This is a genomic window from Pollutibacter soli (assembly GCA_029269725.1).
GTDB classification, from domain to species: Bacteria; Bacteroidota; Bacteroidia; order Chitinophagales; family Chitinophagaceae; genus Pollutibacter; species Pollutibacter soli.
This window is the reverse complement of record JARJHS010000006.1, coordinates 57,672-115,342: the sequence shown is the minus strand read 5'-3', so window position 1 is coordinate 115,342 and position 57,671 is coordinate 57,672. Positions and strand designations below refer to the sequence as shown.

General features: G+C 42.0%; 46 protein-coding genes and 1 tRNA gene (2 of these 47 cut by a window edge). 27 read left to right on the top strand and 20 right to left on the bottom strand.

Annotated features, from left to right (window positions below; genetic code table 11):
- The 7 genes from P2W82_RS15680 to P2W82_RS15650 all read right to left on the bottom strand — a co-directional run.
- Positions 1–182: the 5' portion of a T9SS type B sorting domain-containing protein gene (locus P2W82_RS15680; protein ID WP_336516857.1), read on the bottom strand. 2,341 nt of this gene lie to the left of the window's left edge; 182 of the gene's 2,523 nt are visible here — the first part of the coding sequence; its start codon is at positions 180–182; its stop codon lies beyond the left edge, outside the window.
- A gap of 310 nt (positions 183–492) precedes the next feature.
- Positions 493–1,656 carry a lipoprotein N-acyltransferase Lnb domain-containing protein gene (locus P2W82_RS15675; RefSeq protein WP_336516856.1) on the bottom strand — a complete coding sequence of 388 codons (1,164 nt, stop codon included), beginning with the start codon at positions 1,654–1,656 and terminating at the stop codon, positions 493–495.
- Positions 1,653–3,149, bottom strand: coding sequence for an IMP dehydrogenase (guaB, locus tag P2W82_RS15670; RefSeq protein WP_336516855.1), 1,497 nt, complete (start codon positions 3,147–3,149; stop codon positions 1,653–1,655). Before guaB ends, P2W82_RS15675 begins: the two co-directional genes overlap by 4 nt.
- A 49-nt stretch (positions 3,150–3,198) precedes the next feature.
- Positions 3,199–4,320, bottom strand: a complete 1,122-nt coding sequence (gene dprA, locus P2W82_RS15665) for a DNA-processing protein DprA (RefSeq protein ID WP_336516854.1) — start codon at positions 4,318–4,320, stop codon at positions 3,199–3,201.
- A gap of 91 nt (positions 4,321–4,411) precedes the next feature.
- Positions 4,412–6,328 carry an OmpA family protein gene (locus P2W82_RS15660; RefSeq protein WP_336516853.1) on the bottom strand — a complete coding sequence of 639 codons (1,917 nt, stop codon included), beginning with the start codon at positions 6,326–6,328 and terminating at the stop codon, positions 4,412–4,414.
- A 51-nt stretch (positions 6,329–6,379) separates the two neighbouring features.
- On the bottom strand, positions 6,380–7,015 hold the full coding sequence (locus P2W82_RS15655) for a 7-carboxy-7-deazaguanine synthase QueE (RefSeq protein ID WP_336516852.1): 636 nt from the start codon (positions 7,013–7,015) through the stop codon (positions 6,380–6,382).
- Positions 7,012–7,887, bottom strand: a complete 876-nt coding sequence (locus tag P2W82_RS15650) for a bifunctional 5,10-methylenetetrahydrofolate dehydrogenase/5,10-methenyltetrahydrofolate cyclohydrolase (RefSeq protein ID WP_336516851.1) — start codon at positions 7,885–7,887, stop codon at positions 7,012–7,014. The genes P2W82_RS15655 and P2W82_RS15650 overlap by 4 nt, the downstream gene beginning before the upstream one ends.
- Positions 7,888–7,975: 88 nt before the next feature.
- Between P2W82_RS15650 and P2W82_RS15645 the strand changes: the two genes are divergently transcribed.
- From P2W82_RS15645 to P2W82_RS15615, 7 genes are all read left to right on the top strand, one after another.
- On the top strand, positions 7,976–8,800 hold the full coding sequence (locus tag P2W82_RS15645; RefSeq protein WP_336516850.1) for a hypothetical protein: 825 nt from the start codon (positions 7,976–7,978) through the stop codon (positions 8,798–8,800).
- On the top strand, positions 8,797–10,830 hold the full coding sequence (locus P2W82_RS15640; RefSeq protein WP_336516849.1) for a hypothetical protein: 2,034 nt from the start codon (positions 8,797–8,799) through the stop codon (positions 10,828–10,830). Before P2W82_RS15645 ends, P2W82_RS15640 begins: the two co-directional genes overlap by 4 nt.
- A gap of 148 nt (positions 10,831–10,978) precedes the next feature.
- Complete coding sequence (locus tag P2W82_RS15635) at positions 10,979–14,191, top strand: SusC/RagA family TonB-linked outer membrane protein (protein ID WP_336516848.1); 3,213 nt, start codon at positions 10,979–10,981, stop codon at positions 14,189–14,191.
- A gap of 21 nt (positions 14,192–14,212) precedes the next feature.
- The gene (locus P2W82_RS15630; protein WP_336516847.1) at positions 14,213–15,673 is read left to right on the top strand and encodes a SusD/RagB family nutrient-binding outer membrane lipoprotein; all 1,461 of its coding nucleotides are present in this window, start codon (positions 14,213–14,215) and stop codon (positions 15,671–15,673) included.
- Positions 15,674–15,711: 38 nt separating this feature from the next.
- Positions 15,712–16,686, top strand: a complete 975-nt coding sequence (locus P2W82_RS15625; protein WP_336516846.1) for a hypothetical protein — start codon at positions 15,712–15,714, stop codon at positions 16,684–16,686.
- 116 nt (positions 16,687–16,802) lie between these two features.
- Positions 16,803–17,114, top strand: a complete 312-nt coding sequence (locus P2W82_RS15620) for a DUF3467 domain-containing protein (RefSeq protein WP_336516845.1) — start codon at positions 16,803–16,805, stop codon at positions 17,112–17,114.
- Positions 17,115–17,832: 718 nt separating this feature from the next.
- Positions 17,833–18,459 carry a carbonic anhydrase family protein gene (locus P2W82_RS15615; RefSeq protein WP_336516844.1) on the top strand — a complete coding sequence of 209 codons (627 nt, stop codon included), beginning with the start codon at positions 17,833–17,835 and terminating at the stop codon, positions 18,457–18,459.
- Between the two features lie 47 nt (positions 18,460–18,506).
- Here P2W82_RS15615 and radC read toward each other — a convergent pair whose 3' ends face one another.
- Positions 18,507–19,202 (bottom strand): RadC family protein, encoded by a 696-nt coding sequence (radC, locus tag P2W82_RS15610; RefSeq protein ID WP_336516843.1) that lies wholly within the window; start codon positions 19,200–19,202, stop codon positions 18,507–18,509.
- Positions 19,203–19,603: 401 nt separating this feature from the next.
- Here radC and P2W82_RS15605 point away from each other — a divergent pair, with 401 nt between their 5' ends.
- The 5 genes from P2W82_RS15605 (at position 19,604) to P2W82_RS15585 (ending at position 24,988) form a co-directional block, all read left to right on the top strand.
- Positions 19,604–20,563, top strand: coding sequence for a ribose-phosphate pyrophosphokinase (locus tag P2W82_RS15605; RefSeq protein WP_336516842.1), 960 nt, complete (start codon positions 19,604–19,606; stop codon positions 20,561–20,563).
- Positions 20,564–20,600: 37 nt separating this feature from the next.
- Positions 20,601–21,245, top strand: coding sequence for a 50S ribosomal protein L25 (locus P2W82_RS15600; protein WP_336516841.1), 645 nt, complete (start codon positions 20,601–20,603; stop codon positions 21,243–21,245).
- A 296-nt stretch (positions 21,246–21,541) separates the two neighbouring features.
- Positions 21,542–22,120, top strand: coding sequence for an aminoacyl-tRNA hydrolase (pth, locus tag P2W82_RS15595; protein ID WP_336516840.1), 579 nt, complete (start codon positions 21,542–21,544; stop codon positions 22,118–22,120).
- A 124-nt stretch (positions 22,121–22,244) separates the two neighbouring features.
- Positions 22,245–22,856 carry a fumarylacetoacetate hydrolase family protein gene (locus P2W82_RS15590; RefSeq protein WP_336516839.1) on the top strand — a complete coding sequence of 204 codons (612 nt, stop codon included), beginning with the start codon at positions 22,245–22,247 and terminating at the stop codon, positions 22,854–22,856.
- Between the two features lie 65 nt (positions 22,857–22,921).
- Positions 22,922–24,988 carry an alpha-ketoacid dehydrogenase subunit alpha/beta gene (locus P2W82_RS15585; RefSeq protein ID WP_336516838.1) on the top strand — a complete coding sequence of 689 codons (2,067 nt, stop codon included), beginning with the start codon at positions 22,922–22,924 and terminating at the stop codon, positions 24,986–24,988.
- Positions 24,989–25,547: 559 nt separating this feature from the next.
- On the opposite strand, the gene P2W82_RS15580 is transcribed toward P2W82_RS15585, so the two are convergent.
- Positions 25,548–26,120 carry a hypothetical protein gene (locus tag P2W82_RS15580; RefSeq protein WP_336516837.1) on the bottom strand — a complete coding sequence of 191 codons (573 nt, stop codon included), beginning with the start codon at positions 26,118–26,120 and terminating at the stop codon, positions 25,548–25,550.
- The gene (locus tag P2W82_RS15575) at positions 26,117–27,049 is read right to left on the bottom strand and encodes a hypothetical protein (protein ID WP_336516836.1); all 933 of its coding nucleotides are present in this window, start codon (positions 27,047–27,049) and stop codon (positions 26,117–26,119) included. The genes P2W82_RS15580 and P2W82_RS15575 overlap by 4 nt, the downstream gene beginning before the upstream one ends.
- A gap of 477 nt (positions 27,050–27,526) precedes the next feature.
- Between P2W82_RS15575 and P2W82_RS15570 the strand changes: the two genes are divergently transcribed.
- The 8 genes from P2W82_RS15570 to P2W82_RS15535 all read left to right on the top strand — a co-directional run bounded on the left by P2W82_RS15570 (position 27,527) and on the right by P2W82_RS15535 (position 32,400).
- Positions 27,527–27,600: transfer RNA gene (locus P2W82_RS15570), tRNA-Met, on the top strand.
- A 34-nt stretch (positions 27,601–27,634) separates the two neighbouring features.
- Positions 27,635–27,946 carry a GIY-YIG nuclease family protein gene (locus tag P2W82_RS15565; RefSeq protein WP_336516835.1) on the top strand — a complete coding sequence of 104 codons (312 nt, stop codon included), beginning with the start codon at positions 27,635–27,637 and terminating at the stop codon, positions 27,944–27,946.
- A 22-nt stretch (positions 27,947–27,968) separates the two neighbouring features.
- On the top strand, positions 27,969–28,211 hold the full coding sequence (locus tag P2W82_RS15560) for a GIY-YIG nuclease family protein (protein WP_336516834.1): 243 nt from the start codon (positions 27,969–27,971) through the stop codon (positions 28,209–28,211).
- Between the two features lie 92 nt (positions 28,212–28,303).
- Positions 28,304–28,504, top strand: coding sequence for a GIY-YIG nuclease family protein (locus P2W82_RS15555; RefSeq protein ID WP_336516833.1), 201 nt, complete (start codon positions 28,304–28,306; stop codon positions 28,502–28,504).
- Between the two features lie 662 nt (positions 28,505–29,166).
- Positions 29,167–29,778: an RNA polymerase sigma factor gene (locus tag P2W82_RS15550; protein WP_336516832.1), complete on the top strand. Its 612-nt coding sequence runs from the start codon at positions 29,167–29,169 to the stop codon at positions 29,776–29,778.
- Complete coding sequence (locus tag P2W82_RS15545; RefSeq protein ID WP_336516831.1) at positions 29,775–30,218, top strand: hypothetical protein; 444 nt, start codon at positions 29,775–29,777, stop codon at positions 30,216–30,218. Before P2W82_RS15550 ends, P2W82_RS15545 begins: the two co-directional genes overlap by 4 nt.
- 58 nt (positions 30,219–30,276) lie before the next feature.
- Positions 30,277–30,693, top strand: a complete 417-nt coding sequence (locus P2W82_RS15540; protein ID WP_336516830.1) for a hypothetical protein — start codon at positions 30,277–30,279, stop codon at positions 30,691–30,693.
- Positions 30,694–30,717: 24 nt separating this feature from the next.
- A complete protein-coding gene (locus P2W82_RS15535) occupies positions 30,718–32,400 on the top strand; it encodes a S41 family peptidase (RefSeq protein WP_336516829.1) in 1,683 nt (560 codons plus the stop codon).
- 21 nt (positions 32,401–32,421) lie between these two features.
- On the opposite strand, the gene P2W82_RS15530 is transcribed toward P2W82_RS15535, so the two are convergent.
- Together P2W82_RS15530 and P2W82_RS15525 are read right to left on the bottom strand one after the other, a co-directional pair.
- Positions 32,422–33,159 (bottom strand): glycosyl hydrolase family 28 protein, encoded by a 738-nt coding sequence (locus P2W82_RS15530; protein ID WP_336516828.1) that lies wholly within the window; start codon positions 33,157–33,159, stop codon positions 32,422–32,424.
- Between the two features lie 3 nt (positions 33,160–33,162).
- A complete protein-coding gene (locus tag P2W82_RS15525; RefSeq protein ID WP_336516827.1) occupies positions 33,163–34,641 on the bottom strand; it encodes a glycoside hydrolase family 28 protein in 1,479 nt (492 codons plus the stop codon).
- A gap of 321 nt (positions 34,642–34,962) precedes the next feature.
- Between P2W82_RS15525 and P2W82_RS15520 the strand changes: the two genes are divergently transcribed.
- Positions 34,963–35,661: a Crp/Fnr family transcriptional regulator gene (locus tag P2W82_RS15520; protein WP_336516826.1), complete on the top strand. Its 699-nt coding sequence runs from the start codon at positions 34,963–34,965 to the stop codon at positions 35,659–35,661.
- A 272-nt stretch (positions 35,662–35,933) separates the two neighbouring features.
- Here P2W82_RS15520 and P2W82_RS15515 read toward each other — a convergent pair whose 3' ends face one another.
- From P2W82_RS15515 to P2W82_RS15505, 3 genes are all read right to left on the bottom strand, one after another.
- Complete coding sequence (locus P2W82_RS15515; protein ID WP_336516825.1) at positions 35,934–36,533, bottom strand: porin family protein; 600 nt, start codon at positions 36,531–36,533, stop codon at positions 35,934–35,936.
- 202 nt (positions 36,534–36,735) lie between these two features.
- The gene (locus P2W82_RS15510) at positions 36,736–37,227 is read right to left on the bottom strand and encodes a hypothetical protein (protein ID WP_336516824.1); all 492 of its coding nucleotides are present in this window, start codon (positions 37,225–37,227) and stop codon (positions 36,736–36,738) included.
- Positions 37,228–37,231: 4 nt separating this feature from the next.
- Positions 37,232–37,681, bottom strand: coding sequence for a hypothetical protein (locus P2W82_RS15505; protein WP_336516823.1), 450 nt, complete (start codon positions 37,679–37,681; stop codon positions 37,232–37,234).
- Between the two features lie 139 nt (positions 37,682–37,820).
- Between P2W82_RS15505 and P2W82_RS15500 the strand changes: the two genes are divergently transcribed.
- Positions 37,821–39,254: a hypothetical protein gene (locus P2W82_RS15500; protein ID WP_336516822.1), complete on the top strand. Its 1,434-nt coding sequence runs from the start codon at positions 37,821–37,823 to the stop codon at positions 39,252–39,254.
- Between the two features lie 146 nt (positions 39,255–39,400).
- On the opposite strand, the gene P2W82_RS15495 is transcribed toward P2W82_RS15500, so the two are convergent.
- The 3 genes from P2W82_RS15495 to P2W82_RS15485 form a co-directional block, all read right to left on the bottom strand.
- Positions 39,401–43,204 carry an AsmA family protein gene (locus P2W82_RS15495; protein ID WP_336516821.1) on the bottom strand — a complete coding sequence of 1,268 codons (3,804 nt, stop codon included), beginning with the start codon at positions 43,202–43,204 and terminating at the stop codon, positions 39,401–39,403.
- A 112-nt stretch (positions 43,205–43,316) separates the two neighbouring features.
- On the bottom strand, positions 43,317–43,910 hold the full coding sequence (locus tag P2W82_RS15490; RefSeq protein WP_336516820.1) for a hypothetical protein: 594 nt from the start codon (positions 43,908–43,910) through the stop codon (positions 43,317–43,319).
- A 111-nt stretch (positions 43,911–44,021) separates the two neighbouring features.
- Positions 44,022–45,026, bottom strand: a complete 1,005-nt coding sequence (locus P2W82_RS15485) for a 3',5'-cyclic-nucleotide phosphodiesterase (RefSeq protein WP_336516819.1) — start codon at positions 45,024–45,026, stop codon at positions 44,022–44,024.
- A 541-nt stretch (positions 45,027–45,567) separates the two neighbouring features.
- Here P2W82_RS15485 and P2W82_RS15480 point away from each other — a divergent pair.
- The 3 genes from P2W82_RS15480 to P2W82_RS15470 all read left to right on the top strand — a co-directional run bounded on the left by P2W82_RS15480 (position 45,568) and on the right by P2W82_RS15470 (position 50,430).
- On the top strand, positions 45,568–47,520 hold the full coding sequence (locus tag P2W82_RS15480) for a T9SS type A sorting domain-containing protein (protein ID WP_336516818.1): 1,953 nt from the start codon (positions 45,568–45,570) through the stop codon (positions 47,518–47,520).
- 138 nt (positions 47,521–47,658) lie between these two features.
- Positions 47,659–49,071, top strand: coding sequence for a glucuronate isomerase (gene uxaC, locus P2W82_RS15475; protein ID WP_336516817.1), 1,413 nt, complete (start codon positions 47,659–47,661; stop codon positions 49,069–49,071).
- A gap of 66 nt (positions 49,072–49,137) precedes the next feature.
- Complete coding sequence (locus P2W82_RS15470) at positions 49,138–50,430, top strand: MFS transporter (RefSeq protein ID WP_336516816.1); 1,293 nt, start codon at positions 49,138–49,140, stop codon at positions 50,428–50,430.
- A 64-nt stretch (positions 50,431–50,494) separates the two neighbouring features.
- Here the strand turns inward: P2W82_RS15470 and P2W82_RS15465 are convergent, their stop codons facing one another.
- Together P2W82_RS15465 and P2W82_RS15460 are read right to left on the bottom strand one after the other, a co-directional pair.
- Positions 50,495–50,851 carry a four helix bundle protein gene (locus tag P2W82_RS15465; protein ID WP_336516815.1) on the bottom strand — a complete coding sequence of 119 codons (357 nt, stop codon included), beginning with the start codon at positions 50,849–50,851 and terminating at the stop codon, positions 50,495–50,497.
- 385 nt (positions 50,852–51,236) lie between these two features.
- Complete coding sequence (locus P2W82_RS15460; protein WP_336516814.1) at positions 51,237–53,684, bottom strand: TonB-dependent receptor domain-containing protein; 2,448 nt, start codon at positions 53,682–53,684, stop codon at positions 51,237–51,239.
- A 276-nt stretch (positions 53,685–53,960) separates the two neighbouring features.
- Here P2W82_RS15460 and P2W82_RS15455 point away from each other — a divergent pair, with 276 nt between their 5' ends.
- Both P2W82_RS15455 and P2W82_RS15450 read left to right on the top strand, forming a co-directional pair.
- On the top strand, positions 53,961–54,365 hold the full coding sequence (locus P2W82_RS15455) for a response regulator (RefSeq protein ID WP_336516813.1): 405 nt from the start codon (positions 53,961–53,963) through the stop codon (positions 54,363–54,365).
- A 223-nt stretch (positions 54,366–54,588) separates the two neighbouring features.
- On the top strand, positions 54,589–57,671 hold the beginning of the coding sequence (locus P2W82_RS15450) for a HAMP domain-containing protein (RefSeq protein WP_336516812.1). Its footprint extends 3,340 nt past the window's final position; only the first 3,083 of its 6,423 coding nucleotides appear in the window; it begins with the start codon at positions 54,589–54,591; its stop codon lies off the right edge, out of view.

Sequence of the window (57,671 nt, the reverse complement as noted above, 5' to 3'; positions counted from 1 at the left end):
GCAAGTGGTACCTCCAGATTCTGAAAAGGCGAGGAACTATTCAGATTGTTCTCATAAATAGTAATATATGCTATGGGATCAAGCTGGGCTCCGGTTGATTGGCAGTCTCTGTAAAGTTTGAGGATCAAACGATAATTGGCTGTAGTGCCATTTGCATTTACTCCCAGAAACTGATATGACATCTCACCCCCAGCAATATGTCGTGCGTAGGAAAAAGAAAAGGCTGAAACAAAAAAAACAAAAAGTAAGAGGGATTTTTTCACACTTGTTTTCATTTGCTTGACACCCGTACAACCGGTTTCGTTGTGCAGTGACACAATTATTCCAATTAATAGATTTAAGTACGAAATAAAACCATACCCGGTGGCTTGGGATAATAGTGCATTGTAAATTTAATGTTTTAAAATTTCAGCCCATAATTATTGAAACCGGAATTGTTAAAGATTCTTAAATCCTTTGCAGTCAACCAAATAAGAATTGGATTAAGATATTCTAAGTACGGCTGCGGAAGATAGAGAAGCTGCGGATTCCGGTCAATAATACCCAAGGGAACAATGCTTTATTGAGTTCTTGCGGCAGGAAGGCCCAACTCAGCAACAAAAGTGCGCAGAGTACCGTAGTAACCTGAAAGTATAGTTTCGAAGCGCTGTTTTTATTACGGATAAAAAATGCTGCAATAATGTGCGTAGGTATGGCCCAAAGAAGGTTGAGGTTGTTCTGAGTCGTATTGTGATCTGTCCCGAACCACATGAAAACGAGAAAGCACCCCAGCAAGCCATTGAAAAAGAATATAAAAAAGTCAATAGCGGTCAGGAGTTTTGAATTCGGTCTCAGAAAAAATGTGGCCAGACCAATCAGGATTGCTAATGCCCAGAAAACAAATGAAGGGGTTATTGCAAAACCTTCGCTGGCCAGTTCCTGTTTTTCGAATAACACTTTCTTTGTAAGTACCAGGTGTTGATTTCGCGATGATGAACTATCGAATCCTTTTTCAAGATAATCAGGAAGGAACATTGCCTCATCATTCGTCATGGCGCGATCCATCTTCTTTCCCAGTAAAATATCAATTCCGAGTTTGCTCCAGAATTGTTTGTTATTGTCCAGGTAATGATGAATATGATTCCGGAAAGTGAATCCAGTCGCTGGTAAAACATTTGCTGTTTGGTACTGCATCCCTTTTTGTTTTAGAATCAGATCCCGGATGCGTGTCGTGCAGTTGTCAAAAAGAAAATCGTATTGGTAGAATTTGTTTTCGTCGCGAATGTTTACAAAAAGCGCTTTTTGCAATTCCGTTTTCTCTTCACAATTCAGGTTCAGTATCTGTTCGCTTACGCTCCTGTTTTCCGCGCGATAGTCATTCATGAATCCGCTGAAAGATTGCTGATCCAGGTAGTATAAAAGCTGCCCTCGCGTGAATTTCATCAGGAACATCGGATCATAAAAATCGAATGTCCCGTAGTTGTAGACGATATCTGTACCGGCTGCAAGATCAGTAACGCGTATGGCGCTATGCCCGAAAGTTGAATACAACTCGGTTCCGGGGCTACAGGTAAGAAGGCTGATCTTGAGCCTGCAGGTATCGGTTTGCGCGAAAGGTTTGCTGACGGCAAATATCAGTATTACGGAAAGGCACAGGCGAAGCAATCGTTTCATCATTGGCGGCTGTAATTCGGAGCTTCCTTGGTGATGACGATGTCATGTGCATGACTTTCTTTCATTCCTGCGTTGGTGATCTTAATGAATTGCGCATCCTGCAGTGCATTGATATCCGGTGCGCCGCAATATCCCATGCCGGCACGTAATCCACCAACATATTGGGCAATCACTTCACTCAGATTTCCTTTGTATGCTACACGACCCTCGATCCCTTCTGGTACCAGTTTTTTGATGTCATCTTCCACATCCTGGAAGTACCTGTCAGAACTTCCTTCTTTCATAGCACCGATAGAACCCATCCCACGGTATTGCTTAAACTTTCTTCCTTCGTAAATAATAGTTTCGCCAGGGCTTTCATCAACACCGGCAAACACACTACCCATCATCACTGCTGACGCGCCGGCCGCGAGCGCTTTTACGATGTCTCCTGTATATCTGATTCCGCCGTCTGCAATCAGCGGAACACCCATCTTTTTCAGCACTGATGCTGCTTCAAGAATTGCGGTGATTTGCGGAACGCCTGAACCCGCAACAATTCTCGTTGTACAGATTGAGCCGGGTCCGATACCTACTTTAACTGCATCTGCTCCGGCCTCGGCTATTGCCTTTGCACCAGCAGCAGTTCCTACATTTCCTGCCACTACCTGGAGTTTTTTGAAGTTCTTCTTCACAGATTTCAAAGCATCAAGTACACCCTGGCTATGGCCATGTGCACTGTCAAGGCAAACAACATCGACGCCATTGTTTTCGAGAGCTGCCGTTCTGTCGAGCAAATCCCGTGTGATACCCAACGCTGCGCCTACCCTTAACCGTCCGAATCCATCTTTTACTGCGTTAGGAAAACTTTGAAGCTGAAGAATATCCCGGTAAGTGATCAATCCGATCAAGCGTCCGTTTTTGCTGACCACCGGGAGCTTTTCGATTTTATATTTCTGAAGAATTTTTTCTGCTTTTTTAAGGTCGGTTCCTTCAGGAGCGGTTACAAGGTTTTCCCTGGTCATTACCTCACTGACCTTTTTCTTAGGATTGAGTTCGAATCGCAGATCGCGGTTTGTGAGTATACCAACCAGTTTATGTTCACTATTGACAATGGGAATTCCACCAATCTTATTTTCCTTCATCAACCTCAATGCGTCGCCGATAAGTTCGTCTTCGCGAAGGGTAATAGGATCGATTATCAATCCGCTTTCACTTCTTTTTACTTTGCGAACCTGTTCCGCCTGTTGCTCGATGGTCATGTTTTTATGCAGAATGCCAATACCGCCTTCACGGGCCAGCGCAATTGCCAGCTGTGCTTCCGTTACCGTGTCCATCGCAGCAGAAAGCAACGGCACATTCAATTTAATGTCACGCGTCAACTGGGTACTGATATCTACTTCGCGGGGTAATACCTGCGAATAAGCGGGAACGAGGAGAACATCATCGAAGGTGAGACCTTCACCGAAAAATTTAGGGGGGACCGGCCCTTTCGCCGGAGAATTTCTTGTTGCCATGGGCAAAGATAGGGAAACAGAAATTAATTTAATGCAGGTGCAGTTGCTGCTAATCGAGCATTGAGAAATACCGCCCGGGAAGCTGTCGTATAACGGATTGTAATTCCAGGTTCAAAAGAATTGACGCGATGACGCTGTTTTTAAGTTTTGTTAAAGCTGTTAACGAATCGATATGAACCGACCCTCTGTTTCGGATCTGATCAACAACCAGCTGCTCTTCTGCATTTAACTCCGGAAAAAGCATCGCAGGCTTTTTTCTCTGGCGTTCCTCGTCCTGCAGATCCCAATTCAGTAATGCTGCAATATCAGCTGCACTCGTAAAAAGTGTTGCCTTGTTTTCTTTGATGAGCAAATTGCATCCCATGCTTTTTTCATCTGTCGATCTTCCGGGTAATGCAAAGACATCTTTATTGTAACTGTTAGCAATATCTGCAGTGATCATACTTCCTCCTTTATTACCTGTTTCAATAACAACAACGGCATCTGCAATACCTGCTATTATCCTGTTTCGCATGGGAAAGTTGCAGGCGTCGGGAAGATTTCCACTCATAAATTCTGTTAACAGACCGCCTTTTTCCAACATGGATTTTGCAAGATTTTTATTATCTGCGGGATAGATTCTGTCCAGCCCATGAGCTAATATTCCAACTGTACCCAATCCTGATTTTACAGATGATTTATGTGCGATAGTATCTATACCATAGGCAAGACCACTGATGATCAGCGGATGATACACCTGGAGCTGATCAACCAATTCTTTTGTAAATGCCTTACCATATTCAGTCGGAGATCTTGTACCAATGATTGCAAGTGTTCTGTTGATATTCAGGTCGGCGTTTCCTTTGTAGTACAATAACTGAGGGGCATCCTCGCAATGTATTAAACGTGAGGGGTAACCGATTTTTCCATGTATCAACGGAGTGATCTGGTACCGCTGTAAGAATTTCAATTCTTTTTCAACTCTTGAAAAATCCCGAAAATTCAGGATGGCTTCTGCTCTCGCTTTTCCTATGCCTGAAACCTTTTCAAGAGATGACGCCTTTGCTTTAAAAATCAGTTTTGCATCACTGAAATGCCTGATCAGGCTGCGACTGTGTTTGGGACCAACACCGGGAACCAATTGCAAGGCTACCTGGTAAAAAATTTCGTTTTCACTCATAATTTCTTCCATTCAACAGGGCGCAGTTTAGCCTAACCTGCTGAAGTGAGAAAGTGAAAAACAACTTTCCCGGGCGTTATTTTTCCGACGGTTAAACGGAAAATTAATTTCCGCCGATAACCTGTAATTCAGTACGACGATTTCGGGCCCGGCCAGCTTCCGAATTATTGTCAGCGACTGGTTTTGTCGAGCCAAATCCTTTTGACTTCATTCGTGTTGCAGGTACTTGTTTGGAAACCAGGTATGCCACGACAGCTTTGGCGCGGTTATTCGACAGCGTAAGATTATCCGCCGCTTTACCCACATTATCGGTATGGCCATTGATCTGTATTACCAACTCTGGATTTTCATTCATAAGCTGAACAACTTTATCAAGCTCAGCAACAGATTCTTTTTTGAGATTATACTGATTGGTTTCGAAGAAGATATTATCGAGAACAATGTTCGCGTTTACTTCGATTGGCTGTAAAGGAATATCGATGTGATGAACTGAATCAGGTGTGTTTCTTGACAATGGGAAATTCCTGGAATAAAACAGGTATCCTTTCCGGTTTACATTAAACAGGTAGTCTTTACCGGTAGGTAATGTTGTGAGGTAATTTCCTTCCTCATCGGTTTGTAATTTACTGATTGTAGATCCTGTGGATAGATCAATCAGTTCAACAGCAGAAGGCAGGCCTTTATTTGTTTTTTTGTCAAAGACTTTACCTTCTACCCAAAGCGTAACGAGAGGACGCACATCTTCACGCATTTCGAATGTGTAGATATCCAGTCCTCCTTTTGAATCGGATCTGTCGCTCGCATAGTAAGCTGTTTTTCCATCAGCTGCTATCGTGAGACTTCCTTCGTTTTCGATTGTATTGATAGGATAGCCCAGATTTTCTGGCGTTCCCCATTTCCCTTCTGCATCGCGACGTGAAATGAAAAGATCATCACCGCCATAACCCAGGTGACCATTCGAGGTAAAGTATAAAGTCTGGTTGTCTGCATGAATAAAAGGGCAGCTTTCATCACCGGAAGTGTTGATAGTCGGACCAAGATTTTCCGGAGCGCTCCACTGTCCATTGGGTAGTCGGTGACTTACATAAATATCGCTTCCTCCAACACCGCCCGGTACATTACTTGAAAAATACAGGTCACGTTTATCAGGCGAAAGCGACGGTGTAGATTCCCAGAATTCGGTATTGATCCTTCGGCCCATATTCTGTGGTTCACTCCATCCTGTTGGTGTTAGCATCGAGAAATAAAGATCACAATTACCCATGCCATCCGGGAAGTTACAGCCGGTAAAAACCAACCACTGCCCATCCTGCGAAATGGTTTGTGCACCTTCATTCTGGTCAGAATTAATTGATCCGCTTAAACTTTCCGATTTAATCCAGGTGCCATTGACAAAATCACTGATATAAAAATCTTCATTAAAATTTCTCACTCTTCGTGTATACACGAGGGTTTTTCCATCGATGGTGATAGAAGGAAAATATTCCGATACTTCTGAATTGATACTGTCTCCCATATTTTTAGGAGCGAAGACATAATTCAGTGAAGGTTTTTTCTTATTCTGTTCAATGGCAAATGAGAAACTGCTTCTTCTGTATAGAGCAGCTTTTTTGCTCTTTTCATTGAGTTGTGTGTCAAGTAGAAATACATCAATCGCTTTCAGCGCGCCTTCAAAATTACCCTGTCCCGCAAGATTGATTGCGTAAGGAAGTTTATAGTCGTGTGTGTATGCTGAATCGAGTGCAAAAGCTTTCTCATAAAATTCAATTGAGCCCCGATAATTTTTCAACTGTCCCAACAATCCCGCTTTCGACAAATAGGCATCAACAAATTTTGGATCAGCAGCGATTGCATTATCCAGAATCCTGACTGCCTCCCTGTAAGCTCCGGACTCGGCTTTTGCGATGGCTTCATTGTAAAAATCAGTTGCTTTTTTATTGACTTTGTCAGGGTTGTAGCCCTGGGAATATCCACCTAAAACAATAAGGATCAGAACTATGGCAAATGTGGGTTTCAGCATGATGGGAAATTAACGTTGGTTTCAGGGTAATATTTTCGCAGTTAGTGCTGATCAGGGTACATTAATATATTTATGGATCTGAAGCGAAAGTTCCCATTTGGGATGATCCTTGATATATTCGACGATTGCAGGAAGTAATTTGGAAGATTTACTCCATTCCGGCTGTAAATACAATTTACAGCCCGGATTTGTTTGCGCGGCATATTGTTCTGCCCAGGCAAAATCAGACATGTTAAAAATGACGACTTTCAATTCGTTGGCAGCCGCAACGACTTCTGGCAGTGGCGCTTTGAATTTTTTTGGTGAAAGACAAATCCAGTCCCAGGTTCCGGATAATGGAGACGAACCTGATGTTTCAATATGTGTCTGATAACCTTCCAGTTTTAATTCCCTTGTTAACCCGTCAAGGTTATGCATCAAAGGCTCGCCACCGGTGATCACCACAATGCCTGTAGGAGCTTGTCTTAATTCCGCAACGATCGCGGCAATTTCTTTTTTCGCGTGTGCGTCGGCGTTCCAGCTTTCTTTTACGTCACACCATATACAACCGACATCGCAGCCGCCAAGTCGAACAAACCATGCGGCCCGCCCCTGGTGATATCCTTCTCCCTGGATAGTATAGAACGATTCCATAACCGGAATGGTAGTGGTATTCTGGATGGCTGCTATAGTCAATTCGCTATTCACTCTTTTGCAAGGCAGGCTTTATAAGTATTCATCAACAATGCGGCTATTGTCATTGGGCCGACGCCACCAGGTACAGGTGTGATAAAACTGCATTTCGGAGCGACCTCGTCATATTTTACGTCACCTTTGATGGCAAAACCTGATTTCTTTGATTTGTCCTCCACCCGGGTAATGCCAACATCTACAACAACTGCACCATCTTTTACCATATCAGCTGTTAAAAATTCGGGGCGTCCCAGTGCAGCAACAATGATATCTGCCTGCAGGCAAATATCCTTCAGATTATGTGTATGTGAATGGCAAACGGTAACGGTACAATTTCCAGGATAGCTGTTTCTATTCAAAAGTATGCTGATGGGTCTGCCAACGATATTACTCCTGCCGAGAACAACCGCATGCTTTCCAGCGGTCTCAATTTTATAATGTTCCAGTAATAATAAAATTCCAAAAGGCGTGGCGGGGTAGTAGGTTGGTAAACCCTGCACCATTCTCCCGACAGATTCCGGATGAAAACCGTCCACATCTTTGTCTGCAAATATGGTTTCTATGACCTTCTGTTCAGCAATATGCTTCGGTAAGGGAAGCTGGACAAGTATCCCGTCAACGTCAAAATCCTCGTTCAGCTCATTGATTTTGAATAGAAGTTCGGCTTCAGAAATATCGGCATCGAGCCTGATGAGGGTTGAGATATAACCGATTTCTGCACAGGATTTTACTTTTGAGGCGACATAAGTTTCACTTGCTCCGTTGTTTCCGACGAGAATTGCTGCCAGGTGAGGGACTTTCAGCCCGTTTTTCTTCCTTAATTCAACTTTTCCCTTAAGGTCATTTTTTACTACCTGGGAAACATGTTTGCCATCCATGATTTGCATGGCGCAAAGTTACCTGTAAGAAAAATGCAGCCCAAATCCGTTGTTTTTCCCATGGAATCGCCTTTTGCTTGTATGATATTTAGGTATGATGCGAAAGGAAATCTTGTGTTTTGGGATGATGATGTGTATTACAATTGTTCGTGGCCAGCAACCCGTGGGCGGTTTGGGTTATTTTCAACAGGTTGCCGAAGCATACCCGCTCAATCATTGCAGTGTTAGTGGTGCATCCAGACAACCAGCTGCGCTTGGTGTTTTTGATCGGCCAGGTGCATTGATTCGTTGCCGGAAATTTTTTTTCAAAGAATCACCTCCGGAAATTTTAATAGCATTTGTGTTTCCTGTTTCATCAGGATCATTTATAGCCACCCTTGATCATTTCCAGCTTGCAAATTTCCGTCAAATGCAAGCCGGATTCGGTTATGGTATGAAGTTAGCACCAGGTGTGACCGGAGGTCTGAAAATAAACTTCTTCAAATCTGCCGCTGGTATCTATACTTCCAAACCTTTATTTCCTGTGGAAATCGGAGTCAGCTATGCTATTAATGCTGCATTTACAACCGGACTTACCTTCTGCAACATAATTCCCTTTACGAAAAACAACTCCCGTCCCAGGCTTCCTGCTATAATCACTGTAACCTGGGCATATTCATTTTCCGAGTATCTCAGTTCCGTTTTTCAGATGGCATGGATGGATAGATCCGGAATGATAATCAGTCCCGGGTTCAAACTGTTCCTGAACGAAAAAATGAATTTCTATTTCGGCTATTCGTCACAGGTAAAAAGTTTCAATGGAACAGCTGGGTATCGATTGAAAGGATTCAACCTTAGTTTATCGGTTCAGTGGCATTCATCTCTAGGCATGATGAATACTGTTGAACTGGGATGGTCAGGTAAATCGCAGGGTAAAAAATGAGGTGGTTATTGCTGATTGGTTTGTTTTTTTCGCTGGATATTACTGCTCAGGAAAATTCAGAAAGCGCACAGGTGTTTTTGGAAAGTGAAGCAGGCAATAATGATGTTGATGAGATTGAAACAGAGGATCGCCAGACCATTGCGGAATGGTATGCGCGTTATAAAATCAATATCAACCACACATCTGCATTTTTTTTGACAAAAGAATTTAGTATACCCACGGATGCGGCGTTGCAATTGGAATCTTATATCCGCCTTGTCGGCCCTTTAATCGATGTGCTCGAATTGCAGGCTGTACCTGGTTGGACGCCGGAGCTGGTGAAGTCCATTCTGCCTTACATTACTATTGAAGAGCCAATACCATTACCACATTTGTTTCGGAGATATCTTCAGCAGGGTCAGCATATGATGCAGCTTCGTTTAGGCATGACCGGGGAAAAGTCAAATGGATTTCAAAACCGGGAGCCGTTGGCCCGGAATTATGAAGGCAACAGGCTGAAAGCAATGTTCAGGTATAATTTCAGTGCAGGTCAATTTTTACGTTGGGGATTCGCTGCCGAAAAAGATGCCGGTGAATCCTTATTCAGAAATGGCAGATCTGTTGACTTTTCAAGTTTCTATTTTCAAATGAGCGGGGTAGGCATACTGAGGACTGTTCTGCTGGGTGATTTCCATATCAACATGGGGCAGGGTCTGATACATTGGCAATCTTCAGCTATGCGAAAATCTGCTGAGACCATTGTAACGATCCGGCAGGGCAGTGACGTGCGTATGCATAGCGGAACTGGCGAGCAGCAATTTCATCGGGGTGCAGCATTGAATTTTCAATTGAAAAAATGGAAGCTGCTGGTTTTCGGAGCTTTTGATCAATGGGATGCAAATGGAGGAGACACTACGAGGAACGAAAAGAAGATTTTCTCTTCGATCCAGGTTAGCGGCCTTCATCGAACCGCAACTGAGATTGCAGACAAAAATGCGCTGAATGTTGTCAGTGCCGGAGGGGCCGTAACCTATCGTTCTGTAAAAATTGAACTTGGATTAAATGCCATTGGGTATCGTTTCAACGGGATTCTTGAAAAAGAAAGGCAGCCTGCCAACCTCTACGCACTTAATGGGGGAAACTGGTTCAATGCCAGCCTGGATTATAAGTATAGTTTCAGGAGTTGGTACTTTTTCGGGGAGACGGCAATTGATCGTCGATTTTCTCCTGCCGTATCAGGCGGCATAATCGGCTCGATTCATCCTAAAATTGACCTAACTATAATGTATAGGTGGATTTCGCCAGCCTACCAGGCTCTTCAGGCAAATGCCTTTACCGAACAGTCAACACCTTCGAATGAACGGGGATTGTATTGTGGAGTAAGGATCAATATAAACAGGGCATTCAAAGTGAGTGCTTATGTTGATCTATTTAGTTTTCCCTGGCTAAGGTCTGGTATTAATGAGCCTTCCAGGGGCAACTCCGTTCTTCTGCAGGGTTTATGGACGCCGGATAAAAGGAATGAGGTCCTGTTCAGGTTCCAGGAAGAAACGAAAATGGAAAACCTTTCTTCAGGGGCTGGAGTGTTGAAACCCGTGGAAGCCGTGACTCGCAAAATCCTGCGTTTTCAACAGCGGTGGATACCGGACAGACAGCTGGAATTTTCGTTCAGAATGGATATGGTCTGGATACTCAAAAGCGGTCAAAATCACGAAAACGGATTCCTGTTTTATGGCGATGCTCTTTTTAAGCCAGAAAAAAGTCCTTTTTCGGCTGCCTTAAGGGTTGCACGTTTTAGCACCGACGGTTGGGCGAGTCGTGTGTATAGTTCGGAGCGTGATGTCAGGAATTACCACACCATTACACCACTTTACGGTGAGGGCTGGAGACAGTACTTTTTAGTGAATTATAAATTATCCAGATATATACTCGTATCGGTCAAGGGGATGTTTACTTACTATCTTGATAAACAAACGATTGGCTCGGGGCCGGATTTAATTAACCGGCCATACCGCACAGATTACCGTTTACAATTCTTGGTTTTCTTTTAACAAAATTTCAATTTAAAGCAGCATTACCACGCGGGAATTTGTCATTTCCTCTTCAGGAGGTGACTTTTCTAAAAAATTAACAAAAGTTTTATCTTTTGAAAAGTTAAGTATATTCGCGACGTTCAAATTTTTAAAAACATCCAAAGACATGAGAAAACTTCTATCGCTGCTGATGGCAGCTATGCTAATTTCTGTATTAGCATTCTCTCAAGCGAAGACCGTTTCCGGGACGGTTACGGACGAAAGCGGAAGCCCGATTCCGTTTGCGACGATAATGATCAAGGGACAAAAAACGGGCATCACCGCTGACGCGGAAGGTAAATTTATTATTAAAGCAAATGCAGGTGACGTTCTCGTCATCACAGCTACTAACCACGCTGAAAAGGAAGTAACTGTGGGCGAAGCCAGTGTAATTCCGGTTACATTGACAAAGAGCTCGCGTTCTACCCTCGATGAGGTGGTAGTAACGAGCGCATTTGGTTTGAAAAAAGCGCAACGTACTGCTTCTTACAGCAGCCAGGTGATCACTTCTGAGAACCTGAACATTGTAAGGCAAACAAATGTAAACAACGCATTGGCTGGTAAAGTAGCCGGTGTACAGGCAAGAGGTCAATCCGGTGCCAAGCTCGGATCTGAAGCTTACCTGCGTATTCGTGGTGGTATGCTCCTCGGAGATACGCCTCCAATTTATGTTGTAGATGGAACGATCGTAGGTTCTTATGACATTAACCCTGATGACGTTGAAGACGTTTCAGTATTGAAAGGTGCAAATGCCACAGCATTATTTGGTTCTCAGGCCATCGGCGGTGCAATTGTTATTACTACCAAGAAAAGAGGTGCACGCGCTGGTGCTGGTATCGAAATCAATTCAGGTGTAACCTGGGATAAAGCATATGTTCTTCCAAAATGGCAGGATCAATATGCAGGTGGCTCTGTGGGTGATCTGATGAAATTCACCTGGGTAGCCGGTATGCCGGATGATTGGAAAGCACTTGATGGTAAATTCTACCATGACTATACTGATGACGCGAGCTGGGGTCCTCGTATGGTGGGTCAGGAATATATTCCATGGTATGCATGGTTTCCTGGGCATGACCGCTCATTCCAGACTGCAAAACTTACTCCTCAGCCAGACAACGCACGCGACTTCTGGAATACAGGATTAACTACCAACAACAATATCAGTTTCTCTAAATCAGGTACAGGTTATAACCTCAGAGCTTCTTATACTAACCAGTATATCGAGGGTATCCTTCCGAATTCTTATTCAAAAAGGAACACATTCTTCGTAACTGGTTCATTTGATCTGAATGAGCATTTCACTGTTGCTGCAAACGTGAATTATTCCGGTCAGCTTCTCCAGGGTGATTTCGATGATGGTTATGCTAATGGTTCTGCAGGTAACTTCAACCAATGGTTTCACAGAGACCTGGATATGAATATTATCCGCAGCCTTACTAACCTGAAATCCCCTTATGGAACACTCGCTACCTGGAACCTCCGTTTCAATCCGGATGGTTATAATCCAGATAAACCAGCTGATTTTTATAAGGCAAACTACTGGTATAATCAATATGCCAATTTCACTAATACAATCAATCCGCAAAACAGGAACAGGTTCTGGGGTGATATCGGTGTAACTTATAAAATTGACAATCACTTCCGCGTTCGTGGAACAGTTCGCAGGAACCAGCTGGATACCTACAATGAAGGTATTACCACTTCTCTCCTTGAACAAAGTGCCTTGCAGACAGGTGTTCTCGCAGGTTATGCGACAAGCGCAACTACCCTCCGCAGAACTGACTACGAGTTGCTCGGTTTGTACAACCAGACTTTTGGCGATTTCGGTGTGAATGCACAGGTGGGCGGTAACATTTTCACTTATCAGTATCAGGATGTATTTGCCAACACCAACCAGGGACTAAACGTACCTGATCTGTATGCCATCAGTAACTCAAAAGCGACTCCATCAATTGGTAACTCAAGGTTGCGCCAGCAGATCAATTCCGCTTTTGCATCAGCAGATCTCGAATATAAAAAGCTCGCAAGCATCAACTTTGCAGTAAGAAACGACTGGAACTCTACGCTTCCTGAAAGCCAGGGTAGCCTGTTCTATCCTTCTGCGGGTGCTACCTTTGCTTTCTCTGAACTGTTTGGTAACAAACCAGGCTGGTTCAATTTTGCTAAAGTATTCGGAAGCTGGGGTAAAAAACCAGTTGCACTGGATATTTATCAGAGCAACTTCACTTATGGAGTTAACCAGTTCCTGTGGGGTACTAACTTCCTCATGGGTACACCTAACAACTACCCTGATCCAAACCTGAAAGGTGCGTTGATCACTACTATTGAAGCAGGTCTTGACTTCCGTTTCCTGAAAAACAGGTTAGGATTTAACGTTGTATATTATAATGAAAAAGCTGACAAAATTCCGGTTAACGTAACTGTGAGTGGTGTTAGTGGTTTCACAAGTTCAAGTGTCAATGCTGCTGTTGTTGAAAGACAGGGTATTGAGTTTATCCTCAATGGTAAAGCAGTTTCTACAAAAGACTGGAACCTCGACCTGAGTGCAAACTTCTCCTATCTGATCAGCAACCCTGTTAAAGAAATCTACGGAGAAACTCCGCAGATCCTGGTAGCTGGTGGTTCTTTCGGTACCCGTTTTGCACGTATGTTCCAGGTGAAAGGCGAAGATTGGGGTCAGCTGCAGGGTGGTGCTATCAAACGTAACGCTGCCGGCCAGGCGATCCTTGATCCAACCACTGGTGCTTACTTGAATGATCCTACACACAACTGGGGTTCAGTAGTTCCAAAGATCAATGGTGGTTTCCTGGCAAACCTTTCTTTCAAACAGTTCACACTTGGTTTCGCTCTTGACTACCAGGTGGGTGGCCAGTTCTTCTCTCTGTCTGAAATGTGGGGACACTATTCAGGTCTGATGGAGAAAACAGCTGCTCTGAATGACAAAGGAATCAATGTACGTACTCCGGTTGCTGATGGCGGTGGTGTACACGTTGTTGGTGTTAGCTCAGTTGATGAGAAAACAGCTGTTGACATGTATGTTGATGCACAGACTTATTACCATAACTTTTACAACAACCAGATCGCTGAACCTTACGTACATAAGCTGAGCTATTTGAAATTGCGTGAGTTGAGCCTGGGTTATAACGTTCCGGTAAAATCAATGAATGCAACAAAGAATATCCTTCAGGCGGCAACAATTTCTGTAATGGCCCGCAACCCATGGTTGATTTGGTCAGAAGCCAGGAATTTTGATCCTTCTGAGGTTTCAGCTCTTCAGGGTGAAGACGGACAGATGCCAGGTACCAGAGGTATTGGAGTTAACCTGAAACTGGTTTTCTAATTCATTAAAATCTAACAGACCATGAAATTGAATATTAAGAACACGATATACATGACGGCGCTCAGCGGAGCCCTGGCTTTCGCGAGCTCGTGTGACAAGGTTGATTTTGGAGATCTCAACGTTAACCCGAATGCAACTACGGAGCCCATCACCAGCGCTTTGTTGACAAATGCACTGGCCTCCATCGGGGGAACTACCTGGGGTGACGGTCTTAGCTCACTTGGCGGATTCTATTCTCAGCTGTATACTGAAACTCAGTATACAGAGACCAGCCGTTACGCGAAACTGACCGCTAACTGGGATGGTTTGTATGCCGGTTATCTGTATGACCTGCAGAACATCATCAATTACAATTCCGATCCTGCAACTGCAGAAAAAGCACTATTGAATGGATCCAATGCAAATCAGATTGCAACGGCCAGGATTCTAAAAGCTTATTTCTTCTGGCAGATTACTGACCTCTGGGGCGATATCCCTTATTTCGAAGCGCTGAAAGGCGGCCAGGGTCAGATCCCTTACGATCCACAAGAGGCTATCTATGCTGATCTGTTGAAAGAATTACGTGAAGCTGTTGATCAGTTTGATAACGGTCTGCCAGTGAAAGGAGATATTCTTTACAAAGGAGATATTCCTTCGTGGAAAAAGTTTGCCAATTCCATCCGTCTTCAGATGGCTTTGCAGATTTCCAAAGCAGATCCAAATCTTGGTAAAACAGAATTTTTATCTGCTCTTTCACATCCTGCTGGCGTCATTGATGATAACAGCGAAAATGCTATGCTTGTGTATCCTGGTGGTAACTACAATAATCCTTTCTATCAGTATTATAACGTTACGAAAAGGGATGACTTTGCCGTAACCAGTTCCATCCTGGATCGCATGAATGGTAATGGTGACCTGAGAAATTCAAAGATTGCATCATCAACTGTAGGTTTCCCTTATGGCCTTACCCGCGATGCAGCTGTTGCATTCTCTAACCAGAATACAAATTTTGCACGTCCGATGGCTGCCGGTGCTACACCAGCAACTGCTGCAGTACCCATTGTTACTGCTGCGCATGTGTATCTGGCAAGAGCTGAGGCTGCACAGTTGACCTGGACATCTGAAAATGTTGAAGAAATGTATGAGGCTGGAATCGCAGCAAGTTGGGCTGAATTTGGAATCAATAACCCCAACTCTCTTGCTAACTACCTGGCTGATACAGATGTAAACCTCGGTACTGGTAATATTCCTGAAAAGATTGCCACTCAGCGTTGGTTTGCATACTATCCGAATGGCTGGAAAGCATGGAACGTAACGCGTAAAAACGGTTTCCCGTCACTGACGCCTGCGCCGGGAACTGGATTGCCAGGTATCCCTGTAAGATTTAACTATGGTACTAACGAACCACAGTTGAATCCTGAAAACTATGCAGCTGCTGCGGCGAAATTCACTGCAAATGGTGAAGCGAATTCGATGTTTGCCCCTGTATGGTGGGATAAATAAACATTTTCAGAACTGTTTCAACTACAAATAACACGAACATGAAATATTTCAATAAGATTTTTTTAGCAGTAACTGTTGCAGGCTTCCTGCTCAGTTCCTGCAATAAAGATGATGTTAATGATGGCATCACCAACCAGGAGAAAACGATTCTGAAACTCCCGCAGGCAGGTGACGATGAGCCTTACAACTTTGCCCTGGATGCAGTTCCCGGAAATACAACACTGGAAGTTCTTGAAGTTCGCCGTGATGCGATTTCCGAAGCAGAATTGAACAAGCCATTGACGGTAAAGATCAGTCCTAACCAAGCGATGATTGATGATTATAATGCAGCTCATCCGAACAATAAGCTGTCACTTTTCACAAACTACACAAACGATGCTGGGAACCCATTTGATGGGTCAGCCTGGACCTTGAACTTTGCACCAGGTGAATTTGTGAAATACATCAAGATCATTTTCGATCCTACCACGATGGATTTCAGCAAAAGAAATGTTCTCGCCTTCAAGCTGGAGCCAACTGAAGGCGTTCAGATCAGTAACGCTGCTAACGAAGCATTTGTAGAAGTTGCTGTAAAAAACAAATATGATGGGGTATATAACCTCACCGGTACATTGGTGGATAATGTGAACGCAGGCCTGGGCCCATACGATCAGGAAGTTTCACTTATCACTACTGGTGCCAATACCGTGAAGATGGTTCCCACTGACCTTGGTTTTGAAGGTCACCTTATTTACGATAACGTAAATGCTGGTGTTAGTTACTATGGAAGCTTCGGTCCTGTTTTCGAATTTGACCCCGCAACCGATAAAGTAATCGGTGTTAAAAATATCTACGGACAGCCAGCAGGAAATACCCGCAGCGCTGAACTGGATCCAAGCGGTGACAATTTCTATGATCCGGTTTCAAAAGAAATCCGCGTGTCATATTTCATGAAACAGCCGAGCCTTGTTCCGACTCCTCCAAACATTCGTGTTAGGTTCAACGAAGTATTCACATACGTAGGACCAAGATAATCGCACAAGAGATAATCGATGAAACTGCCCCTCAAAAAGGGGCAGTTTTGTTTTTAAAAATATTGCCTGATTCACTTATCCGACTTTACCTTTACGGCCTTATCAACAGATAAATTATGAGCGAGCAGCAACAACAGAATCAACTTAATATCGAGATATCAGAAGAAATGGCAGAAGGGCAATATGCAAATCTTGCCATCATAACACATAGTCATGCAGAATTTGTATTGGACTTTGTTAATGTAATGCCTGGTACCCCTAAAAGTAAAGTCAAGTCTAGAATCATTCTGACTCCCCAGCACGCCAAACGTCTGATGAAAGCCCTTAAGGAAAATATACAACGCTTTGAAGCAGGCAATGGGCCGATTAAAGATTTGGAAGAAGTGCAGTTGCCGCTGAATTTTGGAGGACCAACAGCGCAGGCGTAACTGGCTTGCACGAGAGACAATGTGAATTGGTTAGCCCTTATTTCTTCTTCAAATAAACCTCAAGGATTTAAAACAAAGGAGTTCATATAATGTGATTTTTCTTTCGGCGTTTTGGTTGACCCTGCGGAATGATTCCAATACTTTGCTCATACTCTGGTCTCGATTACAATATAATTTCAAAAGATTCCGGACCTGGTAGTAACGATTAAACCAATGAAACATTAATATTTTTTATAAATGCAGTTTTCAAAATATCTGCAGATACTGTGATGATTTCATGGCCGATTTCGATGTATTCCATCTTTCAGGATACAGGGACCTCTAAAAATTTCATAAAAAATTCAAGTTTTTACCAGAGGTTCATCAACTTTTCTTAAAAGCTGAGATACAATCTTAAGCGAACTCTCATAACATTTTAATGATACTCTTTCAATGTTTGTTTTTTGTTTACCTAGTTTTATCGTGCGATGTCATTAAGTCGTAAGGTCGCATACGATCCTATTCGAAAAGTAAGCACGTAGTCTTTTTACACTTTTCGTGGATGATGGTTGATCTGCCTTTTAATCATCATGTTTCGAAATGTAGATCCTCAAAAGCCAATTGGAATATCGACTTTTCATTGGCATCGTGGATAATTTATCTTTTGGGAGAAGAGGAAACGCCATTGCAATTTCAGTTGAAAGTTTAGAAGGTTTGTAAAACGGTTTAAAAAATCAAAATGCGGACACACACGAAAGAAACACAGATGAGCCTGACACCTGAAAAGGCGCTTGAAATTCTGAAAGAGGGTAACCAGCGGTTTATGAATAATCTCAAGGCCAACAGAAATCTGTTGCAACAGGTCAATGATACTTCCACCGGTCAGTTTCCTTTTGCGACTATACTCAGCTGTATTGACAGCCGTACTTCAGCTGAGCTGATTTTCGATCAGGGGCTGGGAGATGTCTTCAGTATACGTATTGCCGGAAATATTCTTAATGAAGATATACTGGGCAGCATGGAATTCGCAACAAAAATAGTGGGAACGAAAATCATTGTAGTACTCGGCCACACTCGCTGTGGAGCTATAGTAGGTGCATGCAATCATGTTGAGCTGGGTAATCTCACTACATTGTTGAACAAGATACAGCCGGCCATTTTCAATGAAAAAGAAACAACTGAAAACCGAAACGGTTCCAATGCAGAGTTCGTCAATAATGTAACCAATATCAACGTCCGGTTAACCATTGAACGCATAAGAAGAGAGAGCCCGATTATAGCAGAACTTGAAACGAATGGCCAGATAAAAATAATCGGTGGAGTTTATAATGTTGAAAGCGGACAGGTTAGTTTTTTTGAAGATTAAATACAAAAAAACTCATGTAAAATTAGTCAACTCATTTACATCATTTTTCAGATCAGACCATCATCCGCAAAACTAAACCAACCTTCGCTGCTCACTATAACGTGATCGAGTAGCCGAATATCGAGGAGTTTAGCGGCATCCCGGATGCGATAAGTGAGTTCTTCATCTGCGCGGCTGGGTTTGAGGTTGCCTGAAGGGTGATTGTGACAGAGAATTATGCTTACCGCTTCTTCTTCGAGCGCCTTTTTTAAAATAATGCGGGGATCGGCCACTGTTCCGGTAAGTCCGCCGGAGCTTACAATTTCAATATCGATAATCCGGTTGCCACGGTTAAGGAATACGACGGCAAAAATTTCGTGGTTAAGGTCCTGGAAACGTGTTTGCAGATAGCGGGCGATATCTGTACTTCCCGTGATAACCGGCTTTGGTAACTGGTCCGAAGCATGTCTTCTTCTGCCGAGCTCAAGGGCGGCCATCACCATAACGGATTTGGTCATTCCCATACCCCTGATCCGCATCAGATCTTTGACAGAAAGCCGGCCAAGCTCGGGCAGATTGTTTTTACAAAGGTGAAGTATCTCCTGTGCTATTTCAAAAGCGGATTTATTTTTTGTGCCGTTTCGTATGATTATACTGAGTAACTCTGCATCACTCAGGCTCATAGCACCTTTGGTCCTTAATTTCTCTCTTGGCCGGTCATCCACAGCCCACTGCAATATGCCCAATTTCTCGCCCGACAACATAATTTTTTATTTCTGTTAACGTTTATTATTCATCCTTATATCCAAAATCCAAAAACGGAAAATAAAAATCCATTCTTATGAAAAAAACGAACCGCCAACTCGTCCTCGGCTCGCTACAGCCTTTCATGTTTTGCGTTGGAATGTATTGTGTGATTTTGATCTTTTCTGTTTTCATCTGTACATCAATTTATCGGACCATGAAAAGCAAGAAATACTCGCTTACCATGGAGAAAAAACCTGATAACATAACACCTGTTTCCACTACAGTAATGGTGGCTTCTTTTAAATAATTTCCAGCTTTCAACCCTAAATTTTTCCAGACCAATTATTTGGACCATTACCGGTTTAAATAATTGGTCTGTTTCTTTACGGTTTTTATCTTCGCCGCACATATAGCGGTTATGGAACGTATCGGCCCTTCAGTCAAAATTTTTTCAGGTACCGGATCTCAATACCTCGCAGAAAAAATTGCAGCTTGCTACGGGCCTGGCCTGGGCAAAATCAGCATACAACGCTTCAGCGACGGCGAGATACAGCCAATCTTCCTCGAAAGTATAAGAGGAGATTATGTTTTCCTAGTGCAAAGCACGTTTTCTCCAAGTGATAATCTCATGGAATTACTGTTAATGATCGACGCAGCGAAGCGGGCTTCGGCGTATAAGATCATTGCTGTGATACCTTATTTTGGTTATGCCCGCCAGGACAGGAAGGATAAACCCCGCGTAGCTATTGGTTCTAAGCTGGTTGCCAATCTTTTAACTGCAGCTGGAGCCGACAGGGTGATTACTATGGACCTTCATGCTCCCCAGATTCAGGGCTATTTTGACATTCCCGTGGATCACCTCGACGGGTCGGCAATTTTTATCCCATATATACAGAATCTGAACCTGGAATACCTTACCTTTGCGGCCCCTGACGTGGGTAGTGCAAACAGGATCAGGGAAATGGCCAGTTATTTCAATGCCGAAATGGTGATTTGTGACAAGCACAGAAAGCGGGCAAATGAGATAGCCAGCATGGTGGTGATAGGTGATGTGACCGGCAGGGATGTAGTTCTTCTTGATGATATCTGTGATACAGCAGGTACATTGACGAGAGCGGCAAAGCTGCTGAAGGAAAAGGGTGCCAGAAGTGTGAGAGCACTTTGTACGCATCCTGTGTTGAGTGGAAACGCTTATACCAATATTGAAAACAGTCACCTGGAAGAACTGGTGGTTTGTGATACTATCCCCATCCGTGGTCAGGCATCCAAACTTAAAGTACTCACGGTTTCAAAGCTGTTCGCTTCTGCGATCAAAAACGCCTATGAAAATCAGAGTATAACCAGTTTGTTTATTCATTCCCAATTAAGGAATAAATAACCCGGATAAGAAAAGGCAATTAATCAATAATTATACAATGAAGACAATTACAATCAATGGACAACTGAGGACCGGAACGGGCAAAACAGCCACCCGCCAGTTACGCTCTCAGGACCTGGTGCCTGGTGTAATTTATGGGGGTGCTAAAGAAGTCAATTTTACTGCAAAGGCAACTGACTTCAAACCGCTCGTGTATACACCGGATTTCCAGCTCGCAGAAGTTAATGTGGATGGAAAATCGTACAAATGCATTCTGAAAGACCTTCAATTCGACAAAGTTTCAGATCGTCTGAATCATGTTGATTTATTGGAACTGGTTGAAGACAAAAAAGTTTCTGCTACGATTCCTTTGAAATTTGTTGGCGCTGCAGAAGGTGTTAAAGCTGGTGGTCGTCTTGAAATCAAGATGAAAGCATTGAAAGTAAAAACCCTTCCAAAATACCTGAAGGAGAATATCGAAGTAGATATCACCAATCTTCAGTTGATGGGTAATATCCGCGTAGAAGATGTAAAGATGGACAATTATGAAATCATGAATTCGCCGAGGATTCCCATCGCATCTGTAACCATGACTCGTCAGTTGAAACAGGAAGAAGCTGCTGCTCCTGCTGCATCTAAAGGTGCTGCTCCTGCAAAAGCTGCTCCGGCCGCTAAAGCCGCTGCTCCTGCCGCGAAGAAATAATTCAATTTGTTATCTTCATAGCCCGTCGGAGAATTACTTCGGCGGGCTCTTTTTTTAAATAAGAAAAAGTTGTTGGTTGTCAGTTGACAGCATGGGTGAGGTGAACTATAGTGAACGCGAGGATGATTAACCACCTGGTAATAACAGTCATTTGTTGCTCCTGAATTCAGGCGAAATTGAAGTGTGATCAGGGCTTCCTGACGATTACCATTTTTGCCATTTATCATGGTGCCAGCGGCTCTTCTGACAACTCAGGGAGTGGCTGTTCAAAACTGTGAACTATGAACTATTAAATTATGTCCAAACTATTAATTGCCGGACTGGGAAATATCGGTGACGCATACTTGAACACGCGGCACAATATTGGTTTTGACATGATTGACTACCTGGCTGAAAAGCACGGAGCAAAATTTACAAGTGACCGGTTGGCGGAGCGAACGACCATTAAAATCAAAGGTAAAACGCTTGTCTGCATTAAACCAACTACCTACATGAACCTGAGTGGAAAAGCCGTTAAATACTGGATGGATAAAGAAAATATTGATGCATCCCGGATTCTTGTATTGGTTGATGAACTGGCCATACCCCTGGAAAAAATAAAATTAAAGGCTTCGGGTAGCGATGCGGGTCATAATGGCCTGAAAAGCATACATGAATGGCTGGGAACAACGGCTTATCCGAGGTTCAGATTTGGTATCGGGAATTCATTTCCCAAAGGAATGCAGGTTGATTTTGTACTGGGAAAATGGACGAAAGAGGAGCTTCCGATCGTTAAACAAAAAATCATAAAATCAGCTGAAATCATTGAAATATTTGCTCTGGAGGGCATAGAGTCTGCTATGAATAAGGCAAATAATTTGCATTTCACTGGTTGAACTTTCAATATGTTTAATTATTTTAGCGATCACTATATCCAATTCTCCTGCATTAACCACAATCTAGTTATAACACCGGAGTTCAAATCGTTTACCTGTTATCGATCTTTAAACCTTATTGAACATGAAAATTTTCTGTATTGGCCGGAACTATGTTGCTCATGCCAAAGAACTGGGCAATGACGTTCCTGAAGAGCCAGTCATCTTTCTGAAACCTAAGAGCGCACTGCTGCAAACCCATACCCCATTTTATTATCCTGAATTCACCAATGAACTTCATTATGAAACTGAATTGGTTTTGAGGATCAGTAAAAATGGAAAATATATCCAGGAACGTTATGCTTCCAAATATTACAATGGATATACTGTAGGGATCGATTTTACCGCCCGGGATATTCAAAACGACTTAAAAGCCAAAGGTCTCCCCTGGGAAAAAGCCAAAGCCTGGGATAATTCTGCCGTTATCGGAAAATGGATCGACATAAAACCGGAACTCAATAAAAAGGATATCAATTTCTGCTTGTACAAAAACAAGGAGTTGGTTCAGCAGGGTAATTCAGGTCAGATGATTTTTAGTTTTGACAATATCATCGCGCAGATATCCAATTATTTTTCGCTCAATATTGGCGACCTTGTATTTACCGGAACACCTGCAGGAGTAGGAGAGTGTGTCGTTGGAGATGATCTTGAGGGATTCATCGAAGACGAAAGCATGTTTGAGCTTTCTGTAAAATAGAATTGTAAACTCTTTATCGTGCGGACTGCAATAATTTTTGCGGTCCGCATGTTTATTTTTGCCATATGCCTTCTCGTGAAATCCTTCTCCGGGCCTGGAAACTGATATGCCAGGCAAAAGCCATGGCAGATACCTATGAGCAGAACCGGGGTATTTGTAAATACGTTCATTCTACTTCTGCAGGACATGAAGCGATTCAGCTTGCCACTGCTTTCCATCTTCTTCCGGTTGACTATGTAAGCCCATACTATCGCGACGAAAGCATGCTGTTGGGCATGGGTTATAAACCATATGAATTGATGTTACAGCTTCTGGCTAAACGTGATGATCCGTTTAGCGGGGGGAAAGAATATTACAGTCACCCGAGCAGTAAAGCAGCAGACAAACCAAAAATCATACATCAAAGCAGTGCCACGGGAATGCAGGTGATTCCTACTACAGGGGTGGCTCAGGGGCTCGCATTTCTGGAAAAGATCAACAGTAACAAATTAGTTCGTGGTATCAATGGAGAAAATCCTGTGGTGATTTGTTCTATGGGAGATGCAAGCATAACAGAGGGTGAAGTAAGTGAAGCTTTTCAATTTGCTGTGTTGCAAGGCTTGCCGATCATTTACCTCGTGCAGGATAATGGATGGGGCATTAGTGTTACATCTGCAGAAGCACGCGTTACCGATGCCTGTGGATATGCGCAGGGATTTCCCGGCATGAAAACGGTGAAAGTTGATGGTACTGATTTTCCTGAATCATATCGCGTATTAGGTGAAGTAATTGCTGAAGTTCGGGCAAATCGCAGACCGTGGTTGATACAGGCCAGTGTGCCTTTGCTGGGGCATCATACCAGCGGTGTCCGTCGCGAATTTTACAGGCCTAAGGAAGACCTGGAAAGTCATCGCTCACGAGATCCGATAATTAACTTACGGAAAAGCCTAACTGAAAACGGTATTTCTGACGACGAACTGGATAGTATTAAATCAATGGCCTGGCAAGAAGTGAATGACGATTTTACTATCGCTGTTAACGCTCCAGAACCTGATGCGGGTGCGGTAACTGATTTTGTTTTTGCACCTTCTGTTATTACGGAGGAATGCGGAAACCGGAATTCTGATGGGACTGAAAAAATTGTGATGGTTGATGCTGCGTTGTTTGCCATCAGGGAAATTATGGAGGAATATCCTGAGGCAATTTTATTTGGACAGGATGTAGGACGAAGACTGGGTGGCGTATTTCGTGAGGCTGCAACTCTTGCTGAGCAATTTGGTGATCATCGTGTCTTTAACACGGCGATTCAGGAGGCATACATTATCGGATCATCAGCAGGATTGAGTGCTGTTGGTGTGAAACCCATTGTTGAAGTGCAATTCGGTGATTACATTTATCCCGGATTCAACCAACTGGTTACTGAACTTTCAAAATCATGTTATCTAAGTAACGGAAAGTATCCCGTACAAACGGTCATACGGGTACCCGTAGGCGCATATGGCGGTGGTGGTCCTTATCATAGCGGTTCTATCGAAACAACTCTTCTCAGTATCAAAGGAATCAAGGTAGTTTTTCCATCCAATGCTGCTGATATGAAAGGCTTGATGAAGGCAGCTTTTCTCGATCCGAATCCCGTGGTGATGCTGGAGCATAAAGGCCTGTACTGGAGCAAAGTGACTGGTACAGAAGACGCAAAAAGACCGGAGCCGGATAGCGATTACGTATTGCCGTTAGGTAAAGGAAATATCGTATTGAAAGCTCATGATAAATTAATTGAAAATGGTGAAAGTTGCGCAATAATTACCTATGGAATGGGAGTGTACTGGGCTTCATCAGCTGCGAAAAGATTTCGGGGAAAGGTAGAGATCATTGATTTAAGAACGCTGTTTCCACTCGATGAGGAGTTGATTTTTAGTACAGTGAAAAAACATGGCAAGTGCATTGTGCTGACTGAAGAGCAACAAAACAATTCATTTGCCGAAGCATTAGCCTACCGGATCACAAAAAATTGTTTTCAGTTCCTGGATGCTCCTGTGGAAGTTATGGGCGCATTGAATCTTCCGGCAGTGCCAATGAACATTCTATTAGAACAAGCGATGTTACCCAATGCCGATAAAGTTGCGAAGCTGATTGAAAAATTGCTGACTTATTAATTTGTGTTATCAACTCTACCATTTCGCAGTCTTTTCCACCCTCAACCGCTGTCATGTTCTCCTTACTACTTAGGGCCTGCTGTTTAAATATTAAATTATCACTTTTTCTCAAATTTTAAACGGCTGTTGTTAAATGGCCTTAGAAAAAAGGCGTTTAAAAAAATGATTCACGGCAGGCGATAAAAAAGAAAAACAAGTGATGCAGATGATTATTGATCTGTTGCTGACAAAATATTCTGCAGCCGATTTCTTATTCTCCAGGCGAAGATTGTTTTTCTTTCGCTCTGCCGGGGAGCATTTTTTAGCTTTTTTTCTACAGCCTTGATTTTTTTGCTTCTTTTTGCATCAAGGCAAAAAGAAGGAAGAAAAAGAAGCCTGCATACAATCTTTAGAACGGTGGGGGGTTAAAAAAGAACCTATAAAAATGTATCATGGAGGTGCAAGTCTTTTTGGGCAAAAATTATAAATTCCTTGCATCATTTCCCTGGATAAATCGGCTACAATGACATACTGTAAACACTTTGCAGTTAAAACAGCAGGCCCTACTTACTTCTTACTACTACCTATACCTGTTCCCAATCGTATAATACACCAACTCATCAATTTTAATCAGATCTCCTTTCTGAATTCTTTTCTTGATGTCCGGATGTGTAATAGGGTGTGGAAGAAAGATCAGTATGTAATATTTGTTTTCCACAAATGGACTTTCAGTAGTAGCAGAATTAAATGAGAGATATGTTACAGTTTCCCTTTGCCCATCAACATAAAAAGATGATTTAGATAGCCACAGGCATTTCGTATCTGAAAGCATATTACTCAGATTTCTTAATGCAGTTGTATCGTACTGAAATCTTTTTATTACTTCTCCTAATTGTCTCCTGTTTTTTTCACTGTTGAAAATATATCGTAGACTATCAGTAGTTACTTCCATCACATAATACCTGAAAGATTTGTCAGTGAATCCTGCAGAGAAGGGTTGGTGATTATAAAGCTGATCATAAGTCTTTCGCAATGCTTCGATTTCCTCCTTATTTTCACGATAGTATGACGCAGTCTTTCTGTTCTTTGCGGCCATGCATGCTGCAAAACCGCTTAGGCAAAGGATGATTATATATCTGCAGATAATCTTCATGAACCAGTTTGTGGATCAATTGTAGTTATTCCAAAAATCAGTTTTCTCAATCGCTTCCTGGGGATAAGTTGTTCTGTTTTCAATCCATAATCCCAGTAGCGGAACATAATCTGATCCCCGACTTTGTACATTTCATATTGAACAATAAAATGTGTTGGTGCTCTCAGTTTAAATAAAGAAAATTTATGCGGGTAAAGATGTTTGCTGTTAACGTATAGGAGTACAATGCCCAGTTCGAGCTGTTTTGAAATATATTCATAAAAGTCACCAGTCATTGGACGGATAAAATCTGAACCTTTTCTCCGGAGATAGTCATCTGTAAATTCTTTCAGCATTTTATTAAACTTCGCGTAGTTGGTACCAGCCCAGATCTTATTTTCATCGCCGGGATGATATTTATGATCGAAGATATTTATGTATCCCTTGAACTCATCGGCCAGTGAAAGAAACCAAAGTTGATCAGCATGAAGAATATCCAGTTCGCCTTTGTTTTTTAGTGTGCCAGCAGCGTTGCGTACTCTTTCGGAGGGATCAAGATTTTTCTTTTTAAGTGGCGCTGATCCGTTGCGATATAGTTTTATAATCTGATCCAGGTAAATATCGGGATGGTATTTAATAAGAAGATGTGTCATGGCTGCATATCCACAAAAATTAGTGGCATGCCCCTGGTTGATCTTGTCTGGAGAAATGATGTTCTGCCTGATGTTTGAAAAGAACAGAACCGGGTCGATATTGGGCCAGAGCAGAGAGCCGGACGTGGTATCCAGTTTAAGAAATTCTTCTATGGCTATTTGCTGATTTCTTTTTTTATAGGCTTCGTATTTCTGATCGGAGACAAAACTCTGCTGGGCATTGACGCGACCAATGCAGCTGAAAATGGAAATCGGTAATATTAAAGCCCGGAATAGCAGCGTGTTCGAGATGAGCATCGGTGAAGGGAAGTCTGCTTGAAAATAGTGATTTCCGGGGTCTTTTCCGGTTTTTAGGATTTGGCTAAACTGTTAGGATGATGTCGTGAATTTTACTATTTTTGCCGCCCATTGGCGGGGTAGCTCAGGCGGTTAGAGCGTTGGATTCATATCCGCCGCGGCGGACTCGGGTTCAATAAAAGTTGATTTGTATTTGTAGTATTTGGCGGGGTAGCTCAGGCGGTTAGAGCGTTGGATTCATATGCGCCGCGGCGGACTCGGGTTCAATAAAAGTTGATTTGTATTTGTAGTATTTGGCGGGGTAGCTCAGGCGGTTAGAGCGTTGGATTCATATGCGCCGCGGCGGACTCGGGTTCAATAAAAGTTGATTTGTATTTGTAGTATTTGGCGGGGTAGCTCAGGCGGTTAGAGCGTTGGATTCATATCCGCCGCGGCGGACTCAGGTTCAATAAAAGTTGATTTGTATTTGTAGTATCTGGCGGGGTAGCTCAGGCGGTTAGAGCGTTGGATTCATAACCCAAAGGTCTCGGGTTCAACTCCCGATCCCGCTACAAATCCTCTGAATTTCAGAGGATTTTTGCATTTATGAAATATACCGTTTATGTCCTTTATTCAGTTTTAGCAAATCGACATTACACCGGTTTTACATTGGATTTAGAAATGAGATTAAAATCTCACAATGAATTCGGCAAAGATTGGACTTGCAAATTTCGTCCCTGGGCTATCGTTCACAACAAAGAATTTGCAGACAAAACGGAGGCAATACAATATGAAAAATGGCTGAAGTCCGGTGCAGGACGGGATTTTATAAAAACATTACATAAGTGCAGTCGCGTGGATTCATATCCGCCGCGGCGGACTCGGGTTCAACTCCCGATCCCGCTACAAATCCTCTGAATTTCAGAGGATTTTTGCATTTATGAAATATACCGTTTATGTCCTTTATTCAGCTTTAGCAAATCGACATTACACCGGTTTTACATCTGATTTAGAAATGAGATTAAAATCTCACAATGAATTCGGCAAAGATTGGACCTGCAAATTTCGTCCCTGGGTTATCATTCACAACAAAGAATTTGCAGACAAAACGGAGGCAATACGATATGAAAAATGGCTGAAGTCAGGGGCAGGACGAGATTTTATAAAAACATTACCTAAGTAACAGTCGCGTGGATTCATATCCGCCGCGGCGGACTCGGGTTCAACTCCCGATCCCGCTACAAATCCTCTGAATTTCAGAGGATTTTTGCATTTATGAAATATACCGTTTATGTCCTTTATTCAGTTTTAGCAAATCGACATTACACCGGTTTTACATCGAATTTAGAAATGAGATTAAAATCTCACAATGAATTCGGCAAAGATTGGACCTGCAAATTTCGTCCCTGGGCTATATCATTCACAACAAAGAATTTGCAGACAAAACGGAGGCAATACGATATGAAAAATGGCTGAAGTCAGGGGCAGGACGGGATTTTATAAAAACATTACCTAAGTAACAGTCGCGTGGATTCATATCCGCCGCGGCGGACTCGGGCTGTGATCGCTGTGGCGATTTCAACTCCCGATCCCGCTACAAATCCTCTGAATTTCAGAGGATTTTTGCATTTACGTACGGAGGAAAATTAGTTTTAATAAATATTTGGTCAACAGGGGTGTGCGCCTTGCGTGACCGAGATCCCTCGATTAAAAGAGTCACACTCCAAATATAAAAGCTCATTGGAAATTTTTCTTTCAGCACTGATTCAAACGAGCAGAAACTTCTAAATTTTATAAAAACACAAGACATCAATTGGGTCAGTGTATTTCATCAACCTGAATTCTGTCGCGCATATGGGTCTGATATGTGCATTCCACAGGTTTTCCTGTTAAATGAAAAGGGGTTGATAATATATTCCAGATCAGGAAGTGAAGACGGGAGTCTGGATATATTAGAGAAGACTTTAGCTCTTTATTCTGAAAGGCAAATATCAGATAGCTGATTAGATTACAAATCCTTGCCTTTCCCAGGAAACTTATCAATACTTATCTTAGGCCTGTTACTTTCGCCGCAGAAACAAACCTTAAAATATTCCGGATTTTTGCAACAATTGTAAACATCTGCTGTCTCACAGGACGTGTACGAAATAAATGGAAATAATTTTGCCGACCGGTCATTGGTTTCCCAGGTATTAAATGGAAACCCGGGCGCATTTAAAATAATAATAAAGGATACAGAAAAATTAATCGCCCAGATTATTTTTAAAATGATAGGCAATGCCGAAGACAGAAAAGATATTGCGCAGGATGTTTATTTGAAGGCATTTCATGGTTTAACGAGTTTCCGGTTTGAGTCAAAGTTGTCCACCTGGATTGCGCAGATTACTTATAACACCTGTCTCAATTATCTTGACAAGAAAAAATTACTGCTATTTTATTATTCCGGAGAGGAAGACGAATACCAGGAAGAGCTGATTGACAATTTGCATTTTAAGCATACCCATTATAATAACGAAACTGAAGCATCCATTCATAATAAAGAGCTGGCGGAATTATTAAAAATGGAAATTGATAAGCTTTCACCGATCTATAGAACATTAATCACCCTTTATCACAACGAAAGTTTAAGCTATGCAGAATTGTCTCTTGTGACAGGCCTTCCTGAAGGAACAGTAAAAAGTTACCTGTTCAGAGCGCGAAAAGAACTCAAAGACAACTTGGCCAAAAAGTTTAAGAAAGAAATGCTATGAAAAATAATCATCCCATTGATGCCGAAATTCAGCAATATGCTTTGTTAAGAAACGAATGCAATGCTGAGATTATAAATCACATTGATCATTGTGCAACATGCAAATTGAAAGTTGAACAGTACCAGCTTTTGTTTTCCGGCATTGAAGCCCTGGACGCTCCGCAGTTTGATTTTGATCTTACACGGGCAGTAATGACGCAATTGCCTGCACCGAAGTCGAAACATGAGCAATTCATTCCCGTTATTATTTTTCTGGTTATCGCAGCTGTCGGATGTCCGGTTTTCTACGTTTTTGGTAAAACATTTTTGCAGATCCTTTCCAACTTAAAGGGAATTTTGAGCGGCATTATATTTCTGACGGCTATAGTTCTTTTTACATTCCTGTATATAGATCAGGTGAGAAGCTATAAAAACCGTATCAATAAATTAAACCTTAATTAACCTGCAACATTATTGATGATTGCCGGTCAAACAGATTAATTAATTTAAATCTTTAAAAATGAAAAAAATAATTGGGTCATCAGGAGTACTTGCAATTCCTTTTGTTGCAAATGCCCAGATGATAAATTCCGAAGGAGTCGATATTGTTGTGTTTAATATCTGCGCAACAATTTTTACAGTCGGATTATTTATGATGTTTATCCTGGTAATAATAAAACGTGTAATGGAAAATCGTCTTAAAAATAAAATTGTTGACAAGGGAATTCCTGAAAACCTTGCGTCTTCAATACTTCAGACCAGTCCCAATGAGAATATGAATAACAACGTTAAATGGTTTGCAATCCTGTTTGGGTTGGGCATTGCATTAACGATTATTTATTATACACTCCCTCTCGGAATCCATTCTCTCGCCATCATATCTTTTTGCCTGGCCGCCAGTTTTCTTGGCTACTTCTATTTCTTAAAAAGGCAGTAAAAAGCAGGTTCAATCTAATAAGTCATGAAAAAACATATAAACCCGGTTTCCCGGAGCAGGAAATCTTTTGTAGTATTCATAACGATTTTTGCATTTTTTCAAGCCGCTTTAGCGCAGGAGAAATTTTCAATTGTCAGGGCGAATTCCAGTAAAGTGGATATCAGGGATGGTGAAGTCTACCAGAAAGGAATTTGGAACTTATCACCTGAAATCAAACCGGATATATACTATTCACTCGACCCTGTTGCGAATAAGAAAATTACATTTTATACTGATATTGATTCAGTAACATTTGATGTTGAAGTTGGCAGAGAATATTCTTTTATAATCCTGCTGAATGATAAAGACTCCTGCTTCACGAAAATTTCCAATATCCATAGGGAGAAGAAAACGGATGAGAATGTTTTGATATCAGGACTAATACATCCTGAATTGCTTCAGCAGGACTTTGCAGTCTTCAAAAGCATGTTGGAAAAAGAACATCCGGGATTGTACCGATATCTGGACAAAGCCAGTGTAAACAGGATATTCGATAGTTGTTTCTCCACATTACATCGACCCATATCTCAATTGGATTTCGCCAAATTGATAACGTATGCGATAAGTTCAATTAAGGATGGGCATACCGGCACTAATGTTTCCAGATTGCTGATGAAGTATTATGGTGAAAGCAAGAAATTATTTCCGGTTTATGTCTATTTCATCAATGATAAAGCCTTCGTTTTATGCAGCAGGATTGCGGAGCTTTCACCAGGATGCGAACTGTTGTCGATTGACAGCAAGAGTGTAACCGAAATCAAAAATAAACTTTTCCAGTACCTGCCTTCAGATGGAACTATCGAATCTAAAAAAATGCATACACTTAATAATGGAGCATTCTTTTTCCTGTTCGACTGGATATATGGTTCTAAGGAGAGATTTGTTGTGCAGTTTAAAGATTTTCAGGGCAATATTAAAACAACAGTTGTAAATGCGGATCTTATTTCTGATCTGGATTGCGATTATGAAAATGGTCGTGGCAAAGGAAAGTTAGAATTATCCTATCCAATTCCCGGAGCAGCTCTGTTGGCGATAAACACATTTGATGATTCAAGACTTGCAGGGGAAAATTTTTTCAAAAAATTTCTTGATTCGGCTTTCAGCGAAATTAATCGCAGGTCAGTTTCTAACCTTATAATTGATTTACGAGGTAATGCAGGAGGAACAGATACATACGGTGCGTTACTATACTCCTATCTTGCCGATAAGCCTTTTAAATATTTCTTATCGGTTGAAACAACCACAAAAAAATTCACATTAGCGGAAAACGAACTGTTAGGAAAACAGCATCCACAACCAGGTGCTTTTCGTGGTGATGTATATTTCCTTGTAAATGGATTAAGTTTTTCGACAACTGCTGATTTTTGTGCAATCGCGAGAGGAAATAATAGAGGTGTATTTGTTGGAGAGGAAACCGGTGGAGCGTATAATGGAAATACATCTGGAAGAGTTAACCAGCTGCAATTACGCAATTCAAAAATCATGGTGACAATTCCGTTGGTCAAATATATAAATGATGTACCTGAAACAAAACAATCTGACAGAGGCGTCATCCCTGATTTCAAAGTGTTGCCTTCAATTCATGACATATTGATGCGAAGAGATGCTCAGTTGGAATTTATTATTGAGAAAGTAAATGAAAAAATGAAAAAATCTGTTGTGCGATAGGGTAATCTGATATGTCAGGTGTTAAAGGGTAATTGTTGATCCATTTTGATTTACTGTTTTTTCAATTGTAATTCCTTTCCGATCACCTTTCCATTCCAATGGCTTGCCGGAAGATTCAATATATGATTCTTTCAATGTCACTTTTGCGCACTCGTAAAATATCATCGAAGGAAAACCTGCTCCGGAATTTTTAATGACAATTTTTGAAATAGAAATATTGCTGCATCCACCAAATTTTTGCACCGCTCCCGCCGATTGCCATAGATTTATTTCCTGGAGGTTTATTTCTTTGCAATCAATAAAACCAATCAATGCCGGTTTTAAAGCAACTGAATCAACCAACAGATCTTTTTTATCAAGCTCATTCATGTTTTTTAATAATGCTTCCGCATTTCCGTCAATATACCCATGACCGGTAATAGCAATATTTTCCTGGCCTTCTGCGCTGATCAAAGCTCGTTCACCTGCCGAGCTATTATAATCAAATGGAGAAGATGAACCTACCAGTACCGCACCGTCTTCCAGTTTCATATGGACATTGGATTTGAGCCTGATGCCACCGGTGAGATAGCGTCCTGTATAAAATACTAAAGTACCGCCGCCATTTTCGTGTATGAAATCAATAGCCTTTTGGATCGAACCTGTATTGATCGTCTTTCCATCTGATCTTGCTCCAAACATCGAGGCTGTATATTCTTTCCCGGGTGCAGACGAAGAAACAACTATGAATTGAATTGCTATGATCAGGTGGTAAATCATATGCTATTTAATTTTTGCTATGAGGGACCGATGAAGAACAACTTGTTTTTTCTTTTTCGCATCGGGCTCAATGATTTCCAGCTTATAGATCTGCAAATTGTGAACATCATGAGCCACAATTGCAGGTCTGTACTCAGTTGCGTTTGCGATGAGTTTTATATTAATGAGTTTTAGACTATCAACATGACGAAGATAAATTCCCCATGATGGTAATTCACGGAACTGCGAAAATTCTGGATATGCAGCTGGCATTTCAGGAATGCTGTCGAGTTCAGCGGCTGTCGTGCCACGTCGGGCATAGTTAGGATTTGAGCCTCCAGGATAAACGATGGTTATGTTTTCCAAAACAACATTCGTAATTTTTAAATTCGGCAGGCCTGCGATACCCGCAGGAGAAATATTCCGCGGCAGATTTTCAATAGGGCCTTCCAGTGGATAACCTGCGTCTGGTTTCCCTGCAGGAATTTCTGCATGAAGATTCCTGATAGTCACATCGCGCATAGTTGATTTTTTCCCCCTGCTGTTTCGATCACCGACACGCAGATAAATTGCATTACCAACATTGGTTGCCTTCACTCCGTCGACGACGATATTTTCAACTATGGCTCCATCAACTGCAGCGAACGTGATAGCAGAACGATAGGTATCATAGAAAACCAAGTTCTTCACTTTGAAGTTCCTAAATCCTCCACGCGAACCGGTGCCGAATTTTAATCCATTTGCACTGGAGCGGCCAACACAATTTTCCACTACAACGTTCTCGCACATTTTATTCGGCTCCTGTGATTTGAAACAGATCACATCATCGGCAGCATCAAAAAAAGAATTCTTAATAATGACATCTCTGCTGTCGACAATATCAATTCCATCATTGTTCCAGTAGTTTTTACTATCCACCCGAATGCTGTCAACATATACATTTTCACATTGATCATAAGTCTGGTTCCAGCTCGCCGGATTCTTTAAAGTAATACCAGTGACTGTTACATTCTTACATTCCCGGAAATATAGGTTTTGCGGACGGTTAAATTCACTTGGTCGATCCAGGAAAAGGCGATCATTATATATTTTATTATGAATAAAGGCTGTCATATTATTGGCAGTTGCAGCGCCTCGCCCGTCTACTGTCCCTTTCCCGACGATACCGACATTATCTTGTTTTAATGCAAAAATCATTGACATCCAGCCGATATAGGCGTCTTTTACATAATCGAATGGATTATTAGAACCCATCAGAACGGCTCCGCTATCCAGTTGTATAATGACATTCGATTTCAGGTAAATAGATCCCGTGAGATAGGATCCAGGTTGAAAAATCAATCTTCCTCCGCCTCGGGCAGCGACAAAATCGATTGCTCCCTGGATGATTTGAGAATTTAGAGTAATTCCATCGCCAAGTGCACCGAAGTCTTTGATAAAATAGTTTTTCGAAATAGCAAAGTGGGAGAAAAACAGGGCAATCGCCAAAAGCAAAATCTTCATACCGGATAAGATATCGCATTTCTGTGGATAGTACTAATGCCAACCTGGGAGGTCTAAGACCTCCCAGGTTTAATAGACCTCGCAGGTTTTACACCTGCGAGGTTGAATTTAAAAGTTTGATAATTATCAATTTTTTGGGGCCTAACGGCATAAGTATGACCATTCAAAGTATTAAAATTATTTTTAAATATTTACGAATATTTTTTCGGCTAAGTCCCCGTTTTTATGAACGATTTCGAAATTTTATCCCCAGAATATATCTTTTTTAAAGATTAATTCGTTTAATATCCAATCCGTTACCCTGATAGAAATCATATATCTATGAACAAAATCAGTACCCCTTGTCTGACATGCAATGTAAAGGCTTGTCTCCTGATCAATTCACTTGACAAAAGTCTCTTACCTATTGTCAATCAGTACAAGACTCAATTCCAATTTAAAAAAGGTGAAATCATCTTCAATCAGGGAGATCCTGTATCAGGTGTTTACTTTATTCAGTCCGGCGTTATCAAACAGGAAATTACCGGCATCAAAGGAAAACCATTGATCCTTCGTCTTTGCGGACAGGGAAAAATGATGGGCCACCGATCGATTTCTTCCAAAGCAAAACATCCTTACACCGCCACGGCAGTAGAAGATTGCAGGATCTGTTTTATGGACCTGGAATTTTTTAAATCCCTGCTTCGCAAAAGCGAACAGCTTCAGAAGGAAATAAGCTCTGTTTACCTGAACGAGATCCGTCAGAATGAAGAGAGATTGTTGCAGATCGCTCATTTGAACGTAAAGGAAAAAGTTGCCGAAATACTAGTGCACCTTGCGGAAGCCTACAATTACCGCGAAGGTGGACCAGCTATCCGCGTTCATGTGAACAGGCAGGATATGGCCAATTTTGCAGGGACCACCAAGGAGCAGGTATCCAAAATAATTGCACAGTTCAGCCAGGAACAACTTGTTCGTTGCCGGGCAAAGCAATTCCAGTTTTTCAATATTGAAGGCCTTAAAAAAATAGCGGCCGCCTGAGAATTATTTCTCAACAATAAAGAATTTATAGTTCATTGAACCAGGCAGATTTTGCCCGGGCAGGCGTTTTTTTTTAATCCGGAATGAAAAGCAGCTGTGCTTTTCTGTTAGTCCGCAATATTCAGAGGGAATATTGCGATGGTTTTTATTCAAAAGCAATGTTCAAATAATATCTTTTTAATGTAGTTGCAGAGAAAAACACAAAAAGCCACGACAAATTATCGTGGCTTCTTATTTCTGGTATATATAGCCGGCCTTAGCCTGTTAATTGTTTATTTACTGTCCGTATGCTTTAACGCGGGAAACTGATAAAATAAACCTACCTGGAATACATTATTTCTCAGATTTGCTGAGGCATTTTGAGCAATTTCAGTAATGCCAAAATTGTACCTGGCGTCAATACCAAACCCGGAAGGGAAAAGAAACCCAGCGCCCAGCGCCCATGATAAATCAGCACTTCTGAACTGATCAGTCACTTTATTGTTTACTCCTTCATTTGCTTTTGAACGGGCAGATAAAAGAAAACCTAATTGTGGACCGGTTTCTACACGAAATCCCGATTCAGTCATAAACTGCACCAATGCCGGGATATTCAAATAATCCAATTTTGTGCGATAGTCAATGCCATTATTTGAATACTTTGAACCCTGGGATGAAAAAACCAATTCCGGTTGTATCGCCCAGGTTTTGTTGAGGTGAATATGCAGAAGCCCACCTGCATGAAATGAAGTTCTTGGATTATAATCGAAATTATTTCCATGAACATTTGATACGTTGACGCCCGCTTTCACACCCGGCTGAACATGCACCTGTGCATAAGAGAAAGACGCTATACCAAGAAATGACGCTAATACGATTAATGACTTTTTCATTGTACAAATTGTTTTGCTTTTCTCAACACCCTTTTAAATAATCATGCCAGCGGGTATATTTTACCCATGTACCCGTGTTAACGAACGCGACAATTTCTACAGTAGATTCTTAATCAGATTATTTCGAATGGGAATCAATAATCAATTGTTGAATCAGATTTTTAATAGACTGTGGAGATAATCAACAATTGAATGAAGTAATCTATTTGTTGATTGCGCTAACAAGAAATTGATTTCCATCCTGGATCAACCAGATTTTTCCACCGGCAATCATTGCACCGTTTGCATTTCTGAAAATCTGCCTCGTGTTTTGTTTCGCGATTGCTGATTTGTATTCAGGTGTAAAAATTTCTGCATATTTTTTTGCGAAATCTTCTTTGGATTTTATTTGACCGGCAGGAAATCTTGTGTGTGACACAATACTGTCTTTCTGATCAAGTGTAACCCATCCCTGGAATACTTTTATGAAATCAACCATAGCTTTTGGATTGCTTATGCCGGCATTATCCCAGGGCGCAGGTTTGCTTCCGTCTGAAAATATGGAATCTTCAAATCCTGGCTCTGTAACCATTTCACTGATTGCCGCCGAATCTTTTTGCGCCTCGGACTCTTCTACTGCAACTTTTTCTTTCTGACCATTTTTGCAGCCAAATAGAGTAATCATAACGGTTACAAGAACAATAATTTTTTTCATTTTTTTATTGTCTGTATTTAAGAAAATCGGCGTGCAAAACATTCCGGGTCACATCATTAGTACTGGTAGTCGAAGTGGTGAATATATTTCTGTCAAGCCATTGACGATGCTCTGTCGAACCTGTAATATTTATGTTTGTATTTGTGTTCGTGTTGGTGTGTATAACACGTTCTTCCATATTGTAAATTAAAACCGCGTCTGCGCCTTTTGCCTTCGCTTCCTGAACGATACGATTCTGTATTTCCGGGAATGAGTTGTTAAAAATGCCCGCCAGACCGTCAATCTTCCCCATCACAGTGTATGGCCTGGTAATGTCGTGTGTGTCTAAAAATACTTCTACGTTTTGTGTGGTCGGGTAAGCTTTGCCCAGGTATTGAATGCTGGGTGAACAACTGCAAACAGAAATTAAAAGCAGGGTTGCGGTTAAACGTTTAGTGTACATCTTGTTTATCATAGTAAACTAAATTAAATATCCTGATTTTATTTCATGTGTGTAAAATAAAATGGGTTATTTCGAAGTGTGATACAAAATAATTTCACACTGTCAGATGAATTCGCATTTTAGATTCTGTTCACACTAATTACTTCGGGTTATGAAGATTGCATTGGTATTTCTATGCGTGTTCTTGTCCTGTACCTGCTTAGCACAGGATGCAAACTATTGGTCATCGGCCTATGGTCCTGGTGCTTTTTTCACACCTGGATCTGTTGTTTCATATAATGGTGATAGCGGCGTTGTGTTTTATAACCCGGCGTTATTGGCATACAGCCGGAGAAATGCTGCGAGTATTTCTGCAACAGTTTACCAATACAATATGACGCATATCAAGGATGGTGCAGGAACCGGCTTTGATATTAAATCCAGCGGTTTTTCAGTAATACCTTTGATAGCATCGCATACTGTACCGCTGAAGTGGAAATTACCGATCACTGTTATTTATGCCATAACCAACAGACCTGTCATGCTGTACCAGACGAGTAAAAGACAGGAAGAAGTTCTGGATGCACTTGACAATTACTATAGCCCGGGTTCAGAATTGTTTATAGGTCAGTTTACGCACAATGAAATTGCTTCGGAAACAGCCGGTTTGGTAAGTGCAGGTATTAAACTCAAACCCAACTTTTCAGTCGGTATGAGTCTGGAGGGAAGAGTATACAGAAGGCACACTTTGTTTCGCACTCAATCAAGGGTATTGGAAAATATTACAGACAGCACAGTCTTTCCGCCTGTTGTAAATGTCGAACAGTTTTATGAAGCTATGGCGACCAACGGCGGTTTAAGAATAAAACTCGGCGCAAATTATGAGTTCGACAACAATCATCATTTTGGAATGGTGGTTTCGCTTCCACTTATAAAAATTTTTGGCAAAGGATCCCTAACCTCCGACATTCAGATAAATGATCTGACACTTTCCCCCGGTGTAACCGTAAACCTGCTGGCAAGTACGCAACAGGAACATCTTAAATCAACCTGGAAAATGCCATTGAGTATCGCTGCCGGTTATACTTGGAAACACCGCAAGGGGATGCTGTACTTCTCTGCTGAATATTTCGGAAAAATTAAACTCTATGATGTGCTGGCGCCGAAAGATCAGTCTTTCATACGGCCGGATACTGTAAGCTCAACCTACGCGTATGATGTTCTACGATATATGGACGCACGAAAAGCGCTGTTGAATGCGGGTATAGGTTTCAGTTATGAATTGCGTGAAGCTATTGTCGGATACCTGTCTTTCCGAACTGATTTTAACTACCTGGATCTGAAAAGTCTTGAAGACAAAAGAGGATTTGTTGCTGCTACTTCGCGATGGAACAGTTACCATATGCAACTCGGTTCGAATTTCAGATTTAAACGTTCGAATATTCGTGCAGGAGCATTACTTACGTACGGCCTCTCCCATAGTTTTGAACAGGTGATGAATTTCGATAATCCCGATGAATCAAATCTTTTGTTAGGGGAAACTGTAGATACGAAAGCAACCCATTTCCAGGCCGGGTTTATGGTGTCCTATTTGTATAATCTGTAGGCACAAGGCAGCGGGCAGCAGACCGATGTGAAAGGAATACAGAATACTGAATACAGGTGGGAAAACGAAACTGTAAACAGACAACTGGCTGTTTCAACGAACAACGAACAACGAACAACGAACAACGGGCTGTTCCTTCTTACTACTTACTGCAGATACTCCGGATAATCCAACTTCCACTCCTCCTTCTTCAGTTTGTAAGTCTTTTTGTACTTACGATCTTTTTTAATTCCCGCGGTGGTCATCATTCCGGACACCAGTGACTTAACCCAGAAAGTCACAAAAAATTTCTCTTGATTTCTTTCTGAAAGTATCATGTAAGTTGTTCCCTGGTTGCTATTCCTGATCAGCAGATTAGCCAGACCATTTTCTAATCTTGTGATCAAAGTTTTTTTCTCCGGGTCTTTTTTATTCAGAAGATTTAATTTGAGATTAGCATAGTAAAAATTCATGTTCCCTACTGCAGCATATTTGTTGCCCTTCCAGCTGGCAAACAAAGTATCAGAGTGTCCATTCTTCACAGCAATATTCGCAAGAGGAATACTGACGGGATTGAATGTAGGAAGTACCATCGGTGAGATCCCTGTTGAAAAGGAAAATGCAGCAACATCCTTATAATTTTCTGAATACTCCAGATTCCGGATATAATTGTCCAGCAACTCCGCATTGGCCAGTATTTTTATGGACTGAAAATCATTTTGATTTGATACGCCCGTTAAAAGGACATTCAGGTTTTTTATTGGAATTTCTCCGGCCTTGCCTGTTTTTTCCGATATCTGTGTAATCATGATATCAGAGTTCGTTACCTGAATGGTATCAACTTTCAAAGGGAAATGGATTTTGCCTACCAATTCAGTAGGCATGCCTTTATCAATTCCATGTTTGAAAGGTTTATGTTTATCTTTTTTCAAAGTCATCTCTGCACCTGCCACCAGTATTTTTCCGACCTTGAGCAAGCTGTCGGTTTTTGTTTCCCTGAAAATAAGATCTGATATTACCACCGAATCTCCCTTCAGGGTCATGTAGTCAGCCTGCCATTTGGATTTTGCCAGCCACTCATCCCAGGTTGTTGAAGGTGTAAGACTGAACTTATTCAACCTGAGTTTATGAAATCCATGTTGGTTCCAGGAAACTTCTTCCACTTTGACAGTTCCTTCCGGGTATGTATAAACGATATCGTCAGCCTGGAAATGCAGGTATTTTGTCAGGTGTGTGATCACAAACTTTTCCCCGGTATGATAACTGTACTTTGGATTCACGAAGTTCCCGGAAATAGCATTTACGCTTACTTCGTTTGACAATTTTTTAAATGATACACGGGCGTCTGCCCAATTGATATTTGAATTGGCAATAATGTTGAAATGGTGATTGCCGAGAATGGAAATATCAGCATTGTTCAGCACCAGGTTAATATGTGGTATTACTGCGCGCAACGGTCCTTTCGCAATATCTGCATCTTTACCACTGATCTTAAAATGTGAAAACAGTATTTCAGGTCTGCGGCCCCTGGTTATATTCAATCTTTCCATTTCCATAGATGCCGCCATCATTATCTTCATCGAATCTTCCCTGGTATAATCAGCATAACGTATATCCGCATCCGAAACCTGGATATTCTTGAGCGTAATATCTTCCGGCAGATTTAAAGATTTTGAATGATCGCCTGCACCGGTGTCCCTTTTTACAATATCAAGCCGGAGAAAAGGGGCTGAAAAGTTTTCAATTTCTGCAGGTTTCCCTTTCCTGAAAACCGGCGTAGTCAAAACAACAGAAGGGATTTCAATGTTGGTACTGTTGTTGCCGCTTGCATTTTTTATGTTCAGGTTGCTCAGGGTGAGTTTTTCATGTTCAACATTAATTTTGTCGATCGTCAGGTTTCCTGTTTTGCTTTGTTGCTGTATACCGAAGAGGTCGCCATTAATTTTTTCCCAGGAAATATGACCGGATTCGTTGTTCAGATTTTTTATATCAATGCCACTTCCCGAAAGTGAAAGGTGTTTATCATTCTTACCTTCTGAAGTAAGATCAAGTTGATTTACTGCTATTTGTCCTACAATGAACGGCATCGGTCTCCTGCCTTCATTTTTTTCTGACTTTTTATCAGTTGCCGTCAGCTTTACTTTTGCAGTTCCTAGTTTTATGAGGCCCAGATCAATTTTTTTTTGATTTAGAAGCTGATCTGCATCCAATCTGTCCATCACAATGTTTTCGGCGTTAACAGAGCTCCCATTTCTTAATGTGAGGTCAAGGCTCTTGAATACGCTATGTTGTTTCTCACCGTTGAAGCTTAGGCCCCTGACAACGAGCTGTATTGCGGGTAGCATCATCTCCAGTTTCTCTGCGGTCCAGCTTTTTATCGCAGACTTCATTTCCTGTTTGGTTTCTCCACCGGTGAAGTCATTCAATAAAACAAATGCATTCATATGCGTCGCTGTAATTCTTTCATTCGGTCGTCTCTCACTAATTATAGAGAGCATGCCATCCATCATATGAAATTCCGGCACATCAATAATGTTATGAAGATTCGCCAGCATTGTAGTATGATGATCTGAACGCAATGCAGATGAACTGTCGTTATTTTGCGCCTTACCACGATAGTATTGAATGGAAGGCTGAATAAGGATCGCCTGTGCGGCGGTAATTCTTTTCTGAATAAGATCTCCGGGGTCAATATTTTTTAATTGTATTGCAGGAGCCGCAAAAACCAAACCCTTGAAATTCCTGTTTTTCTCCGAAGGCCCGAAACTTACTTTTTCAAAATGGAGATGATCTCCTTTGAATCCGCAATGGCCTACAGTCATTTTGAACAGACTATCCTTTGAAAAAAACTCAATGTCATGAAGACTTAAAGCAATACTATCGGTCGACAATTTTGGTTTTGAATTAGGATCAAGTTTGAAATTGAAAATTTCCACATTGGCTTTATCCGTGGAAACCAACGATCCATTATTGGATGTATATTCTACCTGGCCTTCTATGATATCCAGGTATTTTATATTCATGTGGTCAAGAAAATACTTTGTACTGTCTTTCAGGCGAACCTGTCTCTCCTGTTTTTCTTTTGATCCACCGATATTCAGCACCGGATGCACAACAAGTACACTGTCGATCAACACGCCATTTTCTTCTAGTGATGGCAACAGAGAAGCAGATTTCATAACAATTTTCTCGGTGAAAAATTTTAAATCGGTAGTATCGCCTTTTTTAACCGCAACAGTCAGGGAATCTATTCCGAGAATTTCATCTTCAATGGACAAAAGCAAATTTTTAAAACTGATATGGTGCTTACCGTCAGGCATTGTCCATTGCTGGTTTTTTATTGAAATGGTAAGCTCTTTTGGACTGAGAGATTTTTCGCCGTCCGCCACCCGCTGTCCTGCAAATTCTCTAAGGCTTATACTGATGTGACTGCCATGCAGGGGAGGAGTGGTGTCCTGTGTTCTATAGGAAAATGAGCCGTCCTCCAGAGAAAATTTTTCAATGTTGAGACGACTCGTCATTTTTTTCAGACTGCTGATAACATTGCTTGCATGAAGTGTGACTTGCTTTGAACTGCTTTTATGTTTTATAAAAGCGGTAGTCGCCAGGCTTGGTTTTGTTATTGTCAGTTCCTTAATGCGAAGTTTCTTGTGAAAGATCAGATCTTTAAATGATTCGATCTCCAGCAATACTTCGGGTATTTTAATGTCGTGATGAGTAATATGGTTGCTGCTGTCCCTGAATTGCAGTGATGCATTTTTCATGAACAACCTGCCCTTAAAAAGTTGAACATCTATATCACCAGCATCAAACTGATAAGCGCTTTTAGTTTCGATATTCAGCGCGAGCTGGATAATATCTCTGAAGCGATAAACGATTGCATAATATATCAGGCCTCCGATGATGATGCGAATCGCCAGTAATATGCCGATGCGCTTAATCCATTTTTTTTGTTTTGCTGAAAGCTTCATGAATACTTCACAACACCCAGATCATCACCGCCGTCTTATTTCGGGAATTGAAAACGGGTCATATGTGTAAGATTCAAATATAACCAAAAAACAAAATCTGATTATTGCATCCTTACTGCGCTTTAGGCGGACTGATCATTATATGTGCACCATGCGTTCCGGGATTCATAATCCATGGCATTCCTGGTTTTTCCGGTTTTAGAGGAAGGCCCGTTGACGCGGCAGTGGCGTAGGGGATATATACAACATAACGGAGGTAACCATTTTGTACTTCACCGGTTTGTTTATTGAATTCTTCATCTTTTGCGCTGAACACAAATAAGGTTGCAGACTGTTTGGGCATTTTCAGTTTTCCTTCTTTTGTTTCTTTCTCCCTGATATCAAAAATTTCATTTCCACTCTTTTTTTCTTTCCGCAATTCCCGTCCTCTTTCCATAAACGGCTGCAGATCTACATGGTATGCTGCCACTGAAAAGCCTGCTTGTTGAGGATCATCAGCGACACAAATTATTTCATTGGAGCCCTTTCGCAGCAGCATCCATTCACCGTTGGAACCATATCCATATACTGTAGCACTATCCCTTTTTTCCGCTGGCGCAGCCAGTAACGCAGATTTGATCTGGACATCGGCAGATGGTATGTTCGATTGTGAACAGGCTGCAAGTACAAAAAGCTGAAATGCGAGGCAGGTAGTTAACTGTTTCATGGCATGCATGTTTTGGCATTGTAAATGTCAGTAATTCCCGTACAGTTTCAACAGATTATTTCTTTATTCTGATGTTGACATGAAACGTCAGTAACTCAGCAACGGGCATTTTCAGAGTTGAATAGGGGAAGCCTGTTCGGGAAAAATGAGCCGGACTCCGGAGGTATTGGCCCTGTGTAATTCGGCCTTGATTTTTCTTTCACGATCACCACCGGGTTTCTGATGTGTGATAACAACAGGAAGATGTTTGAGAAATGCATTCCCGCCGCTGAAATCTGCCAGGCGGGTGAGTTCCTTCATCAGCAGGTCCGGAGTCAAATGCCCAAAAAGCTGCTCTGTTTTCTGATCGTTCGAAAAGGATACTTCAATAAAAACAGCTTTCAATTGTTTGCTGGCTACCAGTGGCCCGACGGTTTTCCAGAGATCAGACAGTCGGGTACTTTTTTCTATCGAATCAGCACCCGTGTCTCCGAGATACAACAGGTAACCGTCATCGTGTTTTACCAGGAAAGCGGTGCTCTCCTGTGGAGTGGAATGACTTAACGGGAAAGCCGCAACCTGCATGGATGTTTTATCGATCTTGTAAAAATCCCCAATGGTCATTTCCTGCAGTGTATATTTTTTCAATTGGGGCGATTCACCCCGGTCAGTGAAATTAGCCCAGCTCTTCCAGCTGAAATATTTATCAGCAAGGGTACTCAGGCAAAATGAAAGACCGTAAATCGGTTTGCTGTTATCGTCCGGTGAATTGATTACCAAACCCGCCAGGTGATCAAGATGCGGATGTGAAATAAAATAGGCGCGTATACTGTTTTGCAGAACATAATCCGGGGTTGCTTTAAATATTCCTTTCTTTATCGCATATTGAATTCCGGCGCGAACCGTTCCGGCATCCAGGCAGATAAAATTAGAATCACCTGCTGGCGCAACAAGGTAACTGGAAAGATTGCTTTCGTCGCCGCCCCCTTTCACTCCCAAAGGAATAACAGTAAATACGGGCTTTGAATTCTGTGCATATAGTGCAACTGAAAGAACGGGAAACGACAACAGAAACAGGAAAGAGAAACGGCAAGACTGTGCGATGAAGTGGCGGAACCATTGAGTTGATTTTTTCATTTTCAATCTGCTTTCTTATTCTGTTAACCGTGAAAAATAAAAAAAAGAAATATTGAAGTAAAAAGTTCCGGGCAATGTACTAACTTCATGAATACCTGGGAATGGTTAACATTCGATCAGGCTAAAAAAGATCATCAAGACAGCGACATTAATTGTAAGACCCAACTTACTTTAACTCAGTTGTTTTGCTATAGTATAAAAGGGATTCACTGCTTCTTGTGAATTCCCTTTTTTTTTGATTTCAACTGAATAAATCTTCATCGGATTTCTTCTTCAGATCATTGCCCGCGGTTGCAGATTTCACTGAAAAGATCAGTCAAAAACCCTCAAGTTTCATAGTAAAATTCCGTTGCTGAAAATCAGGTACTTGTAACCGTGTATTTCGGATTGGTCAATTAAAAAGAATGAAAACATACTGAAACTCAATATTGGTCGTCGTTTTTGGTCTTTTTATCGAATAAAAAGAATGGGGTTTCGTTATACTTTGGGAAATGGGTATTTTGCCCCCATACCGTATTCCGAACAGAGAAATTCGATCCTTATGAAACCTAAACTATTGACTATCGTATTGATGCTATTTCATTCGGTAGTCTTTGCTCAGATCACCACTCCTGTTGTCAGAGCTAATTTTGGAGTTGATGCTGAATTGCGAGCTAATGTTTTGTACAGTTCAACTACCTCCAGTGATGATTGGTTCTTACAGGGCACATTGCCCGGTTCCGGCACATTTATCATAGACACAACAGGAGCGGCAGCCATTATGGCACGCTACGCAACTGATATCAATTTCAGAAAGTTGCCCTTCACCAAAAGAATGCGATTTCCCGAGTACACTGTTGTGAGCGGCAGATTGCTTGTGGATGCATTATTTACCAGGGACTTTCACGGAATGGATTCAACCATGTTTGCAAACGGAGCGAGTAAAAATGGAATGAGCCCCGTGGATTGGACCACCCCTGTAGCTCAATCGGTTCCTGATAAAAATGAAATCCTGGATATGATGATGCACGTAAGAAGAGCCGGTGTGAATCCCACGGATTCTTTATGGCTCTTTGGCGGTGTATCTATTGAAAATGTAACCGGTGACCGATATTTCGATTTCGAGATGTACCAGACGGACATTACTTACGATCGTCCGAATCTCCGGTTCACCGGTTATGGTCCTGATGCAGGACATACCAGCTGGAAATTTAATGCTGCCGGGCAGGTAACACAACCCGGTGACATCATTTTCACTGCAGAGTTTGGAACATCCGGATTACAATTATTAGAGGCCAGGATCTGGATCGACAGGGCATCTCTCAGCATCACACCTGCAGGATTTTCCTGGGGTGGTCTTTTTGACGGAGCAGCCAATGGTGTTCAATTCGGTTATGCAAATATTCTTCCCAAAACTGCCGGTGATTTCTATACCGGACTTTCATCGGCACTCAATACCTGGCCCGGTCCGTTTGGATTGGTGTTAGGAGCCAACGGAATGCCTGCTACTTATATAGCAAAGCAGTACATGGAATTTTCCGTAAACCTGACAAAACTAGGTTTGGATCCTGTTACGCTTATGGGTGGAAGTATCTGTGGAAAACCATTCCGGAAAGTGATGACAAAAACTAGAACTTCAAATTCATTTACTTCATCTCTGAAAGATTTTGTCGGACCTTTTGATATGTTTAAACCGGATTCTGTCAGTGCGGCAACTGATTTTAATTTCTATTGCGGAGTTTATGGTGTTAGTGAACTGGTGGTCACCAATCCAAACCCCAATTCGATTTATAACTGGACAACCACGAATGGAAATATCGTTAGCCAGTCTAGCGGCGTAGCATATGCGAACGCTCCCGGTACTTATATTGTTTCACAACGCTTAATGTCTGTATGCCCCATTTATACTCAGGATACTATTCAAATCAATTTCGATCCTAACTGTTCTATTCTTGATGACAATATCATCAACTTCCGTGGTAAAAGAGACGGCGCTTACGCTATGCTTAAATGGGACCTCGTGAAAAAAGAAGGAGTTAAAGGATTTATTATTGAAAGAAGTACGGATGGACAGCATTTCGCTCCAACCGGAAGCATCATTGAAGCTGATCCTTTGGCAGGATTGCAATATGTACATAAAGATGATGTCAGCAACATCGGCGGTAATTTTGTATACTATCGTTTACGCGTGACTGCAATAAATGGCCAGTCCGAATTTTCAGGAATAATTCGTGTTGCACTTGCTTCAACCACATTAGCAACAGGTCTCCATATTTCACCAAATCCGGTGAAGGATCAATTGAACCTGGTGCTGGATGCGGAAGCGCATAGTAAAGCACAATGGTCCATTTTTGATGCGGCTGGTAAACTGATTGTTTCAAATGCATTCACTCTGAACAAAGGAACCAACCAGGTCAAAATCTCAGATGTAAAAAATCTGAAAAACGGATATTATATGCTACGGATTTCCGTAGGCGAAAAAACGTTCAGTGAAAAATTCCTGATTCTTAAATAACCTGATTTGCTTACCTATCGAAGGGGTGGCCATTGGTCGCCCTTTTTTATTACATGTACCTTTCACTAGATTAGAAGTTATTGAATCGCTGATTTTTATCGGTTTGAAATCGTTGAGGATGCCATAACTTCAACCCCCATGAAACAATTCCCCGGACCTGACTTCCTGCTTAATGGCCCATCTGCCCGGAAACTATATCATGATTATGCTGCAGCGATGCCGGTGATCGATTATCACAATCATCTCCCTCCCGACCAGATAGCCCTCGACCATCAGTTTGAAAATATTACGCAGGCCTGGCTTTATGGTGATCATTATAAATGGCGCGCTATGCGTGCCAATGGAATCAGTGAAGAATTTTGCACTGGAAATGCGGGTGATGCAGATAAGTTTTTGCAATGGGCAGCGACCGTACCTTACACGCTTCGCAATCCATTATATCACTGGACCCACCTTGAACTACAGCGTTATTTTGAAGTCAACGATCAACTCAACCCGGATACGGCGAAAAAAATTTATGCTGATTGTTCGGCAAAATTGAATTCATCTGAATATTCAGTTCAGAAATTACTCTCGAAATCAAATGTGAAATTACTCTGCACAACGGACGATCCGCTGGACGATCTGAAATGGCATAAACAGATCCTGCAAAAATCATTTAATATTCATGTGAAACCTGCGTTCCGTCCGGATAAAGCGATGCAGGTGGATGATCCCACAGCCTTTAATAATTATCTGCACCAACTCGAATCTGTTTCAGGTGTTTCAGTAAAAAATTTTGATGATTATCTGCAGGTATTAAAATCACGACATGATTTTTTTGCATCGGCTGGTTGTGTGGTATCTGATCACGGCCTTGAATATTTGTATTACTATAAATCGCGCGGAGGTGATCTGAACAGAATTTTTCATAAACTGCTTTCCGGCGAAAGACCCGATGCAGAAGAAAGCAGGATGATCAGATCTTCTCTCCTGGAAAATTTTGCTGAATGGGATTGGGAAAAAGGATGGGTACAACAATTTCATTTAGGTGCGTTAAGAAATGCCAATTCCAGGATGCTTGGTACGCTGGGGCGCGATACAGGATGGGATTCCATCGGTGACTTTCCACAGGCGGCGGGAGTTGCTGCATTCCTTGATCGTATGGATCAGAAAAATAGACTTGCAAAAACCATCATATACAACCTGAATCCTGCAGACAATGCTGCAATAGCAGCGATGACCGGAAACTTTAATGACGGAAGTATTGCGGGCAAAGTACAATGGGGGTCGGCCTGGTGGTTTCTTGATCAAAAGGATGGAATGACGGATCAACTGAATATACTTTCAAATATGGGATTGATCAGTCGGTTTATTGGAATGCTGACAGATTCAAGAAGTTTTCTGTCATTTCCCCGACATGAATATTTCAGAAGAATACTTTGCAATTTATTTGGAGAAGAAATTGATAAAGGAGAATTACCTGATGATATACCCTGGGTTGGTAAAGTGATCCAGGATATTTGCTTCAATAACGCGAAAAATTATTTTAATTGGGGCGTCGATTTGTAGGTATGGATAAAATCAATCTTAGAAAGATAATCCCGGAAAATTAGTCCGGATAAATTCTGTAAAACGATGGCCATAGGAAAATACAGGTGGACGATCTGCGCGCTCGTTTTTTTTGCCACTACAATCAATTACCTGGACCGGCAGGTGATTTCTTTATTGAAATCTGTTCTTGACGCTGAATTTCAGTGGACAAAAACTGATTATGCCAACATAACCATGTGTTTTCAATTGGCCTATGCGATTGGAATGCTTGGCGCCGGAAGACTGGTGGACAAGATGGGCACTAAGATAGGATATGCTTTATCGTTAGTATTGTGGAGTATCGCCGCGATGGGCCATGGATTGATCCGGACGACCAGTGGATTTTTTGTAGCAAGAGGCGCGCTCGGACTAACTGAAGCCGGAAATTTCCCTGCTGCGATCAAGACCATTACGGAATGGTTTCCGAAAAAAGAACGCTCTTTCGCTACCGGTATTTTTAATGCCGGCACAAATATCGGAGCTATAGTGGCTCCTTTGACGGTACCGTTTATCGCTGAGGCTTATGGCTGGCGTGCTGCATTTGTGATTACAGGAGCTATTGGTTTGATTTGGCTGATTTTCTGGTTTCTGCTTTATGAAGTTCCCGCAAAGCATAAAAAACTATCAAAGGAAGAATTTGAATACATCCATAGTGACAATGATGAGACTCCCGTGCAGGCAGAACCAGTGAAAAGCTACAGCTGGGCAATGCTTTTTGGTTACAGGCAGACCTGGGCTTTTGCTTTAGGAAAATTTTTTACCGACGGACCATGGTGGTTTTACTTATTCTGGTTGCCGGATTTTCTGAAGGAACAATATGGGCTTGAAGGTACAACTCTGGCAATGCCGGTGGCAGTCGTTTACACCATTGCTGCTTTCGGTAGTGTTTTCGGTGGCTGGTTGCCGTTATATTTTATGAGATCAGGGTGGCCGGTTGCAAGAGCACGCAAAACAGCTATGTTCATTTATGCTGCTTTATGTGTTCCGATTCTCAGCGCTCAGACGCTCGGTGAATTCAATATGTGGTATGCTATACTGATTGTCGGATTAGTGACTGCTGCCCACCAGGCATGGAGTGCGAACCTGTATACAATAGTTTCTGACATGTTTCCCAAAAAAGCAGTTGCATCCGTCATTGGCATTGGTGGAATGGCAGGTGCGTTGGGAAGCATACTTGTTTCCAAGTCTGCAGGATATCTTTTTGATTATCTGAAACCATTGGGCAAAATACAAACAGGGTATTTCTGGGTGTTTATTTTTTGCGGGTTTGCCTATCTCGCCGTCTGGATCATCATTCATTTCCTGGTGCCAGGGATGAAAAAGGCAGAATTGAAATGATGACGATTATTATCTGAAGTGACATTCCTGGAAAGATTGCTACTGTTGGCGGAATAGTCCGTCATTACTTGCCTGAATCTATTAAATCAGAAATCAATTTGTAAAGTTCGATAAAGCCCGGGCCGTATTTTTTCAGTTCATTTGCCTGGAAGTATTTCAGGTGCACACTCACATCCATCAGGATATCCAATTCAATCAGTGCAATTCTGGCGTTTACATACAAGTGTTTCTTTTCCGGTTTTGTTTTCTGAAATGATCCTTCAGCAATATTTTTACTGATTTCGATTGCGGAATTAAGCAAATCCGACCTGAGCGACATCTCTTCCGATTTTGGAAGTTTTCTTGAAAGAACGATTGTTTCTTTTGCAAGATGAATTGCCTTCTGCCATACAACACAATTGTGAAATTGAAATGTTTCCATGATTTTGATATTGTATGCAAGAAAACAATTTCGTCGTACCGGGGAAAGTTGTTTTCACCGGGATACAAGTGTATTTTTCTCCGCGGAAAAGAGGTTTAATTAATTGTAATTTAACTATCGAAGCACTCGTTGATAAACATTATCGCTTACCCGCCGGAAAAATTATTTCGGGGCAGCTGATTATGTACGGAGCAGGCAATGGCGATGAATGATCAATAACTTCCGTAATTAACATTTCCTGGATGTCATTTTTGCGAAATGCACCGAAGCCTTTTCAATATAAAGCTACTATTAAAAACCGGTCCTCATCGAATTTCAAACAGCAGACTATTCACACGAAAAACGAACAACAAACAACGAAAAACGAAAAACGAACAACGAACAACTACTCCTCTGTCTTCTTCGCCATCTTCGCTTGATTCAATCTATAATTAAAGGTCAGATTAATTTGTCTTACTCTTCCTAAAAAATTACTGCTTGTATAGAAGTTGGACCCTTCTGTGATTGAACGTGTGCGCCTGCTGTTAAAAACATCAATGACATTTAATGTCAGTGTCGCATTGTTTTTCAGAATGTCCATGCTTGCTGCGAGATCCATATAGAACATCGCCCTTCTGCTTCCCTGGGGTGTTTTCTGCGGAGCTTCATAATTCAATCTCACCTGTCCTTCGGATTTCTTGTTAAAATTAAAACGAGAATTGAGCCTGGTGAACCAACTCCAGGTATCACTTTTAAATCCTTCGTCAATATTTTTTCCATCTGTAATTGCGCGGAAGAAATTGAAATTGAAATCCACTTTCCACCATTTCCAGGGGTTGTATGTGCTCACAAATTCGGCTCCGAAAGCTTTCTCTCCATTCAGGTTCTCAGGCCTGGTGATAGAGAACCCACTGTCATTGACCGAACGGATATACATGATTTTGTCTTTGGAATCACGCAAGTATAATGATGTACTCAGCGTTGCCCTTTCAAAGTTTTTGATATGCCCGATTTCAAATGCATTTGTGTACTCAGGATTCAGGTTGGGATTTCCTGACATGAAATTCCTGCTGTCTGAAAATGTAAAAAATGGGCTTAGCTCATTATACACGGGTCTGCGTACGCGACGACTATAGCTTACCTGGAGCGCATTGTCATTCCCCAGGTCAAAAGAGATATGAGCGCTCGGAAAAAGGTTCGCATATTTCCTGGGGTTTACTTCATTGGTATATAGCAATGTTGTTTTCACATTTGTCCATTCAGCGCGTAGCCCTGCCTGGTAGGAAATCTTTTTATATTTATTTCCATAAATCGCATACAATGCCTGGATATCTTCATTATAAATAAAGTAGTTGTCGAGACCTGGTAATGGATAGAAATTGCCATTGTCATCCTGTTGGGTAACCACATAATCATTTACCATATCCCTGAAGCTGGCGCGCATGCCGGCTTCCAGCTTGCTGTTGTCAGTAACAGGGAAAACATAGTCGGCCTGAATCAGGTATTGTTTTTCAAATTCATCATTCACCGAATGCTGCAGGATATCCGACTCAGGAATTTTTGATCCGTCGGGATTATACGTTTGCTGAGTAAAAACCTGGTCGGACTTCTCCCAGTAATCCAGGTACCGGAGATCAAGAGTAAAATCATGCCCCTTTTTTTTAAAATTTCTTTTCCATGTTACTGCGATTTCAGAATTCGGTTCGTCTTCCGTTTCATTCTGGTTGCGGAGCGTATAGGAACTCATTTTTGAAGGATCATAATGATAGTCTTCATATTTAATATCCAGTATCCTGTTCGCGTCGCTTCTGCGGAAAAGATAGGATCCGGTAAGTATACTCTTTTCACTGAAAAAAAAGTCGAGACCACCACGAATCGTGTTGTTAAACCCTTTCAGTCTGCCATCATTTGCCTGGCGCAGATAACTTGTGGTATCGCCATTGTACACTTCCTGGTAAAGCTTCCCATTAAAAGGTTGGATGCGGTAGGCAATACCATAATTAATAAAAAAATTGATTTTGTTATGCCTGTAGTTCAGGTTGGCTGCCAGCCCGAGGTTGAGCGGGTAACCCGTAGTGACATCGAAAGATCCGTTGAATCCGCGCTTTCTGCTCTTTTTCAAAATAATATTAATGATACCGGACATGCCTTCAGCTTCATATCTCGCCGATGGGTTCGTAATGATCTCGACACGTTCAATCATACTGGCCTGCAACTGTTGCAAACCTGCGCCTCCATTTAAACTTACCAGACCCGAGGGTTTTCCATCTATCAGAATTCGTACGCTTCCGCTACCCCGAAGAGAGACGTTTCCTTCACCATCAACAGAAACTGAAGGTATGTTCATCAAAATATCTGATGCTGTACCACCCGAGTTCGCGAGTTCCTGTCCCACATTAAACACACGCTTGTCCAAACTTAGTTCCATATTGCTTTTCTGCGCCTGTACAACCACATCCTCCATCATTTTAACAGTAGCGGACAGGCGAATTATTCCGAGGTTAACAGGTTGTAAGGAACTTTCTATGGTGATCGGTGCGGATTTGTAATCTTTATAACCAAGGGATTCGATGAGCAAATAAAATTTGCCGGGACGGAGATCGAGACTGAATTCTCCGTTTTCATTTGAAAGTCCTGTCAGGATCAGACTGTCGCCATCTGAAGAAATTAGCTGCACTGTAGCGGAAACAACCATTTTACCAGTTGCAGAATCGATAAGTTTTCCGCTTACGCCCACTTTCGTTTGTGCCTGACTGTGCGATAAAAAGTAAACTGATAAAAACAACAGGATTGCCAACAATTTTTTTCCTGACAACCTGACTTTATGGCTGGAAACCACTAGCCTTTTTTGCATTTGACGAAGATATTGCAATGAAGCAACGGAGAGCTAAGAAATTGTATTTCAAATTTTTTTTTGTGCCGATCAAATTCTATTTTCAATGTTTGACCCCGGCTGTTGAAATCCAATAACAGTAGTTCCCGTTTTCTCTGTTAACCTTTAATCGGCCGGCAGCAAGTTGTTAAATCACAGTTCCCTTTTGAATATCTGATAACTCCACAGGTGGCTTTGACTAACAGTTGTTTTTTTGGAATGCTTTTTGGAAAATGGAAGTGTAGTTAAAAAGCGGATATGCGAAACTCGTTTATTCTGATTGCAGACGATGATGCAGATGACAAGCTTTTGCTTGAAACGGCATTTCAGGAAATCGGGTTCACCGGTAAAGTAAAGTTTGTGTCAAACGGTGAAGAGTTGACTGAGTTTCTTCAGCGTCTTGACAAATCTGAGAATCCGGGCGTAATCATCCTTGATCTCAATATGCCCCGGAAAACCGGGTTGGAAGTTTTAAAGGAACTCCGGAGTAACAATAATTTTAAAAATGTTCATATTGTCGTTTTTTCCACGACAAAAAACGAGACTGAAGTTCAGGATTGCATAAAACTTGGTGCAGATAGTTATTTCGTAAAGCCCATTAACTACAACGCACTTCTTGAATTTGCAAAAAGTATTAATAATGTATTGATATCTCCTTTGTAAAACATCGCTTACACTGAACATTTTTACTTTTTTTTGGTATGAATTTTTCCAGTAAATATGGGCAGTGTGTGAATCTCTGTTGTAATTCAACTAAGTAACAATGCTTTATTAAATTCGAGTCACTAACCACCGGTTAGTATGTGGATTATTTACCCATCGCGGGTAAGATTTTCCACAGTGTGTACTTTACTGTTGTCCTTTAAAACCTATATAAACCAAAGTTATGAGCAGTAAGAAATCAGGTTCCGCTATCCTGAACGGCCCGGCCCCAGGGAAAAAATCTCCCGCTCGAAGAAAGGTAAATCAGTCAAAAGTTATTGCAACATCTGCCATCCGCGATGAAGTTTCGGAAGGTCTTTCCAATCAGCTCGACTATCGTGAACTGTTAGCCGTACTTATGGAAATACGCAATGGTAATTTTAATGTACGCATGCCTTATGATAAGACAGGGTTGACCGGCAAGATCTGCGATACGTTGAATGAAATCATTCTGCTGAATGAAGCGATGATGATGAATTTTACGAAAGCGGGTGATATCATCGGAAAGCAGGGAAAGCTCACACAGCGAATAGAAATATCAAATACCAAAGGAGCCTGGAGTGCAGGTATTGAATCGCTGAACGAACTGATCTCCGATCTTGTGAATCCCATTCTTGAGATTGCGAATGTAATCAGTTCGGTGGCGCAGGGTAACCTTTCGGAACAGATGCCATTGAAGATTGGCGGAAACAGCCTTCAGGGTGAATTCTCGACTATTGCAAAAGAGGTAAATGACATGGTGAAACAGTTGAATCTGTTTTCCATGGAGGTAACACGTGTTGCGCGTGAAGTGGGTTCCGAAGGTAAACTTGGTGGTCAGGCGAAAGTAAAAGGTGTGGCTGGAGTGTGGAAAGATCTTACAGATTCAGTAAACCAGATGGGTAGTAATCTGACTGCCCAGGTTCGAAATATTGCAGAGGTAACAACGGCAGTGGCGAAGGGCGACCTTTCAAAAAAGATTACAGTAGATGTGAAGGGAGAGATCCTCGAGTTGAAAAATACGATCAACACCATGGTGGATCAGCTCAACTCATTTTCGAGTGAGGTTACCCGTGTGGCGCTCGAAGTAGGTACAGAAGGTAAACTTGGCGGACAGGCACAGGTACGTGGTGTTGCGGGTACATGGAAAGATCTTACGGATTCTGTGAACCAGATGGCGAGTAACCTTACGGGCCAGGTGCGTAACATCGCTGAAGTAACTACAGCGGTTGCGAAAGGTGACTTGTCAAGAAAAATTACTGTGGTCGTAAAAGGAGAGATCCAGGAATTGAAGGATACGATCAACACGATGGTGGATCAGCTGAATTCATTCGGATCGGAAGTGACGCGTGTGGCACGTGAAGTGGGTTCCGAAGGTAAACTTGGTGGTCAGGCAACGGTGGAGGGTGTTGCCGGTATATGGAAAGATCTTACTGATTCAGTGAACCAGATGGGTAGTAACCTTACTGCCCAGGTACGAAATATTGCAGAGGTAACTACAGCGGTGGCGAAAGGTGACTTGTCGAGAAAGATTACAGTAGATGTTAAAGGAGAGATCCTTGAGTTGAAGAACACGATCAATACGATGGTGGATCAGCTCAATTCATTTTCGAGTGAGGTTACCCGTGTGGCTCTTGAAGTAGGTACAGAAGGTAAACTTGGTGGACAGGCGAATGTAAAAGGTGTTGCGGGAACGTGGAAAGACCTTACGGATTCTGTTAACCAGATGGCCAGTAACCTTACCGGCCAGGTACGTAACATCGCAGAGGTAACGACTGCCGTGGCAAAGGGTGACTTATCCAGGAAAATTACGGTGGATGTAAAAGGAGAAATCCTTGAGTTGAAAAACACGATCAACACGATGGTGGATCAGCTCAATTCTTTTGGTTCTGAAGTAACACGTGTTGCGCGTGAGGTAGGGTCAGAAGGTAAGCTTGGAGGCCAGGCCGTAGTACCGGGTGTAGGTGGTACCTGGAAAGATCTGACAGACAGTGTAAATAAAATGGCGAGTAACCTTACCAGCCAGGTGCGAAATATCGCAGAGGTAACCACTGCGGTAGCTACAGGTGACCTTTCCCGTAAGATTGATGTGGATGTAAAAGGAGAGATCCTCGAGTTAAAAAACACAATCAATACGATGGTGGATCAGCTCCGTGGTTTTGCATCTGAGGTGACGCGTGTTGCGCGTGAGGTAGGGTCAGAAGGTAAGCTTGGAGGCCAGGCGGAAGTAGAAGGTGTTGGCGGTGTATGGAAAGATCTTACGGATAGTGTGAATGGAATGGCGAGTAACCTTACCGGTCAGGTACGTAACATCGCCGAGGTAACGACGGCGGTTGCGAAAGGTGACTTGTCAAGAAAAATTACGGTGGATGTAAAAGGAGAGATCCTTGAGTTGAAAAACACGATCAATACGATGGTGGATCAGCTCAATTCCTTCGGTTCCGAGGTTACACGTGTGGCGCGTGAGGTAGGTTCCGAAGGAAAATTGGGTGGCCAGGCCGATGTGCCAGGTGTTGGTGGTACATGGAAAGATCTTACCGAGAGTGTAAATAAAATGGCGAGTAACCTGACATCACAGGTACGTAACATCGCTGAGGTAACTACAGCTGTTGCGAATGGTGATTTGTCGAGAAAAATTGCAGTGGATGTAAAAGGTGAAATCCTCGAGTTGAAAAACACGATCAATACGATGGTGGATCAGCTCCGCGGTTTTGCATCAGAAGTAACACGTGTTGCGCGTGAGGTAGGTACAGATGGTAAACTGGGTGGTCAGGCGTTCGTACCGGGTGTGGCAGGTACATGGAAAGATCTGACAGACTCTGTAAACCAGATGGCAGGTAACCTTACCGCACAGGTACGTAACATCGCCGAAGTGGCCATCGCGGTTGCTAATGGTGATATGTCCAAAAAAATTACAGTGGATGTGCGTGGTGAAATCCTGATGCTGAAAGAAACACTCAATACGATGGTGGATCAGCTGCGTGCATTTGCATCGGAGGTTACACGTGTGGCGCGTGAAGTAGGTACCGACGGTAAACTCGGAGGTCAGGCATTCGTACCAGGTGTAGCAGGCACATGGAAAGATCTGACTGACTCTGTGAACCAGATGACAGGAAACCTTACGGCGCAGGTGCGTAATATCGCAGAGGTGACCAAGGCGGTGGCTTCAGGTGACCTTTCAAAAACAGTGGCGATCGATGTACAAGGTGAAATTCTTGATCTGAAAAATACCATCAATACGATGGTGGAGCAACTGAACTCATTTGCGTTTGAAGTAACACGTGTGGC

Coding starts and splice junctions, on each gene's coding strand:
- P2W82_RS15675 (WP_336516856.1), bottom strand. CDS start 1,656: ATGATGAAACGATTGCTTCGCCTGTGCCTTTCCGTAATACTGATATTT.
- guaB (WP_336516855.1), bottom strand. CDS start 3,149: ATGGCAACAAGAAATTCTCCGGCGAAAGGGCCGGTCCCCCCTAAATTT.
- dprA (WP_336516854.1), bottom strand. CDS start 4,320: ATGGAAGAAATTATGAGTGAAAACGAAATTTTTTACCAGGTAGCCTTG.
- P2W82_RS15660 (WP_336516853.1), bottom strand. CDS start 6,328: ATGCTGAAACCCACATTTGCCATAGTTCTGATCCTTATTGTTTTAGGT.
- P2W82_RS15650 (WP_336516851.1), bottom strand. CDS start 7,887: ATGCAAATCATGGATGGCAAACATGTTTCCCAGGTAGTAAAAAATGAC.
- P2W82_RS15645 (WP_336516850.1), top strand. CDS start 7,976: ATGCGAAAGGAAATCTTGTGTTTTGGGATGATGATGTGTATTACAATT.
- P2W82_RS15640 (WP_336516849.1), top strand. CDS start 8,797: ATGAGGTGGTTATTGCTGATTGGTTTGTTTTTTTCGCTGGATATTACT.
- P2W82_RS15635 (WP_336516848.1), top strand. CDS start 10,979: ATGAGAAAACTTCTATCGCTGCTGATGGCAGCTATGCTAATTTCTGTA.
- P2W82_RS15630 (WP_336516847.1), top strand. CDS start 14,213: ATGAAATTGAATATTAAGAACACGATATACATGACGGCGCTCAGCGGA.
- P2W82_RS15625 (WP_336516846.1), top strand. CDS start 15,712: ATGAAATATTTCAATAAGATTTTTTTAGCAGTAACTGTTGCAGGCTTC.
- P2W82_RS15620 (WP_336516845.1), top strand. CDS start 16,803: ATGAGCGAGCAGCAACAACAGAATCAACTTAATATCGAGATATCAGAA.
- P2W82_RS15615 (WP_336516844.1), top strand. CDS start 17,833: ATGCGGACACACACGAAAGAAACACAGATGAGCCTGACACCTGAAAAG.
- radC (WP_336516843.1), bottom strand. CDS start 19,202: ATGTTGTCGGGCGAGAAATTGGGCATATTGCAGTGGGCTGTGGATGAC.
- P2W82_RS15605 (WP_336516842.1), top strand. CDS start 19,604: ATGGAACGTATCGGCCCTTCAGTCAAAATTTTTTCAGGTACCGGATCT.
- P2W82_RS15600 (WP_336516841.1), top strand. CDS start 20,601: ATGAAGACAATTACAATCAATGGACAACTGAGGACCGGAACGGGCAAA.
- pth (WP_336516840.1), top strand. CDS start 21,542: ATGTCCAAACTATTAATTGCCGGACTGGGAAATATCGGTGACGCATAC.
- P2W82_RS15590 (WP_336516839.1), top strand. CDS start 22,245: ATGAAAATTTTCTGTATTGGCCGGAACTATGTTGCTCATGCCAAAGAA.
- P2W82_RS15585 (WP_336516838.1), top strand. CDS start 22,922: ATGCCTTCTCGTGAAATCCTTCTCCGGGCCTGGAAACTGATATGCCAG.
- P2W82_RS15580 (WP_336516837.1), bottom strand. CDS start 26,120: ATGAAGATTATCTGCAGATATATAATCATCCTTTGCCTAAGCGGTTTT.
- P2W82_RS15575 (WP_336516836.1), bottom strand. CDS start 27,049: ATGCTCATCTCGAACACGCTGCTATTCCGGGCTTTAATATTACCGATT.
- P2W82_RS15565 (WP_336516835.1), top strand. CDS start 27,635: ATGAAATATACCGTTTATGTCCTTTATTCAGTTTTAGCAAATCGACAT.
- P2W82_RS15560 (WP_336516834.1), top strand. CDS start 27,969: ATGAAATATACCGTTTATGTCCTTTATTCAGCTTTAGCAAATCGACAT.
- P2W82_RS15555 (WP_336516833.1), top strand. CDS start 28,304: ATGAAATATACCGTTTATGTCCTTTATTCAGTTTTAGCAAATCGACAT.
- P2W82_RS15545 (WP_336516831.1), top strand. CDS start 29,775: ATGAAAAATAATCATCCCATTGATGCCGAAATTCAGCAATATGCTTTG.
- P2W82_RS15540 (WP_336516830.1), top strand. CDS start 30,277: ATGAAAAAAATAATTGGGTCATCAGGAGTACTTGCAATTCCTTTTGTT.
- P2W82_RS15535 (WP_336516829.1), top strand. CDS start 30,718: ATGAAAAAACATATAAACCCGGTTTCCCGGAGCAGGAAATCTTTTGTA.
- P2W82_RS15530 (WP_336516828.1), bottom strand. CDS start 33,159: ATGATTTACCACCTGATCATAGCAATTCAATTCATAGTTGTTTCTTCG.
- P2W82_RS15525 (WP_336516827.1), bottom strand. CDS start 34,641: ATGAAGATTTTGCTTTTGGCGATTGCCCTGTTTTTCTCCCACTTTGCT.
- P2W82_RS15520 (WP_336516826.1), top strand. CDS start 34,963: ATGAACAAAATCAGTACCCCTTGTCTGACATGCAATGTAAAGGCTTGT.
- P2W82_RS15515 (WP_336516825.1), bottom strand. CDS start 36,533: ATGAAAAAGTCATTAATCGTATTAGCGTCATTTCTTGGTATAGCGTCT.
- P2W82_RS15510 (WP_336516824.1), bottom strand. CDS start 37,227: ATGAAAAAAATTATTGTTCTTGTAACCGTTATGATTACTCTATTTGGC.
- P2W82_RS15505 (WP_336516823.1), bottom strand. CDS start 37,681: ATGATAAACAAGATGTACACTAAACGTTTAACCGCAACCCTGCTTTTA.
- P2W82_RS15500 (WP_336516822.1), top strand. CDS start 37,821: ATGAAGATTGCATTGGTATTTCTATGCGTGTTCTTGTCCTGTACCTGC.
- P2W82_RS15495 (WP_336516821.1), bottom strand. CDS start 43,204: ATGAAGCTTTCAGCAAAACAAAAAAAATGGATTAAGCGCATCGGCATA.
- P2W82_RS15490 (WP_336516820.1), bottom strand. CDS start 43,910: ATGAAACAGTTAACTACCTGCCTCGCATTTCAGCTTTTTGTACTTGCA.
- P2W82_RS15485 (WP_336516819.1), bottom strand. CDS start 45,026: ATGAAAAAATCAACTCAATGGTTCCGCCACTTCATCGCACAGTCTTGC.
- P2W82_RS15480 (WP_336516818.1), top strand. CDS start 45,568: ATGAAACCTAAACTATTGACTATCGTATTGATGCTATTTCATTCGGTA.
- uxaC (WP_336516817.1), top strand. CDS start 47,659: ATGAAACAATTCCCCGGACCTGACTTCCTGCTTAATGGCCCATCTGCC.
- P2W82_RS15470 (WP_336516816.1), top strand. CDS start 49,138: ATGGCCATAGGAAAATACAGGTGGACGATCTGCGCGCTCGTTTTTTTT.
- P2W82_RS15465 (WP_336516815.1), bottom strand. CDS start 50,851: ATGGAAACATTTCAATTTCACAATTGTGTTGTATGGCAGAAGGCAATT.
- P2W82_RS15460 (WP_336516814.1), bottom strand. CDS start 53,684: ATGCAAAAAAGGCTAGTGGTTTCCAGCCATAAAGTCAGGTTGTCAGGA.
- P2W82_RS15455 (WP_336516813.1), top strand. CDS start 53,961: ATGCGAAACTCGTTTATTCTGATTGCAGACGATGATGCAGATGACAAG.